At 57.2% G+C, this 57671-nt stretch carries 53 protein-coding genes, 1 tRNA gene and 3 pseudogenes (1 of these 57 running past the window's edge); 11 read left to right on the forward strand and 46 right to left on the reverse strand.

The genetic code is table 11. The annotated features are described in order from the left end of the window. Positions 1-890: 890 nt before the first annotated feature. Both istA and istB read left to right on the forward strand, forming a co-directional pair. Positions 891-2439 (forward strand): annotated as a pseudogene (istA, locus tag BMY36_RS11095) (IS21 family transposase). A 12-nt stretch (positions 2440-2451) separates the two neighbouring features. Then, a pseudogene (gene istB, locus BMY36_RS11100) lies at positions 2452-3226 on the forward strand (IS21-like element helper ATPase IstB). 17 nt (positions 3227-3243) lie between these two features. On the opposite strand, the gene BMY36_RS19915 reads toward istB, so the two are convergent. After that, positions 3244-3639, reverse strand: coding sequence for a hypothetical protein (locus tag BMY36_RS19915; protein ID WP_175469287.1), 396 nt, complete (start codon positions 3637-3639; stop codon positions 3244-3246). Between BMY36_RS19915 and BMY36_RS11110 the strand changes: the two genes are divergently transcribed. From BMY36_RS11110 to BMY36_RS20885, 4 genes and pseudogenes are all read left to right on the forward strand, one after another. Next, positions 3625-5100: a calcium-binding protein gene (locus tag BMY36_RS11110; protein ID WP_175469288.1), complete on the forward strand. Its 1476-nt coding sequence runs from the start codon at positions 3625-3627 to the stop codon at positions 5098-5100. The two genes, BMY36_RS19915 and BMY36_RS11110, sit on opposite strands and share 15 nt — an antisense overlap. Then, positions 5024-5554 carry a calcium-binding protein gene (locus tag BMY36_RS11115; protein WP_050519923.1) on the forward strand — a complete coding sequence of 177 codons (531 nt, stop codon included), beginning with the start codon at positions 5024-5026 and terminating at the stop codon, positions 5552-5554. The genes BMY36_RS11110 and BMY36_RS11115 overlap by 77 nt, the downstream gene beginning before the upstream one ends. 18 nt (positions 5555-5572) lie before the next feature. Continuing rightward, positions 5573-5869: pseudogene (locus tag BMY36_RS20880) on the forward strand (calcium-binding protein); the annotation flags it as partial. Positions 5870-6046: 177 nt separating this feature from the next. Beyond that, positions 6047-7258: a Hint domain-containing protein gene (locus BMY36_RS20885; RefSeq protein WP_336469877.1), complete on the forward strand. Its 1212-nt coding sequence runs from the start codon at positions 6047-6049 to the stop codon at positions 7256-7258. A gap of 262 nt (positions 7259-7520) precedes the next feature. On the opposite strand, the gene BMY36_RS11125 is transcribed toward BMY36_RS20885, so the two are convergent. The 8 genes from BMY36_RS11125 to BMY36_RS11160 form a co-directional block, all read right to left on the reverse strand. Next, positions 7521-7772: a DUF6522 family protein gene (locus BMY36_RS11125; protein WP_050519925.1), complete on the reverse strand. Its 252-nt coding sequence runs from the start codon at positions 7770-7772 to the stop codon at positions 7521-7523. Continuing rightward, complete coding sequence (locus BMY36_RS11130) at positions 7769-8059, reverse strand: hypothetical protein (RefSeq protein ID WP_050519926.1); 291 nt, start codon at positions 8057-8059, stop codon at positions 7769-7771. Before BMY36_RS11130 ends, BMY36_RS11125 begins: the two co-directional genes overlap by 4 nt. Continuing rightward, on the reverse strand, positions 8056-8229 hold the full coding sequence (locus BMY36_RS11135) for a hypothetical protein (protein WP_050519927.1): 174 nt from the start codon (positions 8227-8229) through the stop codon (positions 8056-8058). The genes BMY36_RS11130 and BMY36_RS11135 overlap by 4 nt, the downstream gene beginning before the upstream one ends. Position 8230: 1 nt before the next feature. Continuing rightward, positions 8231-10126 (reverse strand): nitric oxide reductase activation protein NorD, encoded by a 1896-nt coding sequence (locus tag BMY36_RS11140; protein ID WP_050519928.1) that lies wholly within the window; start codon positions 10124-10126, stop codon positions 8231-8233. Positions 10127-10138: 12 nt separating this feature from the next. Next, on the reverse strand, positions 10139-10930 hold the full coding sequence (locus BMY36_RS11145; protein ID WP_414811684.1) for a CbbQ/NirQ/NorQ/GpvN family protein: 792 nt from the start codon (positions 10928-10930) through the stop codon (positions 10139-10141). Positions 10931-10932: 2 nt separating this feature from the next. Next, positions 10933-12282, reverse strand: a complete 1350-nt coding sequence (locus tag BMY36_RS11150) for a cbb3-type cytochrome c oxidase subunit I (RefSeq protein ID WP_050519930.1) — start codon at positions 12280-12282, stop codon at positions 10933-10935. A 69-nt stretch (positions 12283-12351) separates the two neighbouring features. Beyond that, positions 12352-12804: a c-type cytochrome gene (locus tag BMY36_RS11155; RefSeq protein ID WP_050519974.1), complete on the reverse strand. Its 453-nt coding sequence runs from the start codon at positions 12802-12804 to the stop codon at positions 12352-12354. 167 nt (positions 12805-12971) lie between these two features. Next, the gene (locus tag BMY36_RS11160) at positions 12972-13724 is read right to left on the reverse strand and encodes a FadR/GntR family transcriptional regulator (RefSeq protein ID WP_231579721.1); all 753 of its coding nucleotides are present in this window, start codon (positions 13722-13724) and stop codon (positions 12972-12974) included. Between the two features lie 135 nt (positions 13725-13859). Between BMY36_RS11160 and BMY36_RS11165 the strand changes: the two genes are divergently transcribed. The 4 genes from BMY36_RS11165 to acuI are packed head-to-tail and all read left to right on the forward strand — an operon-like array spanning position 13860 to position 17402. After that, a complete protein-coding gene (locus BMY36_RS11165; RefSeq protein WP_082224859.1) occupies positions 13860-14663 on the forward strand; it encodes a DUF2182 domain-containing protein in 804 nt (267 codons plus the stop codon). A gap of 12 nt (positions 14664-14675) precedes the next feature. Beyond that, a complete protein-coding gene (locus BMY36_RS11170; RefSeq protein WP_050519931.1) occupies positions 14676-15299 on the forward strand; it encodes a DUF1326 domain-containing protein in 624 nt (207 codons plus the stop codon). Beyond that, positions 15300-16400, forward strand: coding sequence for a dimethylsulfoniopropionate demethylase (locus BMY36_RS11175; RefSeq protein WP_050519932.1), 1101 nt, complete (start codon positions 15300-15302; stop codon positions 16398-16400). 12 nt (positions 16401-16412) lie between these two features. Continuing rightward, positions 16413-17402, forward strand: coding sequence for an acryloyl-CoA reductase (gene acuI, locus BMY36_RS11180; RefSeq protein WP_050519933.1), 990 nt, complete (start codon positions 16413-16415; stop codon positions 17400-17402). 13 nt (positions 17403-17415) lie between these two features. Here the strand turns inward: acuI and BMY36_RS11185 are convergent, their stop codons facing one another. After that, positions 17416-18375 (reverse strand): flagellar motor switch protein FliM, encoded by a 960-nt coding sequence (locus BMY36_RS11185; RefSeq protein ID WP_139194015.1) that lies wholly within the window; start codon positions 18373-18375, stop codon positions 17416-17418. Between the two features lie 138 nt (positions 18376-18513). Here BMY36_RS11185 and BMY36_RS11190 point away from each other — a divergent pair. After that, positions 18514-18590, forward strand: a tRNA-Ile gene (locus tag BMY36_RS11190). 65 nt (positions 18591-18655) lie between these two features. Here the strand turns inward: BMY36_RS11190 and BMY36_RS11195 are convergent. The 36 genes from BMY36_RS11195 to BMY36_RS19220 form a co-directional block, all read right to left on the reverse strand. Then, on the reverse strand, positions 18656-19693 hold the full coding sequence (locus BMY36_RS11195; protein WP_050519934.1) for a tyrosine-type recombinase/integrase: 1038 nt from the start codon (positions 19691-19693) through the stop codon (positions 18656-18658). A gap of 357 nt (positions 19694-20050) precedes the next feature. Next, entirely contained in the window at positions 20051-21283 is a 1233-nt protein-coding gene (locus BMY36_RS11200; RefSeq protein WP_050519935.1) for a DNA polymerase III subunit beta, read from the reverse strand. Positions 21284-21414: 131 nt separating this feature from the next. Continuing rightward, positions 21415-22275: a hypothetical protein gene (locus BMY36_RS11205; RefSeq protein ID WP_050519936.1), complete on the reverse strand. Its 861-nt coding sequence runs from the start codon at positions 22273-22275 to the stop codon at positions 21415-21417. Positions 22276-22540: 265 nt separating this feature from the next. Beyond that, positions 22541-22942, reverse strand: a complete 402-nt coding sequence (locus BMY36_RS11210; protein WP_050519937.1) for a hypothetical protein — start codon at positions 22940-22942, stop codon at positions 22541-22543. Positions 22943-23307: 365 nt separating this feature from the next. Continuing rightward, positions 23308-23496, reverse strand: a complete 189-nt coding sequence (locus BMY36_RS11220) for a hypothetical protein (protein WP_050519939.1) — start codon at positions 23494-23496, stop codon at positions 23308-23310. A 171-nt stretch (positions 23497-23667) separates the two neighbouring features. Next, positions 23668-24231 (reverse strand): hypothetical protein, encoded by a 564-nt coding sequence (locus BMY36_RS11225; RefSeq protein ID WP_139194016.1) that lies wholly within the window; start codon positions 24229-24231, stop codon positions 23668-23670. Between the two features lie 2007 nt (positions 24232-26238). Next, positions 26239-26475 (reverse strand): hypothetical protein, encoded by a 237-nt coding sequence (locus BMY36_RS19920; protein WP_050519941.1) that lies wholly within the window; start codon positions 26473-26475, stop codon positions 26239-26241. Beyond that, positions 26472-26648 carry a hypothetical protein gene (locus tag BMY36_RS19925; RefSeq protein ID WP_156215192.1) on the reverse strand — a complete coding sequence of 59 codons (177 nt, stop codon included), beginning with the start codon at positions 26646-26648 and terminating at the stop codon, positions 26472-26474. The genes BMY36_RS19920 and BMY36_RS19925 overlap by 4 nt, the downstream gene beginning before the upstream one ends. A gap of 1 nt (position 26649) precedes the next feature. Further along, positions 26650-27369 carry a glycoside hydrolase family 19 protein gene (locus BMY36_RS11235; protein ID WP_074818726.1) on the reverse strand — a complete coding sequence of 240 codons (720 nt, stop codon included), beginning with the start codon at positions 27367-27369 and terminating at the stop codon, positions 26650-26652. After that, on the reverse strand, positions 27366-27761 hold the full coding sequence (locus BMY36_RS11240; RefSeq protein WP_050519943.1) for an ATP synthase subunit epsilon domain-containing protein: 396 nt from the start codon (positions 27759-27761) through the stop codon (positions 27366-27368). The genes BMY36_RS11235 and BMY36_RS11240 overlap by 4 nt, the downstream gene beginning before the upstream one ends. A gap of 9 nt (positions 27762-27770) precedes the next feature. Beyond that, positions 27771-29564: a phage terminase large subunit gene (gene terL, locus BMY36_RS11245; protein WP_050519944.1), complete on the reverse strand. Its 1794-nt coding sequence runs from the start codon at positions 29562-29564 to the stop codon at positions 27771-27773. Continuing rightward, the gene (locus BMY36_RS11250; protein ID WP_050519945.1) at positions 29557-29907 is read right to left on the reverse strand and encodes a DNA packaging protein; all 351 of its coding nucleotides are present in this window, start codon (positions 29905-29907) and stop codon (positions 29557-29559) included. Before BMY36_RS11250 ends, terL begins: the two co-directional genes overlap by 8 nt. 9 nt (positions 29908-29916) lie before the next feature. Further along, positions 29917-30174 carry a hypothetical protein gene (locus BMY36_RS11255; protein ID WP_050519946.1) on the reverse strand — a complete coding sequence of 86 codons (258 nt, stop codon included), beginning with the start codon at positions 30172-30174 and terminating at the stop codon, positions 29917-29919. Between the two features lie 287 nt (positions 30175-30461). Continuing rightward, a complete protein-coding gene (locus tag BMY36_RS11260) occupies positions 30462-30929 on the reverse strand; it encodes a hypothetical protein (protein WP_050519947.1) in 468 nt (155 codons plus the stop codon). Between the two features lie 9 nt (positions 30930-30938). Beyond that, on the reverse strand, positions 30939-32294 hold the full coding sequence (locus BMY36_RS20460; RefSeq protein WP_050519948.1) for a phage tail protein: 1356 nt from the start codon (positions 32292-32294) through the stop codon (positions 30939-30941). A gap of 67 nt (positions 32295-32361) precedes the next feature. Further along, positions 32362-35826: a hypothetical protein gene (locus BMY36_RS11270; protein WP_139194018.1), complete on the reverse strand. Its 3465-nt coding sequence runs from the start codon at positions 35824-35826 to the stop codon at positions 32362-32364. Between the two features lie 70 nt (positions 35827-35896). Next, positions 35897-39091 (reverse strand): lytic transglycosylase domain-containing protein, encoded by a 3195-nt coding sequence (locus tag BMY36_RS11275; protein WP_050519950.1) that lies wholly within the window; start codon positions 39089-39091, stop codon positions 35897-35899. 10 nt (positions 39092-39101) lie between these two features. Further along, on the reverse strand, positions 39102-39644 hold the full coding sequence (locus tag BMY36_RS11280) for a virion core protein, T7 gp14 family (protein WP_050519951.1): 543 nt from the start codon (positions 39642-39644) through the stop codon (positions 39102-39104). 9 nt (positions 39645-39653) lie between these two features. Then, positions 39654-41993, reverse strand: coding sequence for a phage nozzle protein (locus BMY36_RS11285; protein ID WP_050519952.1), 2340 nt, complete (start codon positions 41991-41993; stop codon positions 39654-39656). 11 nt (positions 41994-42004) lie between these two features. Beyond that, positions 42005-42580 (reverse strand): phage tail tubular protein A, encoded by a 576-nt coding sequence (locus tag BMY36_RS11290; protein ID WP_050519953.1) that lies wholly within the window; start codon positions 42578-42580, stop codon positions 42005-42007. Positions 42581-42820: 240 nt separating this feature from the next. After that, complete coding sequence (locus BMY36_RS11295) at positions 42821-43780, reverse strand: capsid protein (RefSeq protein ID WP_139194019.1); 960 nt, start codon at positions 43778-43780, stop codon at positions 42821-42823. Positions 43781-43803: 23 nt separating this feature from the next. Beyond that, a complete protein-coding gene (locus BMY36_RS11300; protein WP_050519955.1) occupies positions 43804-44643 on the reverse strand; it encodes a hypothetical protein in 840 nt (279 codons plus the stop codon). Then, the gene (locus BMY36_RS11305) at positions 44643-46217 is read right to left on the reverse strand and encodes a portal protein (RefSeq protein ID WP_050519956.1); all 1575 of its coding nucleotides are present in this window, start codon (positions 46215-46217) and stop codon (positions 44643-44645) included. The genes BMY36_RS11300 and BMY36_RS11305 overlap by 1 nt, the downstream gene beginning before the upstream one ends. Beyond that, positions 46217-46522: a hypothetical protein gene (locus BMY36_RS11310; protein WP_050519957.1), complete on the reverse strand. Its 306-nt coding sequence runs from the start codon at positions 46520-46522 to the stop codon at positions 46217-46219. Before BMY36_RS11310 ends, BMY36_RS11305 begins: the two co-directional genes overlap by 1 nt. Before the next feature lie 8 nt (positions 46523-46530). Then, positions 46531-46929, reverse strand: coding sequence for a GNAT family N-acetyltransferase (locus tag BMY36_RS11315; RefSeq protein WP_139194020.1), 399 nt, complete (start codon positions 46927-46929; stop codon positions 46531-46533). After that, positions 46926-47054, reverse strand: a complete 129-nt coding sequence (locus tag BMY36_RS20765; protein ID WP_269430839.1) for a hypothetical protein — start codon at positions 47052-47054, stop codon at positions 46926-46928. Before BMY36_RS20765 ends, BMY36_RS11315 begins: the two co-directional genes overlap by 4 nt. A gap of 22 nt (positions 47055-47076) precedes the next feature. Then, positions 47077-47241, reverse strand: a complete 165-nt coding sequence (locus BMY36_RS19930; protein ID WP_156215194.1) for a hypothetical protein — start codon at positions 47239-47241, stop codon at positions 47077-47079. A 147-nt stretch (positions 47242-47388) separates the two neighbouring features. Next, complete coding sequence (locus BMY36_RS11320; protein WP_050519959.1) at positions 47389-49857, reverse strand: DNA-directed RNA polymerase; 2469 nt, start codon at positions 49855-49857, stop codon at positions 47389-47391. A 132-nt stretch (positions 49858-49989) separates the two neighbouring features. Continuing rightward, a complete protein-coding gene (locus BMY36_RS11325; protein WP_074818729.1) occupies positions 49990-50382 on the reverse strand; it encodes an endonuclease domain-containing protein in 393 nt (130 codons plus the stop codon). Positions 50383-50481: 99 nt separating this feature from the next. Continuing rightward, positions 50482-51534, reverse strand: coding sequence for a hypothetical protein (locus BMY36_RS11330; RefSeq protein WP_050519961.1), 1053 nt, complete (start codon positions 51532-51534; stop codon positions 50482-50484). A 23-nt stretch (positions 51535-51557) separates the two neighbouring features. Next, positions 51558-52520 carry a hypothetical protein gene (locus tag BMY36_RS11335; protein WP_050519962.1) on the reverse strand — a complete coding sequence of 321 codons (963 nt, stop codon included), beginning with the start codon at positions 52518-52520 and terminating at the stop codon, positions 51558-51560. 8 nt (positions 52521-52528) lie between these two features. Next, positions 52529-54880, reverse strand: a complete 2352-nt coding sequence (locus BMY36_RS11340; protein ID WP_139194022.1) for a DNA polymerase — start codon at positions 54878-54880, stop codon at positions 52529-52531. Continuing rightward, the gene (locus BMY36_RS11345; RefSeq protein ID WP_050519964.1) at positions 54877-55407 is read right to left on the reverse strand and encodes a nucleotidyltransferase family protein; all 531 of its coding nucleotides are present in this window, start codon (positions 55405-55407) and stop codon (positions 54877-54879) included. Before BMY36_RS11345 ends, BMY36_RS11340 begins: the two co-directional genes overlap by 4 nt. Further along, positions 55400-56296: a hypothetical protein gene (locus BMY36_RS11350; RefSeq protein WP_050519965.1), complete on the reverse strand. Its 897-nt coding sequence runs from the start codon at positions 56294-56296 to the stop codon at positions 55400-55402. The genes BMY36_RS11345 and BMY36_RS11350 overlap by 8 nt, the downstream gene beginning before the upstream one ends. After that, complete coding sequence (locus BMY36_RS11355; protein WP_050519966.1) at positions 56293-56667, reverse strand: dATP/dGTP diphosphohydrolase domain-containing protein; 375 nt, start codon at positions 56665-56667, stop codon at positions 56293-56295. The genes BMY36_RS11350 and BMY36_RS11355 overlap by 4 nt, the downstream gene beginning before the upstream one ends. After that, a protein-coding gene (locus tag BMY36_RS19220; RefSeq protein WP_050519967.1) for a hypothetical protein crosses the window boundary here: on the reverse strand, positions 56658-57671 show its 3' portion. It continues 603 nt past the right edge of the window; 1014 of the gene's 1617 nt are visible here — the last part of the coding sequence; its start codon lies off the right edge, out of view; it ends in the stop codon at positions 56658-56660. The genes BMY36_RS11355 and BMY36_RS19220 overlap by 10 nt, the downstream gene beginning before the upstream one ends.

Below are 57671 nucleotides of genomic sequence, written 5' to 3' on the forward strand. Positions count from 1 at the left end.
TGTCTTGACGCCAGCATAACTCGCGGAACATAACCTAAAGGTGGCTCACTTCTCGATGGAAAACCCGGCTCACATTTGCGTGGAAATTAACAGGCCAGCCCCTCTCGATCCGCCAAGACCCATTGAAACTATTGGATAATTTGGTGGTTTTGAATCGCTATCCCACATAAAACCCCACAAAGAAAAAACGCTTAGGCCATAGGTTTTTTGCCCCCAGATTGCGCAGGTTAAGTTTCAGGCATTACCCAAACGCCCAAATTCTCTGAATTGTGGATGCGCGCAATTTGCATCCCCCTCCGGTACTTTGCTTGCACCGTTTAAGGATTGCGCCAACCCCACCCCTATTTTTTTCAGCTATCGGTGTGAATGAAGGGGCAAGCATCGGTCCTGATGTTATCGGCCCAAGGTTTGCGCATACCCCCGCCGATACGGCCAAGCATGGGGCAGCGGGTTAGTTGCCATAGGTCGGCAGTCATTGGCCCGCGTGCGTTTAGGGCAATGCGTTCACGCAATCGCGTGCCAGCTTCACCAGCGCCATTATATAGCGCCTGTTTTGCATGGTTGCTTGTGGTCTGTCACCATGCACCCATGCCCCATTGGGGGGGGCAGTTGGTGCGCCACCGCCCGCGCTGTGCATCCGGCAAACGTGCCAGTTGTGCCGCGCCGGGGATTTGCAGCGCTTGCCCGTTGTTTTGGCCGATGCGGTGCATCTTTGTGCGTGTTCCACGTGATGATGGGCATCGATTCCACGTGATGATGGGCATCGATTCCACGTGATGATGGGCGCTCATTCCACGCGAAGGTGGGCAGCCATTCCACGGGATCGTGGGCAGGTTTGATCGACAATCAAATGGCATAGGTTTTGGCTTTTAAAGCAGCCAGGAGTGCCTATGCCCACCGAGAGATTATCTATGCGCCGTATACGAGACCTTTTAAGATTGAAGTTCAGCCAGGGGATGAGCGATCGGGCGATTGCTGGGTCCCTTGGACTGAGCAAGGGAACGGTCGGGAATTATCTGATGCGTTTCACCCAAGCTGGCCTATTGTGGCCGCTACCCTCAGATCTGGACGACGACAGCTTGGAGTTGCTGCTGTTCCCTCGACCGCCGATGGCTTCGCTCTTGAACCGATCAGTACCGGATTGGGCGGCGATTGACCAAGAGTTGCGTCGACCTGGCGTGACGCGTGCGCTGTTGTGGGAGGAGTATCGCGCGCAATCCCCGGATGGGTTTGGCTATGCTTGGCTATGCTTGGTTTTGCGAGCATTTTGACGCCTGGAAGGGCCGGGTGCGGCCGACAATGCGCCAAACGCATGTGGGTGGCGAGAAGATATTCGTCGACTTTGCGGGCGACACGATTGATGTGATTGACCCCGCGACCGGGGAAGCGCGGGCCATGAAGCTGTTCGTGGCGACGATGGGGGCCTCGAATTACACCTATGCTGAGGTGGTCGCATCGGAGGGATTGGAAGACTGGATCCTCGCCCATGCCCGGATGTTTGCCTTTCTCGGTGGCGTGCCGAAGGCCGTGGTGCCGGACAATCTGAAGTCAGCCGTGATCAAAGCAGACCGGTTCGACCCGGGGCTGAACCGGACCTATGCCGAGATGGCGGCGCATTACGACACGGCCGTTCTGCCCGCGCGACCGCGCAAGCCCCGTGACAAGGCGAAGGTCGAGGTGGCCGTGCAAGTGGCGCAACGCTGGATACTGGCACGGCTGCGCAACCATCGGTTCTTCTCATTGGTGGAACTGAATGTTGCGATCCGGCGGCTGCTGGACGAGTTAAACATGCGCGTGATGCGCGGCTACGGCGCCAGCCGTGCCGATCTGTTCGCCACGCTGGACCGGCCCAACCTTCAGCCTTTGCCGCCCGAGCCTTATGTCTTCGCCCGGTGGAAGCGCGCCCGTGTTGCACCCGACTATCATGTCGAAGTCGACAGTTCTTGGTATTCCGTGCCCTTCGCGCTGATCAAACAAGAAGTCGATGTTCGCACAAGCGGTCCGAGCGTCGAGATATTCCATTGTGGCCAACGGGTTGCGAGCCATCTGCGCACCCCGGGTCGGCGCAGCCACGTGACTGTGGCCGACCACATACCCTCTGCACATCGCCGCTTTGCCGAATGGACGCCGGCCAGAATGCTGGCGCAGGCAACGAAGACCGGCCCCGCCGTGGCCGCATTTTGTGAGATGGTCATGGCCGACCGCCCGCACCCCGAGCAGGGCTTTCGCACCTGTCTGGGTGTGCTGGCCTTGGTCAAAACCTATGGGCCCGCGCGCGTTGACGCGGCCTGTCAGCGGGGTGTTACCATCCGTGCTCGCACGGTCACGTCCATCCGTTCGATCCTCAAGAACGGCCTTGATCGTGCCTTCCTGGAAGGCCCCGAAGAAGCCTCCCCCCTCCAACACGCCAACATTCGTGTTGGCGGCTATTACCACTGAGAAAGGAACAGAATGCTGACCCACCCCACCCATGACCGACTTCTGGCTCTCGGCCTGACCGGAATTGCATCGGCGCTTGAAGAGCAACGCAGGTCGACCGTTTTTGATGACCTGTCGTTTGAAGAGCGCCTCGGCCTGCTGGTTGACCGAGAAGCCGCAGAACGCGACGCCAAAAAGCTCGCCTCCCGGCTCAAGTTCGCCGCCCTGCGCCAGGATGCAAGCGCAGATCTTCAAGGCTTTGGGATCTCGACCTTCGCACACCCCGCGGCATTGACCGCAGTGTCATGGCGCATCTTGCCGATGGCGCTTGGATCGCGCGGCATGAGAACCTGCTGATAACTGGCCCCACCGGCCTTGGCAAAAGCTGGATCGCCTGCGCCCTAGGTCACAAGGCCTGCCGTGACGGGCGGCCTGTCCTCTACCAGCGTGCCCCGCGCATGTTCGAAGCGCTCGCCCTCGCCCGAGGCGATGGCCGCCACGCGCGCATCCTCAAAACCATCGCCCGCATGGAAGTGCTGATCATTGACGACTGGGGTCTCGCCGTCCTGACCGCAGCAGAGCGCCGCGACCTGCTGGAAATCTTCGAAGACCGCCACGGCCGCGCCTCCACCATCGTCACAAGCCAATTGCCCGTTGAGCACTGGCACGAGGCCATTGGTGACCCAACCCTGGCCGATGCCATCCTCGACGTCTCGTTCATAACGCACACAGGCTAAAACTTACCGGAGAAAGTATGCGAAAGGCAGCCGCACGAAACTCAAGCCTTGACCTGACACAACGACCCTGAATCAATGAACCTGTCGGTCAAACCACCTGCCCAACTTGGCGTGGAATGACTGCCCACGATGCCGTGGAACGAGTGCCCACGATCGCGTGGAATAGCTGCCCAACTTCCGTGGAATGCGCACATCTTGGCGCGCTGTGGGCCTTGTGTATGGGGTTGGTGTCACTTTTCATCACCACCCGCCCCCCATGCGGCACGGCCCCCACAATGGCTTGCTCGCCCGCGTTCACTGTCACATGCTCCACTGTAACCTTTTGTTGCCCGCCCGTGCGATAGCGTTTCAATGCCTCCATCTGGGTGGCATAGGTGCGGGCCAGCTTGTTCAAGGCGCGTTCGGCGGAGTCTTGCTGGGCGATGTTCTCCACATGGTTCAACCGCCGCGCCATCATCATGGTGGCCTGATGGATAGCCGCCATCTGCACTGCAAGCATGGCCTCCAATTCATCGCGTGGCTGGACACCTCGCACCACCGACAAAAGGAAGTTGCTTGCGCCTTCATCTACCTTGCGGTCAATGACATGCTGATTGGTGGGGCAGGCACCGACCGGGTGGTTTACGCGGGGCCTGCCAGCAATTTCAGCTTCACCGCGTCGGGGTCAGATATCATCGTGAATGGTACCGTGGGTGGCGAAGGCACCGACACCCTGTCGGGGATTGAACAGATTGATTTCAACGGCGTTGTGTATAATTTGCGCGCGGGCGGCACCGGGAATGACAACCTTTTTGGCGGCATCGGCTCCGATCTGTTTGTGACCGGCTGTGGCAATGATGCGGCCTATGGGGGTGACGGCGCTGACGCATTTTATGGCGGCGCTGGCAATGACCAGCTTTATGCCGGTGCGGGCGATGATCTGGCTTATGGCGAAGACGGGGCTGATACGATCCATGCCGATGCTGGCAATGACACAGTTTTTGGTGGCGCGGGCAATGATACCGTTAACGGTGACGCGGGCGATGACCTAATTTACGGCGACGCCGGAAATGACGGGGTTTCTGGGGGGCTTGGCAATAATACGGTGTATGGGGGCGATGCGGATGACACCGTTTCCGGTTCCGGAGGCGAGGATGTGCTGTATGGCGACGATGGCGCCGATACGGTTTACGGCGGCGACGATAATGACACGCTTTATGGCGGCGCGGGGGCTGATAACCTGTCTGGTGATTCCGGGGCTGACGTTTTCTATGCCGGGGCTGGGGATACGGTGTTCGGCGGGTCTACGGGCATCGACAATGACACGCTGTTTCTTGAAAACGTCGAAAGCATCACTTACGGCAGCGGCGGCGAATCTGGCACTGTCACCTTTACCGCCGCGAGCGGTGGGGGGACGCTGAGCTTTTCCGATATCGAGAATGTTCGCATTATTGGGCAGGTGGATGGCACGGGCGGCAATGACAGCATGGAGGCTGGCTTTGTCGATGCGGATGGGGACCAGATCGGCGCGGGCAGTGACACGGTTTATGGCGGCGCGGGCAATGACACGATTGCGGCGGGCAGCGGCAATGACCGGGTGTTTGGCGGGATTGGCGATGACAGGCTTGCGGGCGATGCGGGCAACGACACGCTGACCGGTGGCGCGGGCAATGATGTGCTGTTCGGTGGTGAGGGGTCGGACCGTTTCATCCTGGACAGTAACTTTGGCAATGACACTATTTTTGGTGGTGAAACTGGCACGGATGTCGATGTGCTGGACACAAGCGGGTCGTCGGGTGCGCAAAACATCACACTGAACAGGTCCGAGGCGGGCAATTTCATCAGCGCGCAAAAGCACTGCCGCATTTTCAGAAATCGAACAGTTCGTGATGGGCGGCAGCGCCGATACGTTCATCGGCACGGCTGCCACGTCTGGGGTGACGGTCGATGGCGGCGGCGGCAATGACAGCATCACAGGGGGCAGCGGTGCCGACAGCCTGATCGGCGGCAGCAGCAATGACAGCCTTTCGGGCGGCGCGGGCAATGACACGCTGGATGGCGGCAGCAATAATGACACGTTGACCGGCGGTGCGGGCAATGACCTTTTGGATGGTGGGTCGGGCACGGACCGCGCGGTATACGCGGGGCCTGCCAGCAATTTCACCGTCACCCTATCTGGCAGCAACGTCATTGTCGCCGATACCGTGGGCGGCGAAGGCACTGATACGCTGACTGGGATTGAACAGATTGCGTTCAACGGTGTCGTCTATGACCTGCGTCTGGGCACCAGCGGCGTGGACAGTATTGGCGATACCGGTGGCAGCCCCGATTTTGTTGTGGCGGGCGATGGCAATGACGGGATCACAGGCACTGCGGGCAGCGACACGATGTTCGGGGGCAGCGGCAACGATGTACTGTAAGGCGACAGCGATGCAAAAGATGTGATGTATGGCGATGCCGGTGACGACACAATTTACGGTGGCGATGCCAGCGGAAACCAGTCCTTTGGTGGTGACGGCGACGACAGCATTGTGGATGGCAGCGGTGATGCCGTTCTGGATGGTGGGGCAGGAAATGACTTTATTGGCGCGGGTGGCGGTAGCGACTTGTTTTATGGCGGTGACGGCGACGGTGCCGACACGATCACGGGCGAGGCGGGCGATGACACGATCTTTGGTGGGGCCGGTGCTGACCTTTTGTACGGCGAAGATGGTGCCGATGTGTTTTGCGGCGGTGCGGGCGATACCGTTGTTGGTGGCGAGGGCGGAACCGACAATGACACGCTGATCCTGAACCATGCGGATGTGCAAAGCATCAGCTATGGCGGTGGCAACAATGAGGCGGAAACGGTTACATTTACTGCGGCCAGCGGTGGCGGCACGCTGACATTCTATGAGATTGAGACTATCCGCATGGCTGGGCAGATCGATGGCACTGCGGGTGCCGACAGCATGGGTGCCGGTTACACGGATGCCGATTGCGACCAGATCGGTGCTGGTCATGACCGCGTGGTTGCGGGCGCGGGCAACGACACGCTGTTTGGCGGCGCGGGCGATGACCAGTTGCAGGGCGGGGTTGGGAACGATTCACTGTTTGGCGGCGATGGCGATGACACGCTCGCGGGGGACGCCGGCAATGACCTGCTTTATGGTGGTGCGGGGTCAGACACGCTGAGTGGCGGCGCGGGCAATGACAGCCTTGTGGGTGGCGATGGGGCCGACCTGTTTGTGTTCGATGCGGGCGGCGGCGGCGATGTGGTTGCGGGTTTCAACGTCACGCTGGTGAATGGCAAAACCCTGGACCAGCTTGATGTCAGCGAACTGCGCACCACGGGGGGCGATCCGATCAAGGCCAGCGATGTCATTGTCAGCGATGACGGGAATGGCAACGCTGTTTTAACCTTTCCCGAGGGGGAGACGATCGTGCTGCAAGGCGTGGCCCCTAAAGATGTAGACAGCAAGCAAGCCATGGCCCGCATGGAGTTTCCGTGTTTTGGCACTGGCACGCTCATTCGAACCCCGCAAGGCTGGCGGGTGGTGGAAACCTTGCAGGCGGGCGCGCGGGTGATGACCCATGATGGGGCGGCGCTGCCCATTCTTTGGGTCGGGGCGCAGCAGTTGACCCGCTGTGATTTGGCGGCAAACCCGCATCTTTTGCCGGTTCTGTGCGCGCCGGGCAGTTTGGGGAACCGTCAGGCGGTGCTGGTTTCGCCGCAGCATTGCATTCTGATGGTGCTGAACGGCGAGGAGGTGTTTGTCCGCGCCATCCATCTGGCCCGTGCGGGGTTTGCGGGGGGACGGGTGGCAATGGGCAAGCGTCAGGTTGGTTATCACCATATTTTGCTGGATCGTCATGCCATTTTGGATGCGGATGGGGCGGCGATGGAAAGCTTTTATCCCGGGCGCATGGCCATGGCGGCGGTGCAGCCACAGGTGCAGCGGGCGATTGCGGCCGTGATCGGCGCTGGCCTGCCGCGCGATGATTTTGAAGCCTTGTACGGCCCCCGCGCACGTCGGGTTCTTGCCGGGCAGCAGGTGGCAAAAGTCATTGCGCAAGGTGGATTGCGCAGGGTGCAGGACTGCCGCGCGTTGGCAATGTTGTGTCGTCCCGGTCTTTGTGGGTGACGTTTGGAAATACGCTTGCCCGTTTTGATGGGACGCGTCAGGCCTGACCGCAGGGGTGGAGGGGGTTCAGAAAGGCAGATGGGCGTTAGGGTTCGTGTCGGATTGCCCCGTTTTTTCATTTGGTGCTGACCGCTTGGAAACAGGGTATTCTGATGAAAAGTCGTTGGAGTGATGGATACCTGTGGGGTATGGCGCTGCAGGGAAGGGGGGATAAGTCCTTGCAGAATCCGACAGGCATGGGCGTAAGCTGATTGGGATTTGGTTATTTACCAACAGGAACATGGGTTGTCGAGATAACGGTGCCATCCGCGGCACAGGTTAGGCGCAGGCGTTTGCCCGCGTGGTAAAAAGAGAGGCGAAAGCGGCCAGCATCTGTGCCGTCGCCCGCCTCAAACCGGCTGGTGATATCGCCGCTGCGCATTTTTTCGGGCACCGCTGCGGGGGGCAGCCCCAAGAGGGGGCCCAGGTCATGGGCGTCGATGGTGGGCTGGCCGTTCGTCATGGTGATTTTCAAGATGTCGCCTTGTTGGTTCCATTGGGCCCATCGGCCGCGTTTGTCACGTCTGCCGCGTTTGTTCCATCGGCACGGTCCATTAGTCGCCTGATATGGCGGGCAAAGGCAAGGGTTGCGGGCGCGCCGATCACGCAGCCCAGTGTCAGGGACAACGCGCTTGACAGCACTGGCCCGCCGACCCAACTGCCGATGAGGGAGGCGAAGAATACGTTTACCGCCGCCGCCCCTGCCGCAAAGGGATATAGCACCAGTGCAATGCGCGCAGTGGACCAGCCGCGCCTGTTCACTTGCGCATGACCAGATGATGGACCAGCCACAGGGCGGCCATCAAAGCGAGGGACGCGATTGCGAACCAAAACTCGGCGGTGGCCGATTGCGCCTGCGGGATTGGGCGGTCAAAGGCGGTTGCAAAGGCGGGAGATGCCATGAGGATGGTCAGAAGGGAAAGCAGGCGCATGTTAAGACTCCGTTGTCAGGGTGCGGTAAATATCGGGCAGGGCGCGTGGCAAGCGTTCGGGGTTGGACATCAGGCTGAAACCGCCGCGGCCAAAGATGCGGGCGAACCAATCTTGACCATCCTCATCAATGATAACGCCGTGCAGGGATTGTCCGGCGCGCCGCGCCTCGCGCACGGCCATGCGGCTGTCCTCAACCCCGTGTTGGCCTTCGTAATGGTCCAGATCATTGGGTTTGCCGTCGGTCAGCACGATCAGCAATTTGCGCGCGGCGGGTTGCAGCGCCAGCATCGCAGAGGTGTGGCGGATGGCGGCCCCCAGCCGGGTGTAATGGCCGGGCCGCAGCGCGCAGATATTGGCGGTGATGGCGGGGCCCATTTTATCGTCAAACCCTTTGCAGCGGGTCAAAAACACGCGGTCGCGGCGCAAAGAGGAAAACCCCCAAATGCCAAGGCTGTCGCCCGCTGCATCAATGCCCGTGGCCAGCGCGGCCAACGCTTCGCGCGCCACGTCAATCACGCAAGTGTCGCCCACCGCCGCCTCGGTTGATCGGGACGTGTCGATGAGGAAGGCCACAGCCAGATCGCGTTCAATTTGGCGGGCGGCGTGCCAGATGCGGTCGCTGCCGGTGCCTGTGGCGCGCAGATCGGCCTGTGCGGTGATCAGGGCATCAAGGTCAAGGTCGCTGCCGTCGATTTGGCGGGGTTGCAGGATGCGGCGGGGGCGCAGGGTTTCGAATTGGCGGCGCACCTCGCGGGCGCGGGCGGCGTTGGGGATGAACGTCTCGTCCGGGTCGGGCACGGCGGGGGCATCCAGCACGCGGGTGTGGTCGGCCATATAGCTGCGGCTGCGGTGGTTCCATTCGGGATAGGTGAATTTGCCAGCCAACGCCTCGGTGTCTGCATCTGTTGGGGACAGATCAAGGTGCAGGCGCAGGCGGGTTGCGGCGCGTTTGTTGACTTTGGACAGGGTGATGTTGTCTTGATCATCGGCGGCCTTTTGGGCGTTTTCGGTGTCGTCATCATCGACGCTGCGGTTCAAGTTCATGGATTCGACCCATGAAAAGATGGATTCGAAGCGGTGCAGGATGAAGCTGTCTTTGCGGTTCGCCTCATCCCGGTCGCGGCGTTCGCCCAGTTTGCGGGTGGTGGTGGCGGCGGTTGGGGGCGGTGGCGCTGCCGCATCCGGGGCGTGATCGGCGCCTGCGCCTGCCGTTGCATCGGTAAAGCGCAGCCAGAAGGGCACGGGGGCAAAGGGCATGTAGCTGCGGTTTTGCGCCACGTTTGGCGGGGCTGTGGGGGTGCCGTTAAGGTGGTCACACACGGCTTGTTCCATCGCGGCCTCGGGTGCTGGAAGGTGAAGGGTGGCGCGCGCGTGCAAGGTTTGTGCGCGCATTTCGGCATAGGCCGCGCGCAGGCCGGGGCAGGCGGCATGGGCCAGATCTGCCGCTGCGGCATTGGCGGTGATTTGGGCGCTGTCGGCGATTTGGGCGCTGGCGGTATCCGGGTTTGCGGTGGCTTGGGGCACCTTGGCAAAAGCGGCGAGGGCCACCAGCCAGAAATAGGTGGCGCGGTTCAGTTTCGGGTCGGCATAGACGGCGATGAACGGGGGCAGGCGCAGGCGCGCCCCGTCAAAGCTGGCGATATATTCCTTTTCGCGTTCTGCCCCCAGCTTGCGTTGCAGGCTGCGGCGGTGGCGGGTGAGGGTGGCGGCCGTTTCCGACATTTCCACGCCCGCATCGCCGCCAAGGGCACGAAACAACACCGCAAGGCTGGGCCGGACCTGCGCCAGTGTCACGGCAGCGCCCGCATGGACAGCGTCGCCGCCCATGCCATGCGCCATATCGTGCCACAGGTTGCCGATCGTCTCCTCCGGCTCCATCAGGTCCAGCAGTTTCATGGTGCGCCCCTTTTATCCGTAGACCGTGGCGACCAGATCGCGCAGGGCGGTCTGAACATCAGCATCATCGCTTAACGGTTCAATGATCGCGGCTTCAATCGCTTGGGGGATTGCCATGCCGCCCGCCATCAAAGTGGCGGCATAGATCAGCAGGCGGGTGGAGACACCTTCCTCGAGGTCCATGCCGGATAGGGCGCGGATATGGCCCGCAAGCCGAACCAGAGGGGCCACGCGCGCAGCATCCAGCCCGCTTTCACGGACCACCACGGCCAGTTCCAGATCGGGTTTGGGAAAGTCGAATGTGACTGAAAGGAAGCGTTGCCGCGTGCTCGGCTTCATCCGTTTCAGCACGTTTTGATAGCCGGGGTTATAGCTGGCCACCAGCATAAAGCCTGCGGGGGCGACCAGCTCCTCTCCCGTGCGGTCAATCATCAGGGTGCGGCGATTGTCGGTTAGGGGGTGCAAGACGACCGTTACATCTTTGCGCGCCTCAATCACCTCATCCAGATAGCAGATCCCCCCCTCCCGCACGGCGCGGGTCAGGGGACCATCGACCCAAACGGTTTCGCCACCTTTCAGCAGGTAGCGCCCGATAAGGTCGGCGGCGGACAGATCATCATGACAGGCCACGGTGAACAAAGGTTTGCCCAGTGTGGCGGCCATATGTTCGACAAACCGGGTTTTGCCACAGCCGGTCGGCCCCTTCAAAAGAAGGGGCAAACCATGTGTATGGGCCATCGTAAACAGCGCACATTCGCGGCCAGAGGGGGCATAGTGGGGGATGGTTTGTGCAAGATCTTTCATCATCATTCCCCTGGCATGGTGACGGCAGGGCCGGGTTCGATAATCTCGCGGTTGCGGATCACCAGCTGCGAATAGATGAACAACAGCGCACCGATCACCACCGCAATCCCCGCGCCAAAGCGCATTATATAAAAGATCGACAAGCTGTCTTGGACATCCATGTAATAATCGCCCACAACCCTTTGCATATGGGTTTGGATGGTGCCTGCGAATGTCAAAACAAAGGTCATAAAGGCCATGCCGCCGGTCATTAGCCAAAAGCTGACCATGTTCAGCACTTGGTTATAAGGCTGGCGGCCCCGCAGCAGTGGAAACGCATAGGTAAAGATCGCAAGGTTCAAGGCCACATAAGCGCCATAGAACGACAGGTGCCCGTGGGCGGCTGTGATCTGTGTGCCGTGGGAATAGAAGTTAACCCCGTGCAGCGTGTGCAAGAACCCCCAGACACCTGCGCCAAAGAAAGCAACGGTGCTGGACCCCAGCGACCACAAAAGGGCAGCTTTGTTGGGGTGGTTGCGCTTGCCCTTCCAGACCATGATGAAGGCGAAAGACATCATCAAGAAAAACGGGATAACCTCAAACGTGGAGAAGATGGAGCCGACCCACTGCCAGTAACCGGGCAGACCAATCCAGTAAAAATGGTGGCCTGTGCCGAGGATGCCGCTGAACAATGCCGTGGCGACGATGACGTAAAGCCATTTTTCGACCACTTCACGGTCCACGCCTGTCAGCTTTAGCAGTAAAAAGGCAAGGATTGCGGCCATGACCAATTCCCAAGTCGCTTCCACCCACAGGTGAACCACGAACCACCAGTACATTTTGTCCAAGCTGAGGTTATCGGGGTTGATGAAGGCAAACACCCACAGCAAGGACAACAGCCACAGGCCCATCAACAAAACGTTGGTAATCGCGGTTTTTTTGCCCGCAAGCACCGTCATTGAGATGTTGAACAGAAAAATAAGTGCGGCGACCAAGATGCCGAATTTGACCCAAAGCGGTTGTTCCAGAAATTCGCGCCCGCCGTGGATGCCGACGAGGTAGCTGCCAACGGCCCCAAGCGTGCCGACCACCAAGATAATCAGTTGCAGGTAGGCGAGTTTAACCGAATAAATCTCACGCTCCGATTCCTCGGGGACCATAAAATAGGCAGCCCCGAAAAAGCCGAGCAACAGCCAGACGATGAGGGCGTTGGTGTGGATCATGCGGATAATGTTGAAGGGCAGGATTTCGGACAAGAAGTTGGGGGAGACATAAATCCACCCCGCCAACAGCCCGCCAAGGACCTGAATTCCAAACAGCCCCATCGCTGCAAGAAAGTACCAGTAGGCCACTCTTTGTGTTTGATATTTCATGATTTGTTTCCTTTTTGCGCGTGATTTTTCCGAAAATCGGTTCTCCCGTTTCGGGTCACGCTTGTCCCATCAACCCGCATCGTTGGGCGGCCAACCCTGCGTGTCGGTTTGGTCGGCCCAGCGGAAAAATTCTGCCAGCCCACGAATTTCGGCGTCGGTCAGATTGAATTGTGGCATTTGGCGACGCCCCTCAATGCCGCTGGGCTGCGCCTCCATCCAGCCTTTGAGGGTGTCGAATGCATCCTCGGGGTCGTCCTGCACGCCCCAGCGGGTCATCACATTGCCAACCTCGGGCGCGAAATACGCACCTTCGCCGTGCAATGTGTGGCAGTTGATGCAGGAATGGCGTTCCCAGACATGCTTGCCAAGGATGACCTCTTCGCTGAGTGGCATGCCGGCGGTTGACACCTCCACCACATATTTATGGCTTTGCGCTGTCAGGATGATGAACACCACGACAAAGAAGATAGACCCCCCATAGAAGATGTTACGCGCCCTTGATTTTGTAAGAAATTCTGCCATGTCACGGCCCCCATTCAGTGAATACCTGTAAGGGGGATACACCGCGACACCGCAGCCAAGTTTGCGCCAGCGCAACATTCGCGCTGTTTGGCTTGTTTATGGGGGGCGGTTTGGCGGTGCCGGTATGGGAGTGATTTACGGGGTTTTGCGCGGATTTTGGGCCAAGATCACTCCGTTTGGGGGGCTTGCCGGGTTTTGCGGCGCGCGCGGATGTCGTTTGCCAGATCAATGGTATAGGACGCAAGCGTGGCAAGGGCGGTTTCGGCCGCGTGGGCGTCGTGCGCTTCAATCGCTGTGGCGATGTCGGCGTGCAGGGCGATGATGCGGGTGCGCGACCGGGCGGTAAAAGTGATCATGTTCATCAAGGGCTGCATCGCTTCGACAGCGCCGGCGAGTTGATAAGACAGCACGGGGTTGTGCGCGCCATCGACCAGCGCACGGTGAAAGGCGACATCGGAGGCGCAGAACCCTTGGTCGCTGAGGCCGGGTTGCGATTGGCGGTGAATTTCTGCGCGCATGGTGGCGAGGTGGTCATTGCTGCGGCGCTGGGCCGAAAGGGGGATGCAAGCGCGTTCGAGGGCATAGCGCGCCTCGCAGGCTGTTTCAAAATCAACTTCGTTCATCGACAAAAGGAGGGTGGAAGTGGTGATTTGTTGGCCATACGCCTCTTCAAACGACAGGCGGTTCACGAAGGCGCCGCCGGTGGCACCGCGCTGGGTGCGGATCAGGTTTTGGGCGGCCAGTCGTTTCAGCGCCTCGCGGATGGTGGGGCGAGAGACCCCGAAACTGTCAGCAAGCTCTTGTTCAGACGGCAAGCGTTGATCGACCAGCAGGCGGCCCGCGATGATGGCGTCGCGCAGGGCGGCGGAAATGCGCAGGGACAATTCGCCTTCAGCGGCCATGGGGTAGGGGTGGGTCATGCGGGTCCTGACGCTGTAGGGTTTTATATGTCTTACAATTAAATGTTTGACATTTGGCGGGTGTCAGGGAAATCTAGGGGCAAGCGGCGCACCCGTCTAGGGGTGTCCTGCGATTCCCTTTTTCTGGGTGGCTGCATGGCGTTTTTGTCCCCTTCCCCTTTGCGCGGTTTGGCTGGTTTGAACCGGGCGGCGCTGGCATGGATTGGGTTTTATGCGGCGGTGCTGGCGGCGTGGCTGGCGGTGTTTGCGATGGCGGTGCAAAACCCGGCGCAAGGCCTTGGCGATATGCCCGCCGATTTTTGGGCATCTTTGTGCATCGCGGCGGGGCAGGCGGAATTTTTGCCTTTGGTTGCGATGTGGGCGATTATGTCGATGGCGATGATGCTGCCAACATTCGTGCCCGCGCTGCGGTGTTTTATGGACCTGTCGCACAGCGGGGCGGCGGATGGGCGCGGGGCGGTGGCGTTGGTGGCGGGTTATCTGGTCGTGTGGCTGGGCGCATCCGTGATGGGTGCTGGGGCGCAGTATTTTGCATCAGGCGCGGGGCTGGTGGGCATGACCGGGGCCAGCGTTTCGGGCTGGTTTACCGCGTTGTTGCTGCTGGGCGCAGGGGCGTATCAATTCACGCCCTTGAAAGAGGCGTGTTTGGCCAAGTGCCGGATGCCATTGACCTTTTTCATGGAGCGCTGGCAGCCGGGGGCGGCCCATGCGGGGCGGATGGGCGTGCAATTGGGTGTTTTGTGCCTTGGCTGTTGCTGGGCGCTGATGGCGCTGGGGTTCGTGGGCGGCACGATGAATTTGGTCTGGATGGGGCTTGCGACCTTGTTCATGACGCTGGAAAAACTGCCCGATATTGGCCGAATTTTGACGCGACCGATGGGGTATTTCTTGATTGCTGCGGGGGTGATTGTCGCCCTGCGCAGCCTTGTAACGGGGTGAAGGGAGACACCAATGGCGCTGGATTTGCCGGAATGGACGATGAAGGGGGAGCTGATCCTCAACTGCAATTGCACGGTGTTTTGCCCGTGCGTGGTGAGTTTGGGCAAACACCCACCGACCGAAGGCTATTGCCAAGCCTGGGTTGGCGTGCGGGTGGATGAGGGGCATTACGATGGTGAGGACCTTTCGGGGCTGAACATCGGGCTGATTATGGACATTCCGGGCAATATGGGGCGCGGCAATTGGAAAGCGGCGGCGTATATTGATGAGCGGGCCAGCGACAAAGCCTATGACGGCTTGGTTCGGATTTTTTCGGGCAAGGCGCGGGGCACCACGGGGTTGTTTGGCGTGATGGTGTCCGAGTTTTTGGGCGCGGAACGGTCCCCTGTGAGTTATGTGACCGAAGGCAAGACGCGGCATTTGGTGGTGGGTAAAAAGATCAATGGCTCGATTACGCCTGTGACGGGCAAGAACCCGGACGCCGAAATTGTGGTGACCAATACCGAATACTGGATGGGGGCCGATATTACGGTCGCGCAGGCCGACAAAGGCCGGGTGCGGGCCTATGGCCGCGTGTGGGATTTCGACGGGCGGTCCGCCGAGATTTGTCAGATTGATTGGAAAGGTCCGCGGTAAATGGCAACGATTGCACCCTCACGCCGGGTTCGGCGCACCCCGTTTTCGGCGGGCGTAGAGGCTGCGGGGGTAAAGGGGTATACGGTTTACAACCGCATGCTGCTGCCCACCGTTTTTGAAAGCATCACCGCCGATTATCGCCACCTGAAGGACCATGTGCAGGTTTGGGATGTGGCCGTTGAGCGGCAGGTGGAGGTGCGCGGCCCGGATGCGGCGCGATTGATGCAAATGCTGACGCCGCGCGATTTGCGGGGGATGCTGCCGGGGCAATGCTATTATGTGCCGATGGTGGATGAAACCGGGGGCATGCTGAATGACCCGGTGGCGGTGAAGCTGGCCGAAGATCGGTATTGGATTTCGATCGCGGACAGTGATTTGCTGCTGTGGGTCAAGGCGGTGGCGCTGGGGTTCCGGCTGGACGTGTTGGTGGATGAGCCGGACGTCTCGCCGCTGGCTGTGCAGGGGCCGAAAGCCGACGATTTGATGGCGCGGGTGTTTGGCGAGGAGATACGCCACGTGCGGTTTTTCCGCTTTGGTTGGTTCGACTTTCAAGGCCGCAGTTTGGCGATTGCGCGGTCGGGCTATTCCAAACAAGGCGGGTTTGAGATTTACGTCGATGGCACCGACATCGGGATGCCGCTGTGGGACGCGCTGTTTGCGGCGGGCGAGGATTTGGGCGTGCGCGCAGGTTGCCCAAATTTGATCGAGCGGATTGAGGGCGGTTTGCTGTCTTATGGCAACGACATGACCCGCGACAACACCCCGCATGAGGCGGGTTTGGGCAAGTTTTGCAACACGCATACGGCGGTGGGTTGCATTGGCCGCGATGCGCTGTTGCGGGTGGCCAAGGAAGGCCCGGTGCAGCAAATTCGCCCCATCGCGATTGGGGGCGACATTCCGCCGTGCGACCGGGTGTGGCCGCTGATGGCGGGGGGCAAACGGGTGGGGCAGGTGACATCTGCCGCGCGCAGCCCCGATTTTGGGGTGAATGTGGCGATTGGCATGGTGCGGATGACGCATTGGGATGCGGGTACGGTGCTGGAGGTGGAAACGCCAGACGGGATGCGGCCCGCGACCGTGCAAGACAAATTCTGGATTTGAAGGAGGTTTTTGATGTTCAACGCATTGTTGGTTGAAAAAGACGCAGAGGGCAAAACCCATGCGGCGGTGCGATCCATCGGGATGGACCGTTTGCCCGAAGGGGACGTGACGGTTGCGGTGGAATTTTCCACGGTCAATTACAAAGACGGGATTTGTGTGGGGCCGGGGGGCGGGTTGGTGCGGACCTATCCGCATGTGCCGGGGATTGATTTTGCGGGGGTGGTTGAGGCTTCATCGGACCCGCGATATGCGGTTGGCGATAAGGTGATTTGTACTGGCTGGCGCGTGGGCGAGGCGCGTTGGGGCGGTTATGCGCAAAAAGCGCGGGTGAAGGCCGATTGGCTGGTGCCGCTGCCAGCCGGTTTGACCACGCGCCAAGCGATGGCGGTGGGCACGGCGGGGTTTACGGCGATGCTGGCAGTCATGGCGTTGGAAGATCATGGGTTGGTGCCGGGCGCGGGCCAGGTGTTGGTTACGGGGGCTGCGGGGGGTGTGGGGTCTGTGGCAACAGCGATTTTGGCGCATCTGGGGTATGAGGTGGCGGCGGTCACCGGGCGGCCGGAAACGGCGGATTACTTGCGGGGCCTTGGGGCGGCGCAGATCGTGGCGCGCGCCGATTTGGCCGAAACCGTAAAGCGCCCGTTGGAGGGCGAGGTTTGGGCCGGATGCATTGACGCGGTCGGCGGGGCCATGTTGGCGCGCGTGCTGGGGCAGATGAAATACGGGGCGTCCGTTGCGGCGGTGGGCCTTGCGGGGGGGGCGACCTTGCCTGCCAGTGTTATTCCCTTTTTGCTGCGCGGCGTGAACTTGCTGGGGATTGACAGCGTGATGCGCCCTTATGATGACCGGGTGCGGGCGTGGGACCGGATTGCGCAAGATTTGCCGATGGATAAGTTGGAGGCGATGGTGCAGCCCGCGACCCTGTCTGATTTGCCGCGCCTTGGGGCGGATATTTTGCAAGGACGGGTCCAAGGCCGCGTTGTGGTCGATGTGAACGCCTAAACCTGTATTCCGGCTAACCTGTGCGTTGCAAGACAGATGCCAAAGGCAGCATTTGGGCTTGCACGGCAGGGTCCGGTCGGGTGAGGTCGGTTAACTTGGTGGTTTCCATAAAGCGCACCGCCCGCATCCCGCGATTTTGCCCCAGTTTGCCGCCCGCAAGACGGGTGCCATTCAGCCCTTCGATGTCGATTTTATCTAAAGCGGCACTGCCCAAGGGCAACGGATCGCCGACTTTCAGGTTCAAGATCATGTCCAGTGGCAGTTTCATGCGGACCAACACGGCGACCAAATCTGCGGTCGCCTCCATCACTTGGGCGCCCAGAGCGGCTTCAAAAACCATTTCTGCGGCGCGGCTGGGCGGGGCATCGGGGGTTTTGGGGTGGCGTCCCTTGCCATCTGCGGGCAGCGCCAAAAAAACCTGCCCGGTTTTTGCGCCATTGCCCAGACTGATATCCGCTTGCATCAATTGATAGGTGACATCCTCCAGCAGCAGCGCCAAAGGGCGCGCATCCTCGAGGAAAGAGGCATAGCGAAAGCCGCTGGTCCAGATGAGGTCGTTGGATTGCAACAGCTCCGCCTCCAGCCCGTCAAGGGCGCGGTCGATCAGGCTGGACACCATCGCCGCATCGGTGCGGGTGGGGCGGCGCAGCAGGGCGGCGGTGCCACTGACCTTGCCCACCATTTGCATTTCCAAAATTCCTGCCAACACTTCGGGTGACAGGACCATTAGGCCCAAACCATCCTTTGGCCCTTCCAGCATGACAATCAAAGCGCAGTCGGTTGGCAGATCCAGCAGTTCATTTAAGGACCGCCGGTTCAGCGATAAGGCTGTCATATCGAGTTCAAGGCCCATTGCATCACGCGCCGCGCGGGCAAATGCCAGCTTCCACGCTTTTGGAGCTCCTTTTACAACTGTGGGGACGCTGTTCTTGCGTGACTGGCTGATCTTTCGTTTTATGCCGCTTTGTTCCAAGTTCACCCCCGTATCCGACTTTTTCGTTTTCGCAGAAACAGGTTTCTGATCGGTTAACGCATTCAAACTCTCCTTGACCCGGTCTGCGCTTGCGCTTAGCAAGATTTTGTCCGAACGGGTGCGCGTTTGCGTTGTTCCGGGCCTGTAGCTCAACTGGTTAGAGCAGGGCGCTCATAACGCCTTGGTTGCGGGTTCAAGTCCTGCCGGGCCTACCATTACCTTGATTTAAGTGTGTTATTTCATGGTGTTACCTCTAAGTGGGGCTAACCTTGAAAACGGGTTAGCCTGAGTTCTTAGCCATAGCGCGGTCCGCTGCGCTACTTCTGTTGAAGGTGTCGGCGTACTTCTGGGCCTCTGCGAGTGTTTTGTGCCCAGTGATCGACATCATTTCATGCGGGGTACACCCAGCCTCAATCAGTCGCCTTGCGCAAGCCTTGCGCAGTCCGTGGCTGCTACAAAGAGGAAGCCCTGCTTCATCACACCAAGCCCGCATGGCGTTACCCACCCCGTTGACCGACCGGGGCTTTCCCACGTCAGTCTCTAGGAATGTTGACATGCCATCGGCGTATTCCAGTGTCTCTTGCAGGTAAGGATGCACGGGCATATCAATTACAACGCCTTGTCGTGTTTTCATCTTCTGCCGGGTGTACCGCAGTCGTCCCTCTTTAATGTTAGCGGGGCCGAACTGCACTGCGTCACATCTAGCTGCTGCTGTGTACAGCATCAGTGTCATAGCACGGTGCGCCATGCTGCCCATCAGGTGCGTCCCATAGAACTCGCTGATCTCGTCTTCTGTCCATGTGTGAAAGCCTGTGCTTCCTGTAGACAGCTTCTTGATCGTCCTCGCTACGTTCGTGGGTGTAATGCTGTGGTCCACGGCGTAGTCTAGGAGAAATCGCCATACACGCAGATCGTTGTTTGCGCTGGATGGCGTATTGATCTTGTCGGCCATGAATTGCTTGATGTGCTCACGGCCAAGGCGGGCTACAGGCTTCTCACCATGCTGGTCATTCAGCCGGGTAGCGATGTACCTGTAGCCCCGTTGGGTAACTGGTCCGAGGGCTTTGAACTCCACAGACTGATACCACCCCTCTATCACGGCGGACAGGCTACCGGGTTGGGAGCCTGAGTGAACCTTTCCTATAACCTGCTTGCCGAGCCTTTCGCCATTAACAGCAGCCGCGTACCTGCGGTTGAACTCGTCGGACCCATACACTGTTCCCAGATTAAAGGTCACGCCGTCCTTGCGATACCGCCACCGTAGCTTCTGGTGACGATCACGATAATGGCTCACGCCGGGGTACGCTTTCTGTTTCATGGCTTATTCATCCCACGGGTTATTGGAAGTTGATGCTGCGGTGTCAGAACCCGCGAACGTAAACTCCACAACCCCGTTAGGGTAATGCTTTGCGCCGACCGCCACCCTACCGTGCCTCTCAGCAACTCGCAGAGTGCGGTCTAGTGCAGCTTGTGTCGATCTGCGTCTAGCGGGTAGGGTAGGGGTGTTAGGCACTGGTTAGCCTCCGAATAGCGGTTGTGTTGTCACAGTGTCGTAGCCTGTATAAGCTGCGGATGGCACGAACAGCAGTACGTCGGATGGCCCATTGGCGGGTATCTCCGGCATACCGCGCCCGGTTCAAGAGTGTCTTGATCCGGGCCACGATGATGTGGTTCATCAGTAGCGCATCGGCATAACAATACGCACACCTTCAATGTAGCAATCTGCGTTCCATCCCCAGGACACACCTTGAAAACGGATGGGTGATCCCTCGTCCCAAGTGAAGTGAACGACACCACAATCAGAGAACGCCGCAAGAGCGTCCTTAAGATAGGCCGGGTTCACCCCGAAGCCGTCAAGCACAGTGTTGCAGTCGTCGGCGTCCTTGACCTGCTCTGCGACATCAGTGAAGGTCAGCGCCAGCGTGGTAGGCTCGTTGCCGTTCTTTGCGCCGACGGTGTTTTCACGGGTGTCCACATGGATTGCCCCGCCTTGCTTGCCAAGAACGCCCACCAGCCGGGTGATCGCCTTCTGTGCGTCATCTACATTCACCCCGGCAAAGCCCTTGCCCAGCGAAGGAATGACGCGGGTGTAGTCGGGGAACGTCCCGTCGATGTGTTTTGACACCACCGACCATTGTTCGTGCTCCACCTTCACAAAGATCGGGCCAATCGTCAGTTGCACATAGCCTGTCGCCTTCTTGCCAAGTGCGCTGATCACAGTGTTCACCGCCTTCTTGGGCCAGATGATGCCATCGCTATTCCACGGGCCGCGTCCCTCGGTAACAGGCCAAGCGTGGTCTGTGTCCATGATCCCTAGCTTGTGGCCGTCCGTGGCAACTGCACTCAGAACGCCCCGGCGGGAGTTCAGGAAGACGCCGTTGAGGTAGTACCGGGTTTCCTCAGTGCTGATGCACGGCGCAATGAAGCCAAGCCACGCAGCCATACGCGCTGCGGTCATGTGAAAGACAACCGCCGTGGGTGATGGCTTCATGTAGGGCATGTCCACAGGGAAGTCGCAGACGGGCAGGGCTTGCAGCTTTGAAACCATACCGTCCGCAGACACCACAACCCGGCCCGCTGGCTCGTCATCTACAGCTTCAATGGCGAAGGACACCAGACAGCCCTTGTTCGCGCCCTTGATGGCACGTTGCAGGCTGTCAGCGGTCACTGTGAACGCCTGATGCTCAGGCACAAAGCCGCCGCCCAGCCCTGTCAGCCGCCAAGTCGCGGTCTGGTCCAGATCGGTTGCCTGCATGGTGCCATCACCGGGGAACAGGATGTTGGCGAGGATGGGGATGTGCTTGTGCTTCTCAAGCGTCCGCATCAGGAACGCTACGCCAGCAGTGAGGTCAGCGTGCTCAACGTACAGCGACATATACTGTGTGTTCATGGGGGTCATATCATTCATGGTGTTCTCAGGCTCCAATTAGGGTTTGTTTTGCATAGCAGCGTATAGCGCAGTGGTAGCAACAGCTATCACGACACACAGTATCAATCCCGGCAGTTGCCCGCCGAGGTACTCTAGGAAACCGAGGGCGCTCATTCAGGCACCGCACACACAAAGCCGATAGCCTTCATGTCAGCTAGGAACGCCGCAACAAGCGCGGGGTGTCGCGCCTTTAGCGCAGCAGTGAGGTCAGCCTTGGAAACACTGAGTTCTTCATCAGTAGCTTCCGGCCACACAGCAGCAGACCGCGCATGGTCGAGTTCCCGATCCTTGCCTTCACCGTAGCGAGTAGCGTACTGCGTGAACGTAGGCTGGCAATGCTGTAGTGCGTACAGGAACGCCTTGGCGTCTAGGTCGCTATCGAATGGACACTCATGCCACTTGTCTCCGAACGCGCCGAGCGTGAACTTAGGGCCAAACTTATAGGCCGTGCCGCTGGTGTTCACATGGTCGTGTTGGATAACCTCAAAGTCATAGTTATCCATCTGTTGCAGCCAAGCAATGAACTTGTATTTCAGCTTGTGCAGGATCGGATTATCCCCGAACGTAAGGGCATAGGCCCAAGCGTTAGGTACACCCTTTAGTGATCCGTTGTAGTCACGGTTGCCTGCTCGATACACCGGGTTGCCGGGGTAGTGCATCGGCCCGTCCGATGACGTTAGGTGCCACTTGATAAGTGGGGTGAGTTCAGGGAAGTGTTCTGCGATTTCATCATGGCAACAGCCGCCCCAATCATGCCGTCCATTGGTAAAGCCATCCCCCGTGATAGCAAAAGTCGGATGACCATTATTGCAGCTATCGTCAAATCGCACTTTAACTCGCAGAGCCACAGTATCATCGCCATCTTTCCAGCGCCGTGTAGCAGATACCCATGTCTGCTTTGTGATGCGCTTGCTGTTGTGCTCCACAGAGGTTGCATCCCCCTGCACACCAAGAATGTCGCGGTACGTCATATGATTATTCCTTATGGGGTGCGGTTGTTCTCAGGCTCACGCACGGTGTTAAGCAGTTTCTTCACATGCTAAGGTGACGCTTCCGCATGAGGACCAGCAGGCTGTCACACGGCGCTACGACAATGGCCCGTTAGGGCGGTTTGGGTGCCCATTACGCAGGGACACCACGGGAGGATAACTAGGCCAACACTCCTACGGCACGCTAGTAGTTTTCGCGGGATACAAGCCCAGAGCCAACAAGATAACAGAGTACATTATAGCCTCCTTACAGCATGATTAGAACAGGCCGCCCTGTGCCCACATTAGGCGGGCTAGTAGGCACATCAGGAACAGGCGGGGCATTGCGGGGCGTTACATCGCCCCACTCTGCGGATGTTTTTGCAGAGTGCTCTGCTGCCATAGTCTGCGCCTTCTTAGCAAGGCCGGGGAGGAACCCCAGCACTGCGGCAACAGACTTAGCCATGCTCAGGGTGATCGCCATGAATAGCCCCGCGATCACAGCCGTTAGCGCCCCGGTCATGGTAGCGCCCATTACAGCCACAACCCCAATGCTGAACACTACATCAACAAGCGTGGCGTGCTTGATGATACGCTTGAAGCCGACAACCCGGCCTAGTGTTAGTAGCGCAGCGGCACAGGTAGCACCTGCCATTGTGATAATGAACATCAGTTGTCCTCCTTGGGAGTTACTTGTTTAGGCGGTCAATGATCTCGCCCATCCTGCGAACTTCACTGTAAGCCCAGACTTTGCCCGCTGCGTCACCGTTCTGCATGATAGCAACAAGCATGTTTGCAGTCTCAGTCCACGTGGGCGTCATGTCTATGGTACGCATCAGCCGCAAGCCCCCATCAGCAGGAGTTCTTGTGCGCCGTACACCTCAAGGTCGCCACAGTGTTCACAGTGGCCCTTGCGCATGTCCGGTTCACAGCCATGCGCATCCCCGCCGCAGGATAGGCAGTACCCAAGGTTTTCGTCGGCCTCTACAACCGACAGTACCTCGTCGGCGTCGATATTTGAGAAGTCCCAAGCCATCAGAATTGCTCCCCATACACAGCACGCGGATCAGCAACAGGCGTCTTGTACCACGCCCAGATACTTGCAATCTTGATGGAGAAAACCATCCCGATGATGCAGGCCCACATCAGGCCAAAGAACGAAAAGCCCATAACAGCCCACACGACAACTGTTATCGCACAGTCAAGCGAAAGAGAGTATTTCATAAGTCACCTTAGGTTAAGGCTGCGGTTGTTCTCAGGCTCACGCAGCGGTCTATCTTGAAACAACACGGTAATCCGCTAAGGTAGGCACTCAGCCAATATGGGTAGGGCGGTGCCGTGTTGTATCAGGATAGACCGGGCCACCAGTTAGCGGCCCGATCAGTCAGTTATATGTTACTCAGCGGTAACTGGCATGGTGCGGCCAATGGAAGCCTTAGCAGCAGCTTCCACATTAAAGGCATCCACAGCCCGGTTGATCGCCAACAACAATTCTGGGTTGATCTCATCCCCCTTGTCAGCAGTCAGACGGTCCCCACCGCGCTTCAACAACTTAGTGAGGTCAGCGGCAAAGTTCATTGGCTTGTAAGGGGCTTCCGGCTTCATCTCAAACCAACGCTTGTTCTTGATTGCCTCCATATCCAAGGCATCAGCCTTCACACCCTTTGGGGCATAGAATTTGCCCTTATTGTCGCCTTCCTCGGCCACCGCCAACAACAAGCACATTTCAGCCCATTCCCGGATTGCATTGGAGCGCACACCCTTGGGCATATCCTCCAACAAGGCATTGATCTGGACAACAACAGGCCGCACATCGCCGCAAGCTTTCCACTTGATCGCAATGGCGACCAAGATAAGGTGGGTGTTCAGTTGGGCAGAGTTGTGCTCTGCGTGGTTCGCTGTGATTGCCGCCATGATAGCGGTATCGGTCAACAAGGCGTTGTAATTGATCTGTGTCATGGTGTTCTCAGGCTCCATTCAGTCAGTGCGACATTGCACCACAAGGGGCAGACACTCTGCCACCAAGGTATAATGCCTATCTCATTCCTACTTCACATAGTTTGTCTGCATACCGGGTAGCGCCGAACCGGGCTTCAATCGACACACTACCCGCCACCTTAACGCTACGCTTGCACTTGGCACTCACATAAACCTTGCGCTTAGGTGGCGCTAGCTTGCGCTTTGCCTTGATGCTAAACTCCATGTCATCCTCCTACTTGAATTATAGATAGACCTATCAGGCCCATGTATAATGCAACTTAGTTGCTACAGTCATATCCGGTACTTTCCTGACTGTCGTTACCCCGCATAGTATCTGGGAAGCGTTAGCAATCCCTTCAACCTCCACTAGGTGGCCCTGTCAGTTAGTCTACCGTTGCTGGGCATGATGTAAACACCCCGGCTCCCCCATTGGGTTCGCCCGCTTTCCACATCAGGCTTCCCCTAGTGTACTAATCGCAACTGTTATGCGGGCTAGGGCTTAAACCTAGTCTATATTACCCGGTTGTAGCTACGGGCTTTCACCCTAGCCGCTACACTAGCTATTTAGCAATGTGGGGAAGTTGTCACGCAACCACCACGCCAACAAAGAGCACACGTTATAGCCGCTACGCTATTATTCTATACCTGCTAGTAGGTTGCCGCTTGCGCCTGCCCTAGCTTTCCCGGTTTATCGTCCGGTCGTTCACGTTGCAACCTATTATGGACGGTGTAAGCAACTAATCCAGAGGGTATTTGCGCCGTTAGGCTATAGTTCCCACGTTCTACCGTATAGCTTGGAAAGTCTTTCCCGGTTGCCGCTTTCGCCTGCCGTTCTGTCTTTCCGTGATCTAGTTATAGCCCGTTCTTTTCCTAGCTTGCAAGCGATTATTTGCAGATATACTAAACTATCTCCTAACGCATTGATTTGCATAGATATAAACCGGATAAATGATAGGCTATAGCTAGGTAAAAGCTAGGTATAAGCTAGGCATAGCATAGTAAAAAGACCGGATTAGGGATGTATCAAAGCCTGATTTGCATGGCGGGGATAGCATAGCGCCCGGATAGCACCGGGGCAGGGATAGGGCATGGTATCGGATAGCATCGGGATAAGCCGGGCTTGGCTTGCCACTCGTCACGGTGGATGTAACAGATACAAAGATTTGAATATATCCGCCTATGGTCTTAGGACGACGGGATAAGCAAGGGCAGGGTATTGGATAGGCCAGATCAAAGCCGGGATAGGGCTGGATATGGTCAAATCAAAGGCAATAGATACACCAACGGGCACGCATTGCCCTGACATATCCCCAAAACGCCCTAAATGCGCCCAAATAGCGCCACCACGGCCCCTAGTCGTGATTTAACCTAGTCCTACCGCCCATCGGGCTAGTTGACGCTGTATGCGCCGCGTTTGGGCATTGGCTAACCATATCGGGCTAACTTATCAGGATGTAAGCGTGAATAGCCTTGTTTCATTGGGTATTATGCCAATGGGTTCAAGGCCACGTTGGTCTAACAGGATGCAAAGCGCGGCGGCCTAGCTATTGTCAAAGGATAAGACGCATGATGCGCCCGGATATTGTCCACGCGTGGTCTATACTGCGCGCGAGGGGGGGGTATGGGGGAAACGTGGTCGCGGAGAGGTATAGACACCCGCTCGTAAAAATGTGTCGGAAATTGTTAAACCTTAGTTACTGTTGATACATAACCTAGATGAAGGTACGGAGGGGGCGGGTGGGTAATATAGTGCTTGACCTGTGATTAGTCATGTTGTAGATAGCAGTGGTCACGCAACCGCCCCACAAGGCAGTTCGTAGGAATACCCCAGCGTGCTCTCAGGCTCCGCTGGGGTATTCTTTATTAAGCTAGGGTGTCCATCCGCAGATGCGCTGGCCCTTGACGTTGTGCGTAAGTATCTGCCGCGATAGGTCAATGGATAGGATGTCGCCTGTGGTCGGCCTAATGGGCTTATCCCAGCAGTTGCTATTTACGCATCCACTTAGCAAGAGCATCCCGCACAGCAGCATCATCTTTGCTCTGGATTTCATCGTCCACCTCCTTTGCTGTGATTAAATCCTGGGAAACCTGCTCAGAGGCGTCAATCCGGGCGTTCTGAGTGCCTTCACGGCGTCCCATGACCCAGAGGCCCCCACCCACGGCAAGAGCACCCAGCGCCCACGCTAGGAACGCCCAGACCTCCGCCGGGATTAAAGCCATCATGTTGCCCAGCCCTTGCGCTTGGCGTAAACGTAGGCGTACTCCGTGATGACACCAATGACAGCGGATACTGCGATAACAATATCAGGATCGGCGGCGGCTGCGTTGCCAATAGCAACACCAGCAAAGATGCCTACGCCGTAGCGGATAGCAATGCGTGCGTATGGTGCGAACATGTTAGTCCCTTTTGAAGTGTGTGATAAGTGATAGGATGAAGTCGATCCAGCCCTCACGGGTACAGGCGGCGGTAGGCGCGTCGGCTACAGGTGCAGCGGGTGCTACAGCCTGCATTGCATAAACAGATTGCAGCGCAACGAAGTACAGCGCGGCGTAGTCAGCAATAGTGCCGCCGTACTTGCGAACGTCGCCGTTAATCATGCCCCGGTAGGATGCCTCAAACTCCGCTGATGCCATAACGTCAGGAACGTCATGCAGGGAGCCTTTGCGGAACATACCATCGCGCATCCCGATGAACAGGATAGCCAACGCGTGCGGCCACTCTAGCGATAGGTCGGGTTGATCGACCAGTGGGATACCCAGCAGCTTTTCAAACTTGCGGTAGTTGTCTTCCCATGTGATCTGCACCAGCCCACGCCCGTAGTAACTCTTGCCCCGGTTGTTGGGCAGGGCGTAGTTCGTGCTGATACCGCCCTTGTTGTACAAAGCAGTGACAGCCCGGATAGCGCCTTGATTGGTGGAGGTGAAGCCTTCGCGTAGCGGCTGCATACGCCGCCCGGTTTCGTGGTGTACTGTAGCAAGCACATATGCCAAGTCGGGCAGGCTGTACTTGTTCTGAACTCCATAGGTGACGATCTGGGTTAGACCATCGACCTGTAGCTGCGACAGCCGCCCGCTAAAAAGCGAACGGCGTGCAACCGAAAAGAACTCCGGGGTCACTTAGCCGGAACGTCGATGACGAGCAGGCGTGCCTCAGCAGCCGCCACTGTGGCCTGTAGGCGGGCGATCTCAACCCGCTGGGCCGCTTGGTGGCGTTCGGCTTCCTTGGCGTTCTCAGCCTCCATACGCTCAAGGTCTTTGGCCTTCTGGGCCACCTGTGCAGCGATCTTGACCTTTGCGTGCTCACCGAGAACCCGGAGGGTATTCAGGAAGACTTGCAGGCGCACGGCATCGCCGCCGATCCGGCCCACAGCGCGTGCGCCTTCTTTGCGCAGCATGGAGGTGAAGCCTGTGTCGTCAAAGGGGAACTTGATGTCGAGCGGGTTGGTGAACTTACCAGATACTTCTGCTACAGCAGCTTTATCGGTGACAGTGGTTGGCTGATCGGCCATCGGTCTATCCTATCTGCGCATCATGCGCGAGAGTGCGTTGGGTTGTGCTGAGGTGCGGGACATTGTGTTCCACCCTTGCATGGCCCTCCCGTTACCGAGGGGGTTCTTCATAAGGTTGGCGTAAGCGGCTGTTGCTGCCTTGGCCTGAGCCTTGAACTCGTCTTGTCTGAGGTGATCCACCCACTTGCGGCAAGCGCCTGCAACTGCGTCGAGCCTGTCATCATGGAACAGCGCCCCGCGTTCACGGGTAATGCGGCTGATCTGATGGAATAGGGAGTAGCTTGAGCGATGCTCCACCGGGTACTTCTGGCATTGTTCCCAATCGTCGGAGAGTAGGCCGATGTCCACCACCAGCCTGCCTGAACCGATTACTGGCTCTAGCACGTCAATGATGCGCAACTCCTTCTGCCCGGTTTCCCAGATGTCTTCGATGTGGCACTTGTGCGCCTTGAGCAAGGTAGGCGTCCACACACTGCTAAGTGCGCCGTTGCCGTAGTTCTTCTCAATCCCGATCTCAAAGGGCTTCCAGCGTTCCGCTATCGCGGTAAGCTGTTTGATTGGCCCTGCGTCTAGGCCACCGGGTACACCGCCAGCCGCTACAAGGAAGATACGCCCTGCGCTGAACTTCGTTACGGCGTATGCTGTTTCATCGCCGTTCTGTCCACCGCCTGCGGGGTCAACATACATGTAGCAGCCTTGGAACGCTCCGAAGGATGCACCGAAGCTGTCTGCCCGGTAGTAGGTATCTGCCACGGGGAAACCCATTGGGGTTGAAACCACTGAGCCGGGGCCGGGTTGAAAGTTGATCTCAAGTGGGGCGGACTTGTCCGCGACGTGCATGAAGATGATCTTCTCTGCTTTAAGAGGGAACCGCTGTGCGTCGGACAGCCGGGTGTCCAGCATGTGCTGCAACTGGAAGTACGCCGCGCCTTGGTCGATCTCTTTGACGGAAAGGATTTCTTCATTGAGCAACTGCGGGTCGGTAGGCTTGCCCCGGTCGCCCATTGGCCCACCGCCGTGCGCTAGGCGCGGATCGTCGGCAAGGGCTTCCTGAATGGTTGGTGCAAGGTGCGGACCGTAGTTCTTGATCTCTTTGTCGGTCGGATACCGCCCCGGCCAGATGCGAATAGCAAAGCCACGACCGGGTAGGCCGTTGTAAATGCTGTCCACGCTCTGCGGTGTGCCGAGGTAGATGATGTCACCTGTTGAACAGATGGATGTAAAGTCGCGCGTGAGGTGCCGTAGGCGCGAACGCTGTACCTCAGTGGCACTGTTCTTTGCGCTCTCTACGTCATCCGCAATGAGCACGTCTGCGCGCTTGCCCTGCATGTTCGAGGTGATCCCGATACAGGCAATACTGGGCGACTTCTCTGGCCCCTTTAACTCGTTGTGAACGTCAAAGGCTTTAACAGAGGCCCGGTCGCCTGCGCTACGGTCGGGCCGGAGACATTCGAGTTCATCCATGCCCATGATGATCTGAATGATCCAGTTGCTAATCTCTGTCGCCATGTCGCTGCCCGAAGATACAATAAGTACCCGCGTGGTTGGATCATGGATAATGCGCCAGACTGCGTAGCAGGCTGTAATGGTTGTCTTTGCCTGCCCACGCTGCGCTTGGATCATGCGGTACGTCGGACCGAACTCTAGGTACAGTGCGATGTCCAACTGCAACGGTGTGCAGTTGAAGCCGAGTAGCCCTGTGATGACATCGTACAGGAACGGACGAAACTCCGGGTATTCTTCCCGAAGCCTGTCTACGTCCTGCCAGCGTTCGCCCTCTGCGAACTCCCTGAGATCACCCATTGCTGACTACTGCCAGCTTGGTCAGTGTCGCCATAGCAGGGCGGTTGGCCTTGCGCTCTTGCAAGCGCCGTTCTTGGCTAGACAACTCTGCAAGCTGTTCGCTGTCGAAGCTGATGGTGTTGTCCTTGAGGAACTTCGTGATTGCTGCAAGCATTGCCGGGTTGGGCATAGCTGCATCTGTCATCAACTCAGTAAGCACTTCCTCTGATACGTCCGCCATGCTGGGGATAGCGTCTAGCGCGTCCAGCCTGTCTTCGTACCGTTGTAGCACCTTGCTGAATACATCAGCGACCTTGGCATGAAGGATGCCGAGCCGCTGTTCCGTCGCGGCACCTTTTGCCATTGTCTTCTCCTATAGTTTCAGATACGCAAAGAGTAGTCCCACCAGCGTCAAGCCGATGGGGATAAGGGATATAATGCCTGCTGTTTTCCAAGCAGTGCGTTCGATATGGGTTAGACGTTCTCCGTGGGCGTTGAGCCTGTCATGGATACCGTCATGGGCTTTTTCCATGTCTGCCTTCTGGACAGAGTGTGCCGTTAGAAGGTGCGACACCTTGGCGTCAATCTGCCCTAGCAGGTATGCGCTGCTGTCCGTCGGGTTATCAGTCATTGTGTCCTTTTAGCTGTAGTTGTAGGTGGTCCAGCCCATCGCGCGGGCGGATAGCCAGAACGTCCATGCAAGCAGGCTGCATCCAAGCATCCGCCAGACTGGCCCTGCCTGTGATCCATCAGCAAGCATTGCTGCTAGGAACAGGTGGTCGCACTTAGATCGGGATGGTGAACCAGCTTGGTAGCCTTCGTCATGCCTGTCCCAGCTTGCGGTATTGAAGAACATAGCGGATAGCCGCGTCAACACCTGCCGCAAAGAGGCGGGGAACCACTGAGGTCCAACGCCATTCATACGCTGACCTGCATCGCATAGACAAAAATATCGTCAATCTGTTCAGGCGTGAAACCATCGCTGCCAAGCGCGTCAATCAGCGCGTTTGTGCGCCGGATTTCTGTTGCATATTCCCAAACGATTGCCGCTTTGGGGTCAGCGTCGGCAATGGCCTGCACCGTTTTAATCAGGCCAAGCTGCCAGAGTGTGACGCGGATTTGCGCGGGGCTGGCAACCATCGCCTCGCGCCGTTCCGCAATGGTCGGTTCTGGTACTGGCTCCGGCTCTGGTTCTGGTTCAGGCGGCACAACCGCCCACGCCTTACCGTCCCATTTTGCCTGTTCACCTTGGCTCAATTCAGGCGGGTTAGGCGCATCCACCGCGCCACCGGGCATGTGATACACCCCCGGCTCAAGCGGGCTTTCGTCCGCCGTGGTGAAGCCTGTGAAAAAGCCTTTGTCGTCAAGTTGGATCACTGTTTTCATGGGTTCACCTCAAAAGAAGATTACGGCTAGATCAGCTACGTTGCGGGGGCGAGTTTCACCACCACCTGTTGAGCCAGTGACACGGTTTGTATTTGAACCATTTGAACCACCACTAACGTCAGCATTTGCACCGTTATATGAACCGTTGATCGCGTTGACGTAAGTGTGTGTGTGCGCCTGTAGCCCCCCTGCCTGCGCCGAACCAAACACCCGGCCCGGATCAACACCCCGACCATCGTCCCAGCCCCGGATAAACTCACCACGGCGGTCGGGCAGGTTAAACGTGGTGGACCCATTGCCTGCGCCATGCACTATCCCAATTCTAGCAAACAGGCGCGCGTAGGTAGCCCTAGAAACCGCCGCGCCGTTCGCCTTGAGCGTTCCGGGAGGGGCAGTGTTCATGGCATAGAAAGCGATTTGGCCTACCATCATTTCAGAGACAGCCGCCGCCAAAGCCCCCTGCGCCGCCGTGGCGTAAGAAGCAGGGTCAACCACCGCTGCAAACGCCTCAGCCTCATTACGGGACACCAACGCTTCTGATGCTTTTGTGGTCGCGGTGTTGGCCCCCGTTGATGCTGTTACTGCGGAGGCCGCCGCCGCGTTCTGCGATATTAATGCCGCTGCTGCCTTGTCTACAGCGACCACTGCGGAGACACCCGCTGCGGTTTGTGAAGCAAGTGCTTCCCCTGCTTTGGTACTGGCTATACCCGCCTGAGTTCCGGCTACACCTGCCGCCCCTGTAGCCTCTGCGGCCTTGGAAGTGGCTGTGCCTGCGGACGACGACGCAGAACTTGCGCTCGTAGACGCCTCGCCTGCTTTAGTCGTAGCAGTGCTTGCGGATGCTGTTGCGGATGTCTGCGATACAAGCGCAGCCGCAGCGGATACTGCACTAGCGAGTTGAGAAGCCAGAGCCTCTGCTGCCTTTGCTACTGCAAGGTCCGCCTGCACAACTGAGCGTGCCACCTGCGTCTGCACCGTGATAAGAAAGTCTTGTATCGTGGAGATACCATCAAACGCAGCAACGCGCCCGTCCAGAAACTCATGCACGGTCATCATAACCTGCTTAAATCCACGCACCAGCGTAGCGCGTGTAAAAGAAGCAGTACCGCTAACATCCAGCACAAGCTGATCGCGCGCGACGGTGCGAACTACAACAACCACAGTATCAACTGCGATGGCGTCTGTAACCTGTACCTCTGCATCGCCGTTCCAAGTAAACGCCCGGAAAATCTGGTCGCCCAGTGCATCAAGTTCACCTTGAACGTACACTTGCACGTCCTCTTTATTTAGATAGCCCAAAGCAAAGTTCACGGCGAACGTGCGGGGGCCTCCCGTGTACGGGTATTCAAGCCGAGAAAGGCCCATAGCTGTCTCCTAGATATGATCTATGTCTTAGGACGACGGGACAGCTATAAAGCCGCCCCGCCGCATGTTAATCGAACGCCCTGCTGATACCGATTGTACCTGCGAACGGTAGCGACTTTAGCGCCTGCTTATCGTACCAGTCTGCGTTGCCCATCACGGTGTCGATGATAGCACCGGGGATGCGGCGCTGGTCGTTCAGAACCTTAATCATCGGGGGGGTTAGGTCGGTGTACGGCCCGTAACGGTTGAACCGCATGTCCTCTAGCCCGACCATCGTAAGAACCGGGTCAAGCACCATCGGTATAAAGCCTGTCATGTTCGAGTAGTTGAACGCCGACTTAGCAAGGTCTGTCGTGCTACGCTCACGACCATCAAGCGTGTCGCGCACCATTACCGCCACGGCTGCTGTAGCCATGCCGTACATGACGTTAGTGATATTCTGCATGTCCATATGCCGCGCATTACGGAGAACCTGCTTTTGCACTGCCTGTAGTGGAAAAGTCTTCAAGTGCGTGACTACTGATCCCCATTGGGTGTGCATCCATGCGTCCTGTTCCCCAGCCATTGACTTCTGCACAAGCTGGTTCACGTTCCGCGTGATCGACGCACCGAAGTTTTCTGCGGTGGCAACATCCCACTTATCCATGTTCAGCTTGTTGACAAAGACGTTGCCCTTAGCGGTTGTATTGAACTCAATGGTCCCGTCTTGGATCAGCATGATAACAGTGTTGATGTCGTCCTTATACCCAAAGCCTAGGTCCATTTGCATCCTAAACAGCGTGGCTTCCGGGATAGGTTCACCCTTGTCTACGCTCTCTTTGATGGTACGCATTACCTTGTCCGCAACGCCCAGTGCAGCCGTAGTCTGCTGGTGCGAACGCACGGAATTAAACAGTGACGTGTATCCCTGCACCCATTGAGCGTTAGAGGTAAGTTTGCTCACGCCCTTTAGCCACGTTGCGCTGTCGCGGTCAGTTACGTCATCAAGGTCAAGCCACTGTGCGAAGTGCCTGTGGTCATCCCCGATCTGTCCAGTAAAGTACGCCATGTCGTCCAGAAGACGCCTGTTGCCAGCCCTCAACTCTTTGTCGAAGATAGCCATAGGCCCGCGCACTACCCAATTGGATATTCCGTTCTGGGCCATCTGTACGCCTGTCTCTGCAAGCTGTGTGATACCTAGTTTCTCCAACAGCGCGATGTTGGTAAGGCGCTTCACTGTTGCCAGCAAGTCGCCTACGCCCTCGTTCTTTGCGCCACCGAAGTACCCTGCAATCGGCCCGCCGTTGAAGTGTGAGAACATCGCCTCTAGCTTGCCCGCTTCGATAGGCACCTCACCCAACGCACGCTGTTCTGCCTGCAAGGCTGTAATGAAGTCCTTACGCTGCGCCCGGTTTGTAATACCAAAGCGTGACAACGCTGCACTACCCGCAAGCCTGCGGCTGTATCGCTGCCAAGTCTTGTGCATGTCATTGTCCAAGAGGTCCACGATCTTTAACTCCGATCCATCGGTAGTGCGGATGGGGGTATTCAGGTCGATGTCATTGCGGCGTTTGGCAAAGCCCTCCTTCGACTTCTCGCCCTGCTTTCCAATAAGGCGGTCCATCAGGGCTTGCCGTTCTGGTGCAGGCATCCCGCTTTTCTCAAGGCTTTCCTCTAGCCACTGCTTACCGTCACCGGATAGCAACGACACAAGGCTAACGTCTACGTCACCCTCGCGCGCAAGCGCACGCTGGATAACTGCCTTAGCAACTGCGCCTGCATCTTTGCGGTTGCTCATACCGGCTGCGCGGTACGCGCTGGTGTAGGCTGCGATGATGTCTTTGCGCGTGGTTCGCCCAGATACCTCTGCGGCGTGGATTGCGGCACCGTTATGTGCATACGGGGTGTAGCCCGACCGCACTTCAATGTCCTCAAACCCGTCCATAGCAGTCTGGCCCTCGCGGCCCTTGCCGATAGTAACGCCCTCTGCGCCTGCCTTGTCGTACTGGTCTGCTGCACGCAGCACATGGATACTACGGCCCTTGCTTTGGCGACCATGCAGGCGGTCGTTCATTTCCAGCATGACTTCCCGGTTAAACGCTACCTTGGCCTTGTTTGACGCACCATAGCCTGTGCCTTTCCATGTCTCGCCTGCTTCCCGCGCAAAGCTGGTAGTGGCGCTTTCCACTTCACGGGCAAGGTGGGACTGCACGCGCTTGGTGTAGTTCTCCATCAGGATAGCTGCTGTTGCGCGGCCCCGACCAAGCCCACTGGCACTCTCAAAGATTGTGCCTGCAAGGTAGTTCGCGGTTGCTGCTTTGCTCTGGTACAGTTCGGTGAAGTTCTGCGTGGTGAAGGAGCCTAGCTTGGATGTTGCCACCCTAGCAAACCACTCGGTGTCCTCTGCCTGCTTCTGTGCGCCCCAGCCGGATTGATCGCGCCAGTCGCGCGTGGCCTTGTGGATAGCGTCACTGGTTGGCGTGATCGACATCAGCGGATCGACAAGACCCGTTGGCTGCACTGGTGGCTTGATGCTTGCTGCCCCCACAGTTGAACCATCAGGGGTAGCGGTCTGCGCGTAGGCAATAGCGTAATCCTCTGCTGACTGCTTTGTGCTGTCCATCATTTCCGGGGCGATGTTATCTGCGGTGTCGATCATGCTTTCTACGTCAAGGTCTTGCTTGTGCGCTGGATGATCTGTGCGGATGTTACTGTGAAATTCCTCCTGCGCTGCCCGGAAGTCTGGTCGCGTGCGGGCCATCACTTCCTCGGTGGCGACCTTCTTTGTGATTCCGCCTGCACCACTGAACGCTGTACCCATCATACCGCCAAGCGCAGCGGCACCAAACGCCATGTTCACGGCTTCTTCCCAGCCCTGTGTCTCGCGCATGTAGCTGTTCGCAGCGCCGACCAGCGCCCCGGCCTGTGCGCCTGCGTTGATGCCCATTGCTGTGCCTGCCAGCCTGCCAGCAGCGCGCGGGCTAAGTCCGATAGCCTTTGACGCCTTCAAGGCAGTGCGGGCTACCTTGGCTGACGCAAACGCACCCCCACTCATTACGGTCATGGGGAGGTCTACATCCACCAGCCCGCCGACGATAACGCCAAGCGCGCTGTTCTGATTGCCCACGCGCTCTGCACGTTTCAGGTCTGTCTTAATGCGCTCCCGCGACCGCAGCGCCGCAGAAAAGTTGTCGTTCTCTAGTATCTCATCTTGAAACTCATACGGGATGCCCTTCGTGAGTTCATCGAACTTCTCGTCCTTGTCGTAATCCTTCTCACCCCCACGGAAGCCAAGCAAGGACAGGCCCATGCCAGCAATAGCAGCAACCACCGGGATGTCAGCCGGGTTCTCTACCCCAGACATATCCATAGCAAGTGGCACCGCCTCGTCCTTGATGATCGTGTGCGCAGCATAGGCGGCAGTCTCTTTGAAGCCGTTAACGATGTCACCGACAGCACCATCTTGCATACCCTGCTTGCGCTTTTCAGCAGCGGCACGGGAAAACTGCGTATCCTGCATGGGCGGGAATAGCTTGTCTTGTTCGTTGTCCACATGGACCTCCTGAAATGAAAAAGCCCCGGCGTGCATCCTGAGATACAGCCGGGGCAGGGTGGGTTGGTAGTTACTTAGTAAGGCGCTGACGATGCTTCTTTAAGGCGGCGTCGCCTGCGTCCTTTAGCGAGATAGTGATAGGCTCCGACGTACCACCGTTCGGCAGGGATACCTGTACAACAACACTCTTGCCGTCTGCTGCTGGATACACGTCAAACGGGCGTACACCTGTAGCACTTACATCTAGTGCAGCTTTCAACCCCATAGAGGGTGTCCAGCCTGCACCAAGGTCAGGGCCAAACAGTAACGTAGGCGCAGCAAGAATAGCCCCTGCTGTGGATTGTAGCCACTCTGGCATGTACTCGGTGCCGACGGTTTCATTAAGAAACGGGTGGCGTGCCCGCATAGCGTCTGTCCGCAGATAGTCCATAACGGCGGAGTTCACGTCGCCGGGATGCTTAAAGTCATTGGCCTTGTCACCGAACATGGCTTTTCGCACGTCAATGCCCATGTGCAAAACCTGCCCGCCGATGACCTCTGTGCGGCGTTCTACCTTAGCAAACGCTGCGTCTACCATATCATCAGGCCGCATATTCGGGGAAATACGCTGCATCTTCTCAAGTTCAACAGATACTTCATTGGACACCACGTCTAGGACATCCGGGGATTGTAAGGCCATCCGATCTGCGGCGCTTTTGTCTCCCAAATTCGAGGAAGTGAATGTTATGTCATCTGACATCCTATCATTCACAAAAGCACGAGACACCATATCTATCCGCTTGATTACTTCTGGTCGTGCCATGAAGTCATCTACGTCCTCCACGCGCTTGTTACCCAAGAGGTCCACACCGACTAGGCGCACGCCCTCTGCAATAGCACCACCGTCGCTGCTGCGGGTTAGGATACCCTCAGCGAGTACCCGCCCTGCTTCATCCAGCATAGTGTCTGCTGCACGCGGGTTCATAGCCTTCAACTGCGCGTACTGCTCTACCACATCCACGATAGCAGGATTAGGGTTGCCATCTTTGTCGATCACAGTACCCCGCATAGCTGCGGACATATGCCGCGCTACCTTGGGATCAACCATACCCGTCTTTGCATAGAACGCGCTTACATCCTCTGCAATAAGGGCATTACCTTGGCCTTCTGTGTATCGCCCTGCTGCTTCATTCTCTGAGTGCTCGTTTACAATACGGTCTTGCGCGCCCTTAAACGCCCGTGCCTGCAAGTCCTTCGGTAACTCCGACACATAGCCTCCGGCAGTAGCCGCTGCAATTTCTGCCTCCTGTTCCCGCCAAGTTCGGTTCCGTTCCAAGCTGGTCTGCATCTGCGTGAACATCTTTTCCTCTGCGGCGGTGTTCCCGCGATCAGCAACAGCAATGTCGTACTTGTCGAAAGTCTCCTGCCTCGCCACCCGCAACTGCCCCGTGGCCGCAGCTACCTCACCGGGTCCGCTTGCTGGATTGTTCACGACATCGTTGTACTGCGCGCGCTGAGTGAACAGGTCTGCCTGTGCATTGGTCATGGCGTTGATGCGGTCGTCTGCTGCGCCATCCTCTGCCAGCTTGTCGCGCTTTGCCAGCAAGGCTGTTTCCACGCCCTCAGCAACACCGATCTCGTGCGTTACGTCGGCCTGCTGGCGGGCAACACCGTACTCCTGATACTTGTCTTCACGGCGCTGCTTCCACTCGTCCCTGTCGATCTCGCCGCGCTCAAAGATGCTGTCGAGGTTCGACAACTCCGGTTGCATCGCCTCAAATGTCTCCATCGCCATGCGTTCACGGGTGTTGTTAAGGCGCTGCTGTGCAATGTTTGCCCGGTCGGCCCCCGTAGGTGCTTTCCAATTTCCAAGCGCCGCCATGATGTTCTTGGCGTAAGGTTCTGTTTCGCTGCGCTTTGGAAGCACGCTGTAGTCGCGCCCGCCTGCCAACCACTTGTCCGCGTTGCCGGGGCCAGCGTTATAGCCAATAGCCACCGCCTCTAGGTCGCCGCTGTACCGCTTATGCAACATGGCCCAATAGTCGGAGCCTACTCGTGCGCGTTCCTCTGCGCTGTTGTCCTGTGCAGGCCGAACACCAAAGCCGGGATCAGAGTTCGTCCCGTCCATAACCTGATGCGTGCCTCTGGCTCCCGCTGGGGATACTGCGTCGGCCCTGCCACCACTCTCGAAGTGAACCATGATGCTTTCAGTGATCTTGGCGGTAGTCTGCCAGTCGCCCCGGAGGGATGCTTCATCATACAGAGAAGCGTTTGCCCGGTTGTCTGCACGCTTGGTCGTGTGCGCTGTGGAGTAAACTGCGCCCGCGTCGGCCATGTTCATTGTGATGTCGTGTTCTGCATACAGCATGGAGAGTTCTTCTGCTGCCGCCGAGGGGTCTTGCCCCAACTCGACTGCATCCATGATTGCACGTTCGCCTTGGATCAGGGCATCATTGTACTCACCACGGCGGCGGTTTTCAAAGGCTGCCTGTGCGCCGCGAATAGCGTTCACGTCCTTCTCAGACATTTCATCAAGCAGGCCCGCCCCGGCCAGCGCCGCATAGGCCAGCGGATTGTCGTTGGCAAACGCACGGGTCACACCAGATACCACCGCAGCCTGCCTGCGCTCGGCACTGAGGCCCGAAGACGCTGTACCTTCACCGCCCTTGGCAAAAGACACAAGCTGCCCCACAGCGGTCGGGTCACGGCTCACAACGTCAATGGTTCGCTCAAGGCTTTCAAAGTTCTTCTTCTCTTTGTACTCCATATGCGATTTTGTGTGCGCCCCCACCAGCGTCGGCAGTTGCGTAAGCATCTGCTCCCGGACTAGCTTCTGGGTCCGGGGGTCTTTGCCCTCCAACAGCCCGTCCACGCGCGCCTTGTAGTTTGCCCGGAAGTCCTCTGGGGATAGGGCGTACCCCGATTGGGAGATTTCCTCCTGTTGGGCTGCAAGCAGGCTGGATGAAATGGTCTGGCTATCCATGACGCGATAGCCTTCCAGCGCCCACTTGTTGCCGCCCATCTTGATGTTTTCCATCGCCTCGCCCTGCTGATAGGCCATCTGGCCCTCAAGGTACGCGGCCTCGTTGACCTTAGTGCTCTCTTTGGCAAGGCGTTCTGATCCCCACTTTACAAGCTGGTCGGTCACATCAGTCATGGCGCTGCGCTGCACCACGATAGGGGCAGGCCGGGATACACCCGGCCCTTGTAGCGCAACTGATTGCATTTCCGACTGGCCTGCAAGGTTGTCGGCGGGAGTAGCCCGTGTGGGCAATCCTTTGGTCATGGGCTATCTCCTATGTGTCTGGGGTGTTGCGGGAAGGGGCGGGAGCGGATGGAGTGTTGCGGTCGTAGATGTCCAGCATGGACACGCCAAGACCAAGCAAACTTGCGGATACCGACGGACCTGAGATCGGGGATACATCCCGACCATACACAGCCTGCATTTGTGCATTGCGACGGTTGTTCAGGTTCTCTGCGCCCTGCTGCTTCAAGCGGTACTTCAAGGCGCCACTGGCGCGCAGTCTACTGCGGGTGAGGCTCTGCATGGTATCATCGACCGATGATCCACTTGCTCCCGCATGTGCTGCTGTAACACTTGCCATCGCGCTGTCTTCAAGTGCCTGCAACTGGATTGCCTCTGAGGCACGAACACCTGCATCCCGGATGTTGATCTCAGTGCGCGTGAGATTGTTCTTGGTTTGCGCAAGGCTGATGTCGGCCATCTTGTTATTGTAAGCCTGCGTCATGCGGGCCATCTTGCTCTCGTGCTTTGCTGCCCCATAGGAGTTCGCCGCCCCTATGATAGACATGCCCATCTGGGCGTACATCAGGCTCATTACGGCCTCCTATGGTTTGAATGGTTGCCCCGCCCATTTCACCTCTAGGATGGTTGCTGGGCGAACGTCGTCAGAAGATATTTCAATGGACGAGTAATCCGCACGCTCACCCCACGGCACTTCCAGCGTACCAGTGCGTAGCCCAACCGCTGACACGGTAGGATCATCAGCCTGCTCAAAGAAGCTAACGCTAAACACGGTGTCCTCGCGGTAGATGCTTTTCATAGTTACATCCAGCGCGCCTGCGTCAACGTAGTCGATAAAGAACGATCCGATCACAACATGCGCCCTAGCTACCACGGCCCCATCCCTATCTCGTATGAAGGGCATGGTGGGCATAATAGACCTGCGGAACTTAATGCCCGCTACTACACTGGAACCGGGTGGTGCGTCACCAGAGTTGAACGTGTAGGTCGTGAACCCACCAACTGTTGTGGCGGTTGGGTCGGCCTGCGCCCCGATAGACACACAGCCTGTGGATTGCACAAACGATGCGTTGGGGAATGGCAGAACCACGGTGTCCTCAACCACAGTCATAGTCTTCGCCCGGTCTAGGCAAATAGGGTACATGGTAACGTCGTCGTCCGGGGTATCTAGGTCCATAGCGTTAAGCGTGTAGTTGTTGTGTAGTGCGTGCCACATGATAATATACACGATACTGCCATCAAAGAAGAACGCAGCTACGGGATCAGGGAAGTCGTACTCACAGAACGCGCTCTGCACCTTGTCTGTCCCGCGCCACAGGTACTTGTAGCCCCACACTTTATTTGATGTAGGTGCGTGCGTCGTTGTACACAGAAGCAGGTTGAAGTTTGTGCTGCACTCAATACGGTTGACCGCCCCTATGATGTAACGGTCGGCTGTTTCCGTAAGCGTTTCAACGCCGTTTGTGGAAACTTCGTCGTTCGTATAGAACTCGTTAAGGCCAGAATACTTCCCGGCTTGGAATGGAAACACAATGGTCTTGCCTGTCTCAACCGGGCGGGAACCCCCGTCCATTTCAAAGGCGGTGGTCTGCACCATAGACGCAGTGCTGGGCGTTAGTATTGCCGCCCCCGATACAATAAACTGCCCCTTCCCAGGATCAGACATAACCACAAGGTCGCGGTCAAACATCACAATCCAGTCGAGTTCCACAGTGGTATCACTCGGTGGTAGCATCCCGATAACGTCAGTCGCTAGGGTCGCGGTGGCTGACTTCTTGAAGAAGTCCACAGGGAACTTGGTGCGGGAGCAAACGATGCCCGCCGCAGCCGCAGCAAACACCAGCCGGGATTGGAAGCTGGCGATGTCCCTGATAGGGTGCCCGATGAACGGCGGCATAGGCACGGTTTCTTCGTTACCTACGCGCCGCCCTTCCCACGTCCCGCGTTCAAAGTGGAACTCCCCGTCAGTGTATCGCAAAACATGCGGCATGGTGCTAAGGTCAAAGTCTGTCACCTCTGTAGGATCGTACCATTCTTCCCACACCCCTGCACTCGGCCAGCCTGCACCAAGAGTGTCTGTACTGTCTGAGTTGAAGCGAAGGAAGTAGTCGTCCTCCCCGCCTGCATCATTGCCTGTCACACGAACTAGCGTGCCGTGGGATGCAGTCTCGGCAAGGTCTGCGACATTCTCTACCCGGTCGGTGTAGGATCGCATGGTCGTACCGTCTTCATCATCGAAGGAGGACAGCGTAAACGCACCCGTCGCGGTGATCTTTAGAAGGCCCTCGTGTCGAACGACAGCAGTGCCCGCCTTAAACGCGCCGTGTGCCATCAAGGATGTGCGAATTTCTTGCATGATCCAAGTGCTTGTCGTTTTGGATGCGTCACCGTCAACTGTGCCTAGTGGCGTGGTATATGTACCGACCGCAACTGCGCCATCAGCGTAGGTGATCGTGACAGAATACTTCCTGATAAACAGACCACCAAGGCAATACGCTGTTCCCTGATTGGTGATGACAGATGATGTATCCGGGATGGGGTTTGTGGCGGTGATGACGTTACGGTTTGCGACATACAGCACCCCGTCATAGCCATTGCTTGCAAGCTGTTCGCCAACGTAGGCCGTGGCGGCAGCGTCTTGAAAGTTCACCGGGACAACTGCGCCTGTTTGCAGCCGCCACGCTTTAAGCACGCCCGCCCTGTGGCCCAATAGGAACGCCTCTCCGGCGACCTCCGCACGCATAAATTGCAGGCCAGCAGGACCAGTCAGTTCTGACAATTCCCGCAGACCGGGCCGGGGTGTAAGGCCACGGACAACATCGCTCTGCGTGTTCAACTGGTAGGTTAGCTTGCCCTCTGGGCGTATGTGTGCGGGCTGTTGGCTTACGCCCTGTAGCAACGCGCCTAGTGACTTACTCTGCATAGTGATCTCCGTTACTTCAACAGCCTGCGCATTGTCTGCGGTCTGGCGAATGATTTATAGGACGCCCCCTTGAAGAAGTTGACATCACTGTTCTGTAGCTGGTCGCGCATGATCGCGGCGCGTGAGTCCTGCACTAGCCGTAGGTAGGAACTTAGCTTTGGTTCCCCGCCATTCTCGTCTAGGTAAAACATGTAGACTGCGTGGGCCTGTAGGTACGCCTGTGCTGTAGGCGGCATGTCTGCAATAGGAACAAACTCGATCACGTCCACCTCGACCTCGTGGCCAATGACGTGACTTCCGCTACTCATGCTGTATAGCTTACCGCCCCGAACAACGTACTTTAGGTTGGTGTTGGTGGGGTCTGCGTTTAGCGTGGTGGATGGCAGGATGACCTCTCCGGCAACATTAGGTCGATACATCCGAACGCTGCGGTTAAACCACCAGCCTTTGCCCTGCATGACGCGGGCTTCTTTGACTAGCTTGTTGTACGCCTTCTTGTAGGCGGGGTGTGATGTGTTTGCAGTAGATACTGCGGCTGTACCAGTTGCGGCCAGCATGTCGTTTACGATCTCTAGTTCCGTAAGCATGGTACACTCCTTTGTGCATGAAGACACCCTCCGGGGTGCGCGGTGATAGCCACTCAAGGTATTCGCCCGCGTGGAGGGTAGTTTGATGAACAAAAAAAAAAACCGCCCTACTGCACCATGAGGCACAACAGGGCGGTGATTGTGGAATTGTTGGTCACACCCGCTATTATTTCACGCGAATGGTTACTTTGTTTGGTGTGACCCGCAGGGCGGCTATAGTTAGCGCAACCGGATTAGGGATCAGAAGCGGTTGACGACGCCGCATACGTCAGGGCGGCGGTTCGACACACCGAAGGCGGTGAAGCTGTCGATGAACCACTGCTTTTCGATCTTGTCAAAGTACACGTCGGAAGTCAGCGGGATGGTTTCACCAGCCAGCAAGCTATCAGGGTGCATGATGACTGCCACTGCTTTGGCCTCAGCCGCCGACACGTCGTATGCGTTGCTGTTGCCTGCGTTGGACAGCTTGTGGCCTGCGATTGCGGCGTTCGGGATACGCGCTGTGGAAATCAGAGGGGAACCCATGATCGACTTCATCTTACCCAGCGAGAAGTTCGAGTTATCTGGGGAGAACTCGCGGCTCACCAGCTTGTCGTTGTTCAGCAGCACTTCACCCATTGTTGGGCGCACAAGGATTGCACATTCTTCGGTGTCAATGTCTTCTTCCTGCATGGCAATCAGGATGCGAGTGATTGCTTTGTACAGCAAATCGGGGTCAAGGTGATCGTTTGAAGCCAGCAGGGTTTCTTTCTTGCCTGCGCCGATGGAGCCATTCAGGTTCGCCGGGGCCGCAAGGGATGCACCTTTGATGGCTTGGATCAGGAAGGCTTGGTCGAAGAACTTGGCCTGCTCTTTGCCGTGGTCTTTGCCCAACTCGTCGCGGGCAGAAAAGTCTGTTTGAAACTCGTTCAGCATGGAACGGTTGTCGCGGGCCAGCACAACAGTATCAACAGTAACAGACACGCGGCCAAACTCAGTCTTGGATGCGTCTGGGCGCACGCCGGGGGTAAGCGCAGTCAGCGTGGTCCGACCGACGCGGCGGTTGATAAGCGTGTCGGTGCCGCGAACAGGCTTCACAGTAACCATCTTGCGCATGATCGAAGACTTGGCGAACTGTGCATCAACTGCGCCGCCATACTGTTCGATCATGTCTGCTACTGGAAGGTCCGACAGGTGGGCGGAAGTGGTAGGTAGTGCCATATTATAGTGCTCCTAGAGGGATGTCAGATGCCAGCGGCGCGGCCACGTTCACGGGCCTTCTGAATTTCATTGATTGCTACGGTGTCGCCCTTGGCATTTGCCTTGGCTGTTTCCGCGTAGTATTCTGCGCGGGTAAGCTGGCGGTTCGCCGGGGCCGCGTTGGTGTCGGGCGTGATCTGGGCCGCGTCACCGATGCTGTTGTTGCTGTCCACGGCGTTGTACCGCCCAAGGATTTCTTGTGCGGCAAACCGCGCCTGTGCGCCGCCTGCGTCGATCATGCCGCGATACTCAGACAGTTCCGCTTCCGGTACGCCTGTCTTTGCCCACGCGGCAAGCTGCTTCCAGTTGTCTTCACCGCCCACGCTGCCGTGAACGTCTTTCAGGATGGACGCGCCTTTTGCTGCCTGCTTCCCGATAAAGTTTTCGGTGCCTGCAAGGATCAGCGCCGCGCGGGCTTTGCCTACCTTTTCGATAAGCGCCGCCTGATCCACCTTGGTAACGTCGCCTGCTGTAATGGCGTCGTACATCATGGCCTTTGCATCAGCCGGGGTCATGCCTGCGTTCTGCATGATCTCCATGACTGCATCACCAGCGGGGTCGCCTGTGGTTCCCCACGCGTCGGTGTCCAGCGGATTGTCTTCTGCCGTGGTGTCGTCCTCAGCCTTAGCTGCGGCTACTGCCGCTGCGTCATCAACGGCCTGCTTTGCGGCTGCTGCGGCGGCTTCTGCATCCGTCGGCTTGACGGGCGCTACGTTGGTGTCTGCGACGGGCGGCGTGTTGCCAACAATGTCCTTAGACGTACCGTTGGTTGTATCTTCGGTTGCGCCTTGTACAGCGAGTGACTTATCTTCTGGTGTGGTCATTAGCTTTCCTCAGCTACGGCGGCTTCGCCTGCCTTTTGTCTGACGTTGGCATCAGCTTGGATGCCAGCGAGTTGCTGCTGCTGCTGCATTGCTTGTTCGCTGTTTTGCTTCATTTCATCTTGCGTGAACATGAACTCAACGAACTTGACTGCGTGGTTGGTGAACACAAACGATGCAAACTTCATGGGGTTGATCGTGCTACGAACTTCCTCTGGTACTGCTTCCAGCATTTGAAGGTCCGCGATTGCTGCACGCACGTTTGCAAGCTGGCCCTGCCGCGACAGGCTTTCCAACCCGGTCGTGATAAGGATTTCAAATACATCGTTTACAGCCCCACCGACTTCCTTTGCGAAGTCCATAGAGTACACAACATACTCAGCCTCATACTGCTGCCACTCAGTCGCTAGGCGGGAGTACAGACCACCAAAGGCGCTCTCCAACTCGTTAGCGATGAACCGGATTTCTTCTGCTGTGATGCGCTCGGCATCCCGAACAGAGTTGCTGTTCAGCAAGAACGCCTGCGCTAACTCGCGCTCCCATCCCATGATGATCTCACGAAGTACACCGATCTCTAGGCGTCGTGCGCTCTCTGGGGTAGTGATGTCATCCCTGCGGCCTGCGTGGTAGGAACCGCGAGGAGAGTTGTTCAATTCTTCTACGTCCAGCCCTGATCCGGGATCGACAAGAAACTTGATGTCGGCCATGACACCGATCATTTCCACCAGTGCCACTGAACACACGTCAATGTTATGGAAGGAGTTGATGTTGTCTTCTACCAGACCCCGGCCATAGTTCTCGCCACGGGCTAGGCTCCATGCAAGCACAAGCACAGGAAGGTTGCGCGGTGTGTAGAACCGCACGCCCGGTACTGCGATGTTGTTGACTGCCTGCGCGCTGCGCCAGCGTTTACCAACCAGCTTGTAATGCGTGAGCAATACGACGGGGCTATCCTCTTTCAGCGCGGGCTGATCTGCCAGCACCATCTTCTGCATAGCCGCATCAAGGTTGCCGAACTTCTTACCGTCGCGCAGCATAACCTCTGTGATAGCGCCTTCGATAGTGCGCCGCACGCTGTAGTCTCTGATACCATACGCTGTACGCGATCCGCTATCAAAGCGACGGATACATGTGTTGCCTGTGATAATCATGTGCTTCACAGCTTCAACTGCCACAGGGCGATAGGTGGTTAGACCCATCTTGCGCATACCTGCTTGCTCGACGTTTGCTGTCTCAGTACGCACCAACTCAGCAAACGCTGCCTCGTTCTCGGTGCCGACTTCCTCAGATATTTTCTTGCGGGTTTCCGGTGTCAGCGCCACGGTGAAGAACGGGCGGTCCTTCGGGAACATTGTATCCACTACCTTGTTTGCAAGGTGGTTAACGACACGCGGGCCAATAGCAACAGCCCCACGATCTTGTTCCGATGATGCGGATGATTCTGGGGCGCAGATGTACGGTAGGGTGAGGCGGGCGTAGTTTTCGCTGCGCTGGATCAGGTCGCCCTTCTCTGTCTCCATCGCGGTCCAGATAATAGCCAGATCACCATGGGGCGCGGTTGGATCAGGGTGCTTCATTACAGGCCACCAATAGCACTTGCGCTAACTCCACCCACGACCCCGCCGCTGCTGGTTCGCTTGCCTGCGCCCTTCTTGGTCGCGCCGTTTGTAGTGTCCGGGTCATCTACAGAACCGATCTTGACCCTAGCGCCTGTGTCTTCCTTCATGCGCTTTAGTCTCGCTGCCTCTGTTGCCCCGGTTTCTTGCTTCTCTTGGGTAGCCGCAAGCTGCGTTCGTTGCTTCTTGCGGTCTTTTGAAGCCATAACGGCAGAACCGACCCCAACCGCCAACGCGCCAATAGCAAGCGCAGTAAAAAGTGCCATGTCTTCTCCTATAGGTTAAGTCGATGGCTTCGCTCTGCAAGCGTGAAGCCCATATGCTCCAACAGCTTGAGTGCTCGTTCAGGAGTAGTGTTTAGTGTGGACATCCTGACTTCATCAAGTTCAGCATCCTTTGCGTATTGGATGAACCGCCTAAGCAGGCGCAGCCCGTCTTTACCGGGAGCGTACCATCCGGTTTCAACCAGCGCGGCCCACGGTCTAACCGGGTCCATAACAGGAAGTCCTGCGATGAAGCCTGTGTCCGTGAGGAAGATAACCCCGTGTTTAATGATGTGCGTTGTCCAGCTTGCCGTTCGATCTGGACAAGCTGGCATGTCTGAGTATGCAGTTGTAAACTCCACCACCATCCCGGTTATTACCGGAACGTCTGCTAATGTTGCCTGCCTCATTTCCGCACTTCTTCTTCAATGACCTTACGCAAGTCAGCCTTAGCTGTCTCATAACCTACGTCGTACATCGTGCTTGTTGCAGTCATACGCTTAGGTAAAGACCAGCCTTCCAGCCGTTTTGCCATCCGCTCATTCATTGGTGGTGTGCTAACCGTCGATAGGCTTGTCATTGATGTTCTCCGGGTGCTGTATTGCATCAAGCACATCGCGGGGTAGTTGCCGGGATATGTCTTGTGGAATAGGTAGTCCTCGACCGACGTACTCTGCTGCCAACAAGATCAAATCCTCTGGCGGCATATCGGCATAGGCCATTGTGTCCTCCAAGAGTTCCCATGATCGGGATGCTTTGTCTTAGGACGACGGGATAGGTAATTGCCGATCTTTGAGCCATTACGCATACCGCTCGTCACGGCGGGCTGTAACAGATACAAAGATCGACTTTTGTCTTAGGACTATGGGTTAACCAAAGAAGAACTCGGATTTGAGGACATCTTCGATCTGCAAAGTCCCACGGGCAGGCAGGGCAGGCAGGGTAATACCGTGGCGTTCCTCGTGTGCTATCTTGAAGTCAGCAAGCACATCATGGTCGCCATGCAGCTTAACAAACTGTTCTCGTATGATCCGGTGCCATTGCTTGATGTCACAGGCATGAACACCGAAGTCATCATGGATCATGGCAAAGGAAGTGATACCGGCCTCTGCACCTGCATTAAGGCACATCTGCATGTGGCAGGCATCTACATGGTGTACTAGGTTCGGGCTGCTGCCCTGTCGCTGCTTACGCGCGCTCAACTCGTCGGTGTCCTCAGCCATGCTAAGGCACAGCCGCCCGGAAATCTGGGTTTCAATGTTCCGGGTCTTGTAGTTGTACGTTGCCTGATACACTGGAAAGCCAAGTGGGCTTGTGTACTCTAGAGGATGACCTGCCTTGGCAAGTATCCCGGCACACTCCTGAACCCAGTCCATCGCCTGCCTAGCGGCGACCACCACTTCCCCAATGCTTCCCCATATGATTGGGCTGAGGTACATGGAGTGCCGGAAGTTCGTGCTCTTGTCGAAGAAGTCGGGGGCTGTGTCTTGCAACCAACGAAAGATGCTGTCGGTACACGCCTGCCGCGTTGACCCATACGGCATGGTCATTACAGGCGGCTTGGGTAGCTTGCGGGGAATACCGGGCAGGTCCATGCTTTCAAACAGCGCCATCCAGTTCACAGCCCCCGCGTGGTGCTCGTCGTTTAGGCTACGCAGCCCGATCAGCTTGCGAGTAGCAACATCACCTACGTTCTGGTAGATGTCTGCTGGCACCTTCATCGGGATCAGGTTCACCGCCGCGCCGCCAATGCTGTCACGCAGCATGGCTGAGAAGTGCTGTAGCCCGTTGCAGCTACCATCCAGCGCCACAGGGAGGTGCGACACAAACGCAGCGCCGTGTTCAACAGCCCCGGCATATTCCAAGCAGAACGCAAGGAACTGGTATGGCTTATCGGCGTCCTTCCAATGGTCGCGGGCTGACACGGGGTCTTCGGCCACGGCCAACCAAAGCGCAGCGTTGTCGTCAATCCACTTTACGCGGTCGGGGTAGTCCATCTTGTCTTTGCCGTATTTGTTGGCACCATGAACCTTCAACCAGAACAAGCCGTCTTGGCCTAGTGCCTTGCCCTCGTGAAAGCGTAGCAGCGCCTTGCCGTGATCTGTACCCTGCGGCGACAGCCCTGTGGTTGCTGCGTACACCCGGCCCCGAAAGTCACACTGGTACACATAGTAGAACACGCTGTAATCCGTGAGCGTGCCAGCCATCCGCATTGTCCGGGTAAGCGCAAGGTTCTTTGCTACCCGTTCCCGCTCTATGATGTGTATCTCGCGGGCGTTGATCTTCCAGTTCAGGAACGCCTCTTTACGGGGGTCTGTCTCTGTCAGGGCCGATGGGTCGTCTTCGGCGCTCAAGGGGCTGGGCGGCACCTCGTAGGGCTGGGAACGCGGCATCCCGATACCAAGGTCTTTGTGCCAGACTTCCCGCATCACTTCTAGGATCGGGGTGTTCAATTCCCATCCTGTATTCTGCATGGCGTTGATCGCTGTAAACACCTTCGACATATCTGCGGTGGCAAATAATGCCGCCTGTGCTGATCCAGATTTACCGCGCATCTTAACAAGCGGGGTGCGGCTGCGTAGGGCGGGGCTGTAGTAGCCCCCATCGCTTATTGCACACCAGTCTTGCGGCGGGACGACACAAGGCATCCTGTCGGGGTGCGCTAACTCCATCTGCTCATTGTGCTGCATCACCCAATCAACACAAGCCTGTGTCGGTACGACTGATACTTCCTTGCGGTTGTTGCCAAGGTTCACGATCTTCTTTTCAATCAGGTCGCAGACTTCCATCATCAAGCCGATAACCGTAGCGCCCACGCCTAGCTGTTCCTCTTTCAGCCACTCGCGCCAAACCTGCTCCTTGCTGGATTGTGCATGGCTAAGGGCACGCTTCTGATAGCGGTAGTTCGTGCTGCCTCTGGCTTCAAACTGTCTGATGATTTCCGCGTAGTATTCCTTGTGCTCTGTCTCAAACTTCATAAAGCGCAAGTCGTCTTCGATTACCTTCCCTATGTTAATGCAAAGTGACTGCAACGATTGCGGATTAAACATGGCGGCAATGACTGCCTTGAGTGCCATGAGTGCTGCTTTATCAGTGTTGACGGTGGCAAGGAGTTTGGCGTACTTCCCACGCCTGCGCCCATCGGGATGCTTCCCGGCTAGGTACAGGCTGATGTGGTCAGAGATTTGCAAGACATAGCTACGCAAAAGGCGACTGCCCGCAGATGTTTCATGCGTGCGGTCGCCCTTGATTGCTGCGTCCTGTTGAGCACGGTATCTGCTGACACCATGATCGACCATCGTTCCTTCCCATGACAACTGGTCATGGATTGTGGGCATTATGGTCCTATGCTTTGGGAGTAAAGACAGCCTCTAGCTGTGTACGCTCTTGCTCTGCGTGCGCTGTGGCGTTGCGGGCAATGAAGCGGAGTAGATACAGGAAGTCGGCGCTTAGTTGTACGGGGGCGGGCATTAAGTTGCTTTCAGTGCCGCTCGTTTCACGCGGGCCTTAGCGTTGCGGGCTAGGCGGAGTTCTTCGGCGGTCTTGTGTGTGTGATGGAAGACACCACCATGTTGCGGTGTGATGTGGCGCTCGTAGTAGCGCAGCAAGCGGGCCAGCCACTCGTACTCTGTACCTTTGGCACGGGCGCGGCGGGCAAGGCTGAATACCCTGCCCTCCATACCGTTGCAGTTAATGCAGAGCACGTCGCGGAGGTAGCCCGTTGCGTGATCGTGATCGAGTGCAGGCGTCTTATTTGCTGCTGCGGTCATAGACTGCTCGCACAGAGGGCATTTGTACCCCTGCTGCTTCAACAGCGTTGTCCTAACTGTCACCGCTTGGCTTGCTTTGATGCGTACTGTCATCGCGCTTCAATCGGGTAGTACCGCATACCGCATGTAGAGCACACGATAGCCTGCCCGTTAGGATAGACGCGCTGCTCACAGATATTGCACTTGTACAGCTTAGGCTGTGCCACTTCGCACCTCCTTCAACCACTTCACAACGTCCAGTGGGTCATCGCTGCGGCGCATCCATAGCAACTGCATGTCACCCAGAAGCGCCTGCGTCGGTGTGACTGGGGTGCTTGTCTGCCAGTGCTCAAAAGGATAGTCGTGTTCCACATGGAGCATTACGAACAGCCTGCGCACCAAGTCAAACGCATCGCTGTCGTTATGCACATCGGCCAAGAGGTTGTAGGCCATTACAACGCCGCACGGCTTGGTCTTTGCCCTAGCTGCGTACATGATCTTCATCGGGCCTGTCATGTACTCCGGCGTAGGGGCTTTGCGCACCTGTTCCTGTGCTTTCAGGTAGGTCTGCGTGGGCTGCAACTCACAGTGTACCACGCCGGGTACAGCAGGCAGTCCCTTAATATGGTCTGCTGTGTCACCCATCAAGCATTGCGCCCAAAAGAACTTGGTTCCCCAGCCTTTCAAGGTCTTGCTCGACTTGCTATCATCCACCCAGATGCTACCGAACGTATCAACTACGTCCACCAGCGCCTCTGTGTCAAAGCACCAATGCAGACCCGGCACCATGCGCAAGTCCTTGTCGCGGCTAACGATGACACTAAGGTTCCGATCTACTGCGCTGTAGTTGGCAATAGCCAGCCCGTCATCAGCCTCTCGTTCAAGGTGAACCACACCATTAAGCACAGTGCCAATATAAGCCCGTACCGCATCAAGGTGCTCAGGTTTTTCCTTGTCTGCGCGGTTTGCTTGGTACTCCTGTTGGACCGCCTGCGCTGGTCTGCTGCCCTTATTAGAGCCGCTTGGTGTGACGTGGCAGACATACGATGACGCACCACACAGTCGCATAAGTCCGGTTGCGACCAGTTCAGCACCTTCCTGCATATCAGACAGCGTTCGCCTTTGCTTAATACCATCTAACTCATCCTTTGTTTCTGCGGAAACTTGATACGCCAGAAAATCGGCGTCAATGTGCGCAATGCGCCCCGGCACTTGCTCAGGGTACACCACGGCGTCGAAGTGGCCGCTGAGATCATCAGCAGCCACTCCAAACGCAGCTAACGGGTTGGTCAAAGACCCAGATCAGCCATGATGTCTGCCGGGGAAGCATCAGGAGCACCGCTCACGTCCTGCTTGGTCTGCTTAGGCTCAACGGCTGGGTCCACAACAGGTGCCGCCTCCACGGGCGTCTTTGGTGCCTCTGCGGGCGTCACGGGTTCCAGCACTTCTTCTTCCGGGGTTTCCACCTTGCCGGGATCAAGGTTCAGGTTCAGGTCGCCAACCCCGGAAACCAAGGTTTGCAGTGCGCTGCCCTCAAAGCCGACCATGTTCTGCACGATGTCTTCTTGAAGCCAGTTCTTCGATTGCTCTGTCTCAACACCCTTGGCGTCCTTCACAGTGCGGGTGCCATCAATGAATATGCTCTCCCACTGCTCTTTGGTCGGGTTCTTGAGTAACAGCAGCTTGATCGGCACGCTGATCTCAGGGACGGCGACGTTCGTGACAACTTCTGTCATCGGGTCTGTGATCGTAGGCGGGCCGATCAACCAGTTACCGTCTGCGTCCTTCATGTTCGCAAAGGTGCGCTCCGGCTTGTCCTCGGTCTTCGCCACAGTGTTGTGTTCGATCTTGATAAGAAAGCCCTGTCCAAGCATACTCGCCATGTGCTTGATGCCTTCACGGCCATACACCATCTTCTTCATCAGCTTGGAGAAGCTGGCCTTGTCGCCAACCTTCAACGCCATCTTGATGCTCTGCATGTTGGTGACGGTGCGCTTGACACCATCCACTTCAATCTCGCGGCGGTGCTTCGGCCCGTTCAACTCAAAGTACATCCGCACTTCCATGCAGTCTGCCTTGGGCTTGCCTTGGAATGGCTTTTGCTTGCGCTTGCCAACCTCAACATAACCGACGAACCGCGCCGGGGTCCAGCCAGCCGGGGCAGGGCCGTCATCAAAGTTGCTTGTTTCCTGTGTCTGGTCGTCATACTGGTCGGCATCGGCGGCTTGGTTTACGAGTTCATTGACGTTCATGTGTTTTCCTAGTGCGAATAATGTTTAAGGGAAAGCATGTTCGGGCCGACCTCGGCATCCACGGGGAATGGAACCGGGCAGTCGATGTTGAACAGATGCTTGAGAAGTTGCGGCACAGCCTGCATGATCTTCTTCATGCCGGGGATGACGGTATCAACGATGTCAGGCTGCATGTCAGCCCACACACAGTCATGTACGGTGTTGACCAGCAGCGCCCTGCCGTTGAAGTTGTCGTTCTTGACGAACCAGCGCCATAGGAAGCCAAGGATCATCTGAACGATCTCCCCGCCTGTTCCCTGTACGGGATAGTTCTTCAACTCTGGTGGGCTGAACGTATCAGTGATGCCCTTGCTACGCATAAACGCGGGGGCATCCCAGCTACGCCAACTGTATAGGGTGCCTGTTGGTGACTGCCATGTGCCTCTGCGGTACACACGCCAGCCTCTATCTGCATCGCGGAAAGGCTCTGAGGTGGCGTTCACCTCTTTCTCTACATCCGCGTTGAACTTCACTACACCGGGGTATTCCTTTTCCTCGGCTTCGATCATTTCCTTTACGTCGTCCAGTGGGATACCATTCTTCTCTGAGATAGAATTGGCCCCTGCACCGTATGCACGCTCAAAGCTGAATGACTTGCAGTTCCGGCGTTCTGCGTTCCACTTGGCGTAGTCTGGTGCGTCTTCGTTCTTGCAGTGGAACAGTGCGAACTCATAGGACACGCTGTTCTTCAACGACACGCGCTTGCAGTGGAAGTCGATCTTCAAGTTCAAGTCACGGATTAGGTTCACATCACCGCTGAGTAGACCCTGCACAACCACTTCAAGCTGGCTGTAATCCAACTCACCCATAACGCCGTTCTCAAAGCGGCTGATGAACACTGCTTTCACATCTGACTTCTGACCTGTCGGGATGTTCTGCATGTTCGGGTTATTGGCTGATAGCCGGGTCGTCACTGTGCTTGTGTGGTTAAGACTGTGATGAACGATGTGATCTTCTTTCTGTACGCACGTTAGCATCCCAACGTACATCTTCTTCTTTGTATCGTATCGGACGTAGTAGGTGCCGATCTCCTTACTGAGAGCCTGCCACTTGCCCATCAGCTTTAGGAACGGCACATCACGGTTTGCAAGGATAGCGATGATGTCAGAACCCGTACCATACACAGGCTTGCCCATGCCGTCTGTCAGCTTACCTTTCCAATCGGAATCAGGCTTGGTGTAACCGGGCAACTCGTAGAAGAAGTCTTGGTACTTCACCTTCAACTCACCGGGAACATCCACGTTCTTGAACTTGCCATCGCCCTTCTTCTTGCCGGATAGGTAAGTGTCTTGCTTGCGGCTTTCTGGACCGGGGCAATATAGGTATCCTGTCTCAACCCCATCCAAAGTCTCTGGGACACACTTTGATACATCAACAGGCTCCCCACCAAACAACGGCCACCGCGCCGTAGCCTTGAGCCTAGCAAGCTGCCCGGTTGCCTCGTCCAGATACGTCGTCTGCTTCTGGTAGCGGATCGTGCCACCGTACAGCAGGCAGGAGATATGCACGTTGCTGCCCCAGCTAAACCCGACTTCATCCGGGATGTGCTTGATGTACTCTTGCAGCCCTGCCTCAGCTTCATTGAACTCTGCGGTGCGCAGGATCAGGTCCGCCTTGGCGCGGGCGGTGTCGATCTTGACGCCGTTGAACTCCATTTCTGTTGTGGCACACAGCCCGTCCATCCGGGCCTTGATTGCAGCAGTCATGTTCAGGTCTTCGGCCTCTTTGATCTGCCCCAGATAGATCAACTCAGTGTTGCCGATGTCGCCGCTGTTCCGGCCTTCGTCCTCTGTGCCAATGAGGTAGTCTTCGAGCAGCGCCGGGTCGATCTGGGATGTCAGATAGCCTGCTTCCCATAGCGCCTTGATACCGTCGATCTTCTTGCGGCCCCCGTATTCCTCAATGATGTTGTCCATAGCGGCCATCTGGCTACGCTGGCTCTGGGCATTAACGAGGTAGTAGCCGTACTGCGTACACCAAACCCTGCCGCCACGCTTGTAAAACGCCTTAAGGTCTGGGTTGTCGTTGCACATCTCATACAGCAGGTCAAACTTGATGTTGTGGCCGACAAGTACCGTTACATCATCTGGGATACGCAGGTAGTTGTCTTTGGTCTTGCCCTTGAAATACTCCATGCTGGCACGGGTATCGCCCTGCTTCTTCCAGCCACGCATGACGACGTAGTTCAATGGATGGAACGGGTTGGCCTTGCGCTTGTGGCTCTGGTGTGTCTCCGTTTCGCTGTCGAAGACTAAGTACACATCGCCGGGGTTAGGGTTTGGCGCAGGAACGCCATTGCTGTGCATGGGAAGGATACTCACCGCAGCGGCCACGGGTATTTGGCTGTTATCTTGTCGATGTACTTTTGGAGCATCTGTTCGTCAACGCTGTTGCCAACACCGCCCCCAACACCGCCCCAGCGTTCACGATTAACGGTGTGCTGCTTGTCAGCCGCGTCCCGTAAGAACCGCTTGTCTATAGTAAGAGCACCCCTTGCCCAGAACACATTAGACACGGCCATGGAGTGGTATTCCATCATGCTCTGTATGCTTATGTCGCCGCCCCGATATATCAGGTTCAACGGCAAGCCCCGTACTGTGAACGCGCCCTCTGTAGCAATGAACCCGCCAGTTGGTCCGTAAGAGGTAGTGTCGGGCCACGGCACCCCCCACCCCGCAGCGTTTTCTACAACTACGTCAATATCCTTTACAGGTTGACCTAGCAAAGTATCGCGTAACGCCCCGCCAGCGATAACGTAACTCATGCGGAAGGGGTGATGTTTATAGTGTTCGTATATAGCGTCGTCCACTTCTTCCATGAACGCGATCAGTTCCAGTATCTTACTCATAGCTTGGCTCCATCTTGTCCTCCCGCCAATGCTGGAAGGTGGGCTGTCGCAACGCTGTGTAGCTGTCGTCGCGCTTGTACTTGATCGTGGCGATACGTGGCTGGTCGATATGCCCAATGGGTCCACAAACATCCCACCAATATTTGCGGTCAGCGTGTGACATCTTCCCCGGCCCGATACCAATCTCTGTGCCGTGGAAGTCCGCTAGGATACGACCGACCATACCAAGGGGTACGCCGTGCTCAGAGACAGCTTCTTCAAATCCGTTGATGCGCAGGTCCACCGTGGGATCGAACACAACCTTCTGGTAATCCCAATGCCGTGTACCGGGCTTGAACAGCGCAGAAGCACTGCGGGCGATGTAGCCCTCAATCTTGGCTGCGTCTGGCCGGGTACTCGCTACATCCAGTTGACGCATCAAGTCTTCTTCGTCGCGGCACAGCGATTGGTGTACCATACGGGCAGTATCCGTCTGCACTGTCCGCAGGATACCGCGCAGGATACGCTGCCGCAGAAACCACGGTGCGTCACAGTGATTGCTGTAGTCAAAGAAGTTCAGGATAAGGTCGTCCTGTGGCACCTTGCGGCGCACCACCCCACTGACATCCTTGAAGTCGGTGAAGGTCTTGTGCGTAACCTCTGCCACAAAGGTCGTTGGCCCTGTAATTGAGATGCCGTGCTCTGACAGTGATCGCAGGAACGCACCTACAACAACATCACAGCTTGGCAGGGGTTCGCCGCTGCGTGACTGCGTTGCCCATTCCATGCCGTGCTCATGGGGTATAACGTCAATGCGTACAGGAACACCGTCATGCTTAACGCTCAGGCCGACCGGGAATACCAGCTTTGACGCATCAAAGCCCTTAGCCAGCGGGATGCTTGCTGTCATTTTGATGTCCTTTTATGCTCTTGTGGCGGCTCCCGGAACGACAGGTAGTCGTACTGCGGGTTTTGCTGGATGAACAACTCAAGCTGTATAATCAGCCCCGCCGCCTCATGTGCTATGTGCAGCAGGCCGCTCTCGTCATCGAACATCTGCCCGGTATCACGGCTGCGGCGATGTCTGCGGCAAGCGGAGTTCCAACGATCTGCCGCAACCTTCATCCAGCTACGCCGCTCGTACTTGAGCATACCGTAATCAAGCACACGGTTTATGACAGACAGTGCTCGTACCATGTCATGCTCAAGTAGCAGGGGATCGGTTTTGCCTACATCGGCTTTTGCTTCTTGGCTTGGCGCGCCTTCTATGTTTACCGCCATCCTTTGCCATCCTTAATGGTGATGATGCACCGCTTTGCGTTTGCATACGTTCCGATCATGCTGTGCGACCAGCCCGACAACCCTTTGTTGTAGCCCATGTCCAGCTTGCCATAGACGCCAGCAGTGTAGACGCCCTCAGTGATACCCGCAGAGTGCGTGTGCGCTGTGTTCGCCTTACCAACTGTGCGTAGGTTCTTGGGGTTGCCGCGTGCGCCGTTCGGGCCGAGGTGGCCGTGCAGGCCCGCTTCGATCTCACCGAGGATGCGGTAGCTGTCATCCTCCTGCAATATCTCGCAGCTATCCAAGAAGTCCTCAGACAAGTGCAGCGATAGTGCATGGGTGAAGGCGTGCGGTTCGTCGCCAGCTTCTCTCGCCTTGAAGCAATAGGCGTTCATTTCATGCCAGTACCGGGCGTTAATCGGGTCTGCCATCGCGGTTGTGTTGCGCAGCCATCCTTCAATGGCCTGATCGTGGTTTGACACAATGATGATGTGCCGGGAATACTCGCGGTACGCTGCTTCATTCAAGAAGGTAGCCGCGTTCACGATCTCCCTCTCCACCTCGTCTGTACCCTTGACGTACATGCTGTGCAGGAAGTGCGGGTCTTTGATGTTGTGGTGGTTCCGCGCCGTGAAGTCGATGGTGTCGTGGAAGTGCTGCTCGTGGGGCCGGAGCCTGTCAACAATGCCGCCGAGGTCAAAGACCGCGTGTGCCGTGGGCAGGTCCAGCTTGTCCATGTGGATGTCGCCGTGGGTGATGGCGAACATACGACAGTTCTCCTGCTCCCCCTTTAGTGTCCAGTAGGAAGTGAGGTCGTAGAAACCGCCAGATTTATCAGCGTTCAACTGCCGCGCCCACCACGTCCCGTTGTCGTCCACTTCAACCACCAGCGCACCGAACACATGATGGAAGTCTGCCACCTGTCCTGCTGCTTTCTGGATGTAGTTGCGTGCCGTGACCGTCCCCGTGGTGTAAAGGAACTTCGCCGGGTCGATCTTCATTGT

This window comes from Pseudorhodobacter antarcticus (assembly GCF_900110135.1).
Taxonomy (GTDB): domain Bacteria; phylum Pseudomonadota; class Alphaproteobacteria; order Rhodobacterales; family Rhodobacteraceae; genus Pseudorhodobacter; species Pseudorhodobacter antarcticus.

Bases quoted from the DNA above. Each gene is read 5' to 3' on its own strand.
- BMY36_RS11110 (WP_175469288.1), top strand. From the start codon at position 3,625: ATGGATAGCCGCCATCTGCACTGCAAGCATGGCCTCCAATTCATCGCG.
- BMY36_RS19915 (WP_175469287.1), bottom strand. From the start codon at position 3,639: ATGGCGGCTATCCATCAGGCCACCATGATGATGGCGCGGCGGTTGAAC.
- BMY36_RS11115 (WP_050519923.1), top strand. From the start codon at position 5,024: ATGGGCGGCAGCGCCGATACGTTCATCGGCACGGCTGCCACGTCTGGG.
- BMY36_RS20885 (WP_336469877.1), top strand. From the start codon at position 6,047: ATGGCTGGGCAGATCGATGGCACTGCGGGTGCCGACAGCATGGGTGCC.
- BMY36_RS11135 (WP_050519927.1), bottom strand. From the start codon at position 8,229: ATGCGCCTGCTTTCCCTTCTGACCATCCTCATGGCATCTCCCGCCTTT.
- BMY36_RS11140 (WP_050519928.1), bottom strand. From the start codon at position 10,126: ATGAAACTGCTGGACCTGATGGAGCCGGAGGAGACGATCGGCAACCTG.
- BMY36_RS11145 (WP_414811684.1), bottom strand. From the start codon at position 10,930: ATGAAAGATCTTGCACAAACCATCCCCCACTATGCCCCCTCTGGCCGC.
- BMY36_RS11150 (WP_050519930.1), bottom strand. From the start codon at position 12,282: ATGAAATATCAAACACAAAGAGTGGCCTACTGGTACTTTCTTGCAGCG.
- BMY36_RS11155 (WP_050519974.1), bottom strand. From the start codon at position 12,804: ATGGCAGAATTTCTTACAAAATCAAGGGCGCGTAACATCTTCTATGGG.
- BMY36_RS11160 (WP_231579721.1), bottom strand. From the start codon at position 13,724: ATGACCCACCCCTACCCCATGGCCGCTGAAGGCGAATTGTCCCTGCGC.
- BMY36_RS11165 (WP_082224859.1), top strand. From the start codon at position 13,860: ATGGCGTTTTTGTCCCCTTCCCCTTTGCGCGGTTTGGCTGGTTTGAAC.
- BMY36_RS11170 (WP_050519931.1), top strand. From the start codon at position 14,676: ATGGCGCTGGATTTGCCGGAATGGACGATGAAGGGGGAGCTGATCCTC.
- BMY36_RS11175 (WP_050519932.1), top strand. From the start codon at position 15,300: ATGGCAACGATTGCACCCTCACGCCGGGTTCGGCGCACCCCGTTTTCG.
- acuI (WP_050519933.1), top strand. From the start codon at position 16,413: ATGTTCAACGCATTGTTGGTTGAAAAAGACGCAGAGGGCAAAACCCAT.
- BMY36_RS11195 (WP_050519934.1), bottom strand. From the start codon at position 19,693: ATGAAACAGAAAGCGTACCCCGGCGTGAGCCATTATCGTGATCGTCAC.
- BMY36_RS11200 (WP_050519935.1), bottom strand. From the start codon at position 21,283: ATGAATGATATGACCCCCATGAACACACAGTATATGTCGCTGTACGTT.
- BMY36_RS11205 (WP_050519936.1), bottom strand. From the start codon at position 22,275: ATGACGTACCGCGACATTCTTGGTGTGCAGGGGGATGCAACCTCTGTG.
- BMY36_RS11210 (WP_050519937.1), bottom strand. From the start codon at position 22,942: ATGTTCATTATCACAATGGCAGGTGCTACCTGTGCCGCTGCGCTACTA.
- BMY36_RS11220 (WP_050519939.1), bottom strand. From the start codon at position 23,496: ATGAAATACTCTCTTTCGCTTGACTGTGCGATAACAGTTGTCGTGTGG.
- BMY36_RS11225 (WP_139194016.1), bottom strand. From the start codon at position 24,231: ATGACACAGATCAATTACAACGCCTTGTTGACCGATACCGCTATCATG.
- BMY36_RS19920 (WP_050519941.1), bottom strand. From the start codon at position 26,475: ATGATGGCTTTAATCCCGGCGGAGGTCTGGGCGTTCCTAGCGTGGGCG.
- BMY36_RS19925 (WP_156215192.1), bottom strand. From the start codon at position 26,648: ATGTTCGCACCATACGCACGCATTGCTATCCGCTACGGCGTAGGCATC.
- BMY36_RS11240 (WP_050519943.1), bottom strand. From the start codon at position 27,761: ATGGCCGATCAGCCAACCACTGTCACCGATAAAGCTGCTGTAGCAGAA.
- terL (WP_050519944.1), bottom strand. From the start codon at position 29,564: ATGGGTGATCTCAGGGAGTTCGCAGAGGGCGAACGCTGGCAGGACGTA.
- BMY36_RS11250 (WP_050519945.1), bottom strand. From the start codon at position 29,907: ATGGCAAAAGGTGCCGCGACGGAACAGCGGCTCGGCATCCTTCATGCC.
- BMY36_RS11255 (WP_050519946.1), bottom strand. From the start codon at position 30,174: ATGACTGATAACCCGACGGACAGCAGCGCATACCTGCTAGGGCAGATT.
- BMY36_RS11260 (WP_050519947.1), bottom strand. From the start codon at position 30,929: ATGAAAACAGTGATCCAACTTGACGACAAAGGCTTTTTCACAGGCTTC.
- BMY36_RS20460 (WP_050519948.1), bottom strand. From the start codon at position 32,294: ATGGGCCTTTCTCGGCTTGAATACCCGTACACGGGAGGCCCCCGCACG.
- BMY36_RS11275 (WP_050519950.1), bottom strand. From the start codon at position 39,091: ATGACCAAAGGATTGCCCACACGGGCTACTCCCGCCGACAACCTTGCA.
- BMY36_RS11280 (WP_050519951.1), bottom strand. From the start codon at position 39,644: ATGAGCCTGATGTACGCCCAGATGGGCATGTCTATCATAGGGGCGGCG.
- BMY36_RS11285 (WP_050519952.1), bottom strand. From the start codon at position 41,993: ATGCAGAGTAAGTCACTAGGCGCGTTGCTACAGGGCGTAAGCCAACAG.
- BMY36_RS11290 (WP_050519953.1), bottom strand. From the start codon at position 42,580: ATGCTTACGGAACTAGAGATCGTAAACGACATGCTGGCCGCAACTGGT.
- BMY36_RS11295 (WP_139194019.1), bottom strand. From the start codon at position 43,780: ATGGCACTACCTACCACTTCCGCCCACCTGTCGGACCTTCCAGTAGCA.
- BMY36_RS11300 (WP_050519955.1), bottom strand. From the start codon at position 44,643: ATGACCACACCAGAAGATAAGTCACTCGCTGTACAAGGCGCAACCGAA.
- BMY36_RS11305 (WP_050519956.1), bottom strand. From the start codon at position 46,217: ATGAAGCACCCTGATCCAACCGCGCCCCATGGTGATCTGGCTATTATC.
- BMY36_RS11310 (WP_050519957.1), bottom strand. From the start codon at position 46,522: ATGGCACTTTTTACTGCGCTTGCTATTGGCGCGTTGGCGGTTGGGGTC.
- BMY36_RS11315 (WP_139194020.1), bottom strand. From the start codon at position 46,929: ATGAGGCAGGCAACATTAGCAGACGTTCCGGTAATAACCGGGATGGTG.
- BMY36_RS20765 (WP_269430839.1), bottom strand. From the start codon at position 47,054: ATGGCAAAACGGCTGGAAGGCTGGTCTTTACCTAAGCGTATGACTGCA.
- BMY36_RS19930 (WP_156215194.1), bottom strand. From the start codon at position 47,241: ATGGCCTATGCCGATATGCCGCCAGAGGATTTGATCTTGTTGGCAGCA.
- BMY36_RS11320 (WP_050519959.1), bottom strand. From the start codon at position 49,857: ATGCCCACAATCCATGACCAGTTGTCATGGGAAGGAACGATGGTCGAT.
- BMY36_RS11325 (WP_074818729.1), bottom strand. From the start codon at position 50,382: ATGACAGTACGCATCAAAGCAAGCCAAGCGGTGACAGTTAGGACAACG.
- BMY36_RS11335 (WP_050519962.1), bottom strand. From the start codon at position 52,520: ATGAACGTCAATGAACTCGTAAACCAAGCCGCCGATGCCGACCAGTAT.
- BMY36_RS11345 (WP_050519964.1), bottom strand. From the start codon at position 55,407: ATGAGTAAGATACTGGAACTGATCGCGTTCATGGAAGAAGTGGACGAC.
- BMY36_RS11350 (WP_050519965.1), bottom strand. From the start codon at position 56,296: ATGACAGCAAGCATCCCGCTGGCTAAGGGCTTTGATGCGTCAAAGCTG.
- BMY36_RS11355 (WP_050519966.1), bottom strand. From the start codon at position 56,667: ATGGCGGTAAACATAGAAGGCGCGCCAAGCCAAGAAGCAAAAGCCGAT.